Source organism: Streptococcus sp. CP1998 (assembly GCF_041026655.1).
GTDB lineage: Bacteria > Bacillota > Bacilli > Lactobacillales > Streptococcaceae > Streptococcus > Streptococcus dentalis.
On sequence record NZ_CP163380.1, the window covers coordinates 519044 to 576714 of the forward strand.

Genomic DNA, 57671 nt, shown 5'->3' on the forward strand with positions numbered 1-57671 from the left:
TCTTTCCATTCTCGCTATCATCTTTATTCCTCAACCCCTCGTAGTGATTGCCCTTGTAGCCTTGCTCAATTACTTGGTTATTTTTCAATTACTGGGGCTTTACAGTGCTTTTGATTACCAACCGTTGACCCTCCTTTTCCCGATGAAAAAGGGCAGTAAAAAGGCAGGGTTGAACAAAACGATTCAGCTGGTCATGGGGATGATAACGGTGATAGAAGGGGGAATTGGCCTGGTCTTTATTTCAGATAAAGTCCTGTTGTTAGGCTTATTGGCTTATACAGTTGCTTTAATCCTACTCTATCTTCCATTTAAGATGGCGCGCTTGGTTGACGAAAGTCGTTAAAATTAGTAAAATAGATTGGAAACTTTTTACGGAGGAAAAGATGGACTCGAATGAAAAAGAGCTAAGCCTCACCCCAATTCCTGGGAAGAGTGGGAAGGCCTACATGGGGACCTACCCAGATGGTGGGCGCGTTTTTGTAAAAATGAATACGACCCCAATCCTTGCGGGTCTAGCAAAAGAACAGATTGCTCCTCAATTGTTATGGAGTCGACGCTTGCCAGATGGAAATGTGATGAGTGCCCAGGAATGGTTGAACGGGGAAATTCTCACGCCTAATGGGATGTCGAAAAAACAAGTCGTCAATATTTTAACGAGATTGCACCGTTCTAGACCTTTGATGACCCAATTGAAAAAACTTGGCTATCCTGTGGAATCTCCATTAGAATTGCTCAATTCTTGGAGCAACCGGTTGCCAATTGCCCTACGTCAGAACCACTATATCCAATCAGTCGTAAAGAATTTACGTAAGACAGTGCCTGCCTTTCGGGAGGATTATGCGACGATCGTCCACGGAGATGTCCGTCATAGTAACTGGATTGAGACAGAGAGCGGCTTGATTTATCTAGTCGATTGGGACTCTGTTCGTTTGACAGACCGGATGTTGGATGTGGCGCATATCTTGAGTCACTATATCCCAGATTCTAATTGGCGCGATTGGTTAGGCTATTATGGCTACAAGTACAATCAAAAAGTATTTGATAAACTCTATTGGTTTGGTCAATACTCTTTCTTGTGCCAAATTGCTAAATACTATGAAAATAATGATTTAGAAAATGTCAATCGCGAGATCTATGCTCTGCGCAATTTCCGGTTGAAATATGGAAAGGAAATATGAGAGTTAGAAATCGCAAGGGAGCGACTGAATTATTAGAAGCGAACCCGCAATATGTGGTTCTAAAACCTGAAGATGCCAAGGGAAAGTGGCATGAGATTTTCGGGAATGATCATCCAATCCATATTGAAGTGGGAAGTGGAAAAGGAGCTTTTATTACTGGGATGGCCAAGGCCAATCCAGAGATCAACTACATTGGAATTGATATTCAAAAATCGGTCTTGAGTTATGCTTTAGATAAGGTCTTAGAAGCTGATGTTCCTAACATTAAATTGCTTTGGGTAGACGGGGATAGCTTGACCAACTGTTTTGAAGATGGAGAAATCGATCAACTCTATCTGAATTTTTCAGATCCATGGCCAAAGAAACGTCATGAGAAACGTCGCTTGACTTACAAGACCTTCTTGGATACCTTTAAGCAAATTCTTCCAGAACATGGGGAGATTCACTTTAAAACAGATAATCGAGGTCTGTTTGAATACAGTTTGGTGAGCTTTTCACAGTATGGTATGACTTTGAAGGGAGTCTGGCTAGACCTTCATGCTAGTGATTTTGAGGGGAATATCATGACGGAATATGAGAAAAAGTTCTCAAGTAAAGGACAGGTCATTTACCGTGTTGAAGCACAGTTTTAGCATATTCCTTGCAATCATTGGGGAATCGTGCTATAATACATAAAATGAATAGAAAAGGAGAGGCGGGGAAATATCTTCGCCTCTTATCTATGAGGAGGTGGCAACCATCGCAACAATTGTTGACTTAGTAACAGAAGTGATTCAGCCAGCTATAAAGGAACCATTTGAATTGGTTGATGTTGAATATGGCAAAATGGGTGGTGACTACGTCTTAAGCATTTTCGTAGACAAACCAGAAGGAATCACACTGAATGATACAGCGGATTTGACAGAAATCATTAGCCCGCTATTGGACCAAATCAAACCAGACCCATTTCCAGAACAATACTTTTTAGAAGTCACCAGTCCTGGCTTGGAGAGACCTTTGAAAACCAAGGAAGCACTCGAGGGAGCTGTTGGCAAGTATGTCAATATCAGCTTATACAAGGCTGTTGAAAAGCAAAAAGTCTTTGAGGGAAACCTGGTAGGTTTTGAAGAGGATGTTTTAACCATTGAGTACATGGATAAAACACGGAAGAAAACAGTGGATATTCCTTATAACCTTGTGTCCAAAGCAAGGTTGGCCGTAAAATTGTAACAGAATGAAAGAAAGGATGCCTTTATAGAAGAGGCAAAAATAACATGACTAAAGAAATGCTAGAAGCCTTCCGCATTTTGGAAGAAGACAAAGGGATCAAAAAAGAAGATATCATCGAAGCAGTCACAGAATCATTGCGTTCAGCTTATCGCCGTCGTTATGGACAATCAGAAAGTGCAGCGATTGAATTCAATGAAAAAACTGGAGATTTCCGTGTTTATACGGTTCGTGAAGTAGTAGATGAAGTCTTTGATAGCCGTTTAGAAATCAGCTTGAAGGATGCCTTGACCATTAGCTCTGCTTATGAGTTGGGAGACAAGATCAAGTTTGAAGAAGCACCAGCTGAATTTGGTCGCGTAGCGACTCAAGTCGCCAAACAAACGATCATGGAAAAAATGCGGAAGCAAACGCGCACCATCACATATAACACTTATAAAGAGCATGAAAATGAAATCATGAGTGGAACGGTGGAGCGCTTTGATAATCGTTTTATCTATGTTAATCTTGGTTCGATCGAAGCACAATTGTCTAAGCAAGACCAAATCCCGGGTGAGGTATTCCAATCTCATGACCGGATCGAAGTTTTTGTCTACAAGGTAGAAGATAATCCACGTGGTGTCAATGTCTTTGTTAGTCGAAGCCATCCTGAAATGATCAAACGTTTGATGGAACAAGAAATTCCTGAAGTTTATGATGGAACTGTTGAGATTATGAGTGTAGCGCGTGAAGCTGGAGACCGTACAAAAGTTGCAGTCCGTAGCCATAATCCAAATGTAGATGCGATTGGGACTATCGTTGGTCGTGGTGGATCGAATATTAAAAAGATTACTAGCAAGTTCCACCCAGCTCGATACGATCAAAAATTAGACCGCATGGTTCCGACAGAAGAAAATATCGATGTCATCGAGTGGGTTCCAGATCCAGCTGAATTCATCTACAATGCGATCGCTCCTGCAGAAGTGGACCAAGTTATTTTTGATGACGAAGATAGCAAACATGCTCTCGTTGTGGTACCAGATAATAAATTATCTCTTGCCATCGGTCGTCGTGGTCAAAACGTTCGTTTGGCTGCTCATTTGACCGGTTACCGCATCGACATCAAATCTGATAGTGAGTTCGAAGAAATGGAAGTAGCTCAAGAAACTTTTGAAGACCAAGTAGAAAGTAGTCAAGAGCAAGTCGATTAAGAGAGGAAGGGAAAATGGTAAAAACAAGAAAAATCCCTTTAAGAAAATCTGTCGTTTCAAATGAAATTATTGATAAGCGCGATTTGCTCCGCATTGTCAAAAATAAAGAAGGACAAGTCTTTATCGATCCAACTGGCAAAGCCAATGGTCGAGGTGCTTACATCAAGCTAGACAATGAAGAAGCGACACTTGCTAAGAAAAAGAAAGTTTTTAATCGTAGCTTTAATATGGAAGTGGAAGAAGCTTTCTATGATGAATTGATCGCTTATGTAGATCATAAGGTGAAGAGAAGAGAGTTAGGCCTTGAATAAGCAAAAGATAAGTAATTTGTTGGGCTTGGCGCAAAGAGCAGGAAAACTCATTTCTGGAGAAGAACTCGTGATCAAAGCAATCCAGGAAGAAAAAGCAAAATTAGTTTTTCTGGCAAATGATGCAGCTAGTAACCTGACAAAAAAGGTGACAGATAAGGGTCGCTATTATGAGGTTCAAGTATCTACCGTGTTTTCAACACTAGAATTAAGCACTGCAATCGGACGTGCCCGTAAGGTCGTCGCCGTTGTAGATGCTGGATTTTCAAAGAAAATGAGGTCTCTTATGGAATAGAAGAGGAGGACAGCAATTGTCTAAGAAAAGATTATACGAAATTGCCAAAGAATTGGGCAAGGAAAGTAAGGAAGTCGTCACTCGTGCGAAAGAATTAGGTTTTGACGTCAAGAGTCATGCATCTAGTGTCGATACTGATGTTGCTGAAAAGCTGATCAAGAGCTTTGCAGCGAAAAAGGAAACAGTCGAAAAGAAAGTAGCAGAAGTGGCTGCCAAGACAACGGCTGTCGCAGAGAAAAAAGAAGCAGCACCCGTCAAAAAAGAAGAGGCAACTGAGACAAAATCAGTAACACCAGCTGTTAAACCAAAGAGTCGTAACTTTAAAGCGGAACGAGAAGCACGTGCAAAAGAGCAAGCTGAACGCAGAAAACAACAAGATAACCGTCCAAAACGCGATCGCAAGGACAATCAGCGAAATGGTGACAATCGAAATCAACGACCACAAGAGCGAAATGAACAACGAAATCAAGGATCTGATCGTCGCAATAACCGACCAGATCAAAGACGTGGTGAACAACCCCAAGTGGCACCAAAAGTTGATTTCAAAGCGCGTGCAGCAGCACTGAAAGCTGAACAACATGCTGAGTACGCACGTGGAAGTGAAGATCGCTACAAACAACAAGCTGCAAAAGCAGAACAAGAACGTCAACAGCGCCGGAAACGGGTAGAAGCACCAGAAGTGAACGCACTTGTACAGGAGCCAGCTGTTGAGAACCATACAAAACCAGTTGTTGCCGCTACTCCAGCTCAAGTCGATACACGTCGGAAGAAACAAGCGCGACCAGATAAGAAACGCGATGATTTTGATCGTGAAGAAGATGGTCCAAGAAAACAACAAAGGAATCGAAATAGTCAAAATCAAGTGAGAAATCAGAAAAATAGTAACTGGAATAACAGTAAGAAGAATAAAAAAGGAAAGAACAACCGTAATGATGCTCCAAAACCAGTAACAGAGCGTAAATTCCATGAATTACCAAGTGAATTTGAGTATACGGATGGAATGACGGTTGCAGAAATCGCAAAACGGATCAAGCGTGAACCTGCTGAAATCGTCAAGAAACTCTTTATGATGGGAGTCATGGCGACTCAAAACCAATCGCTGGATGGAGATACGATTGAACTCTTGATGGTGGATTATGGAATTGAAGCCAAGAAAAAGGTTGAAGTGGACAATGCCGATATCGAACGCTTCTTCGTTGAAGATGGTTACTTGAATCCGGATGAGTTGGTAGAACGCCCACCAGTTGTCACCATCATGGGACACGTTGACCATGGTAAGACAACCCTTTTGGATACCCTTCGTAACTCCCGTGTGGCGACAGGTGAAGCTGGTGGGATCACTCAGCATATCGGTGCCTACCAAATCGTTGAAAATGGCAAGAAGATTACCTTCTTGGATACACCTGGACACGCGGCCTTTACTTCTATGCGGGCGCGTGGTGCCTCTGTTACTGATATTACCATTTTGGTCGTAGCGGCAGATGACGGGGTTATGCCTCAAACTATCGAAGCTATCAACCACTCAAAAGCTGCCAATGTTCCAATCATTGTGGCCATCAACAAGATTGATAAACCAGGTGCCAATCCAGAGCGTGTAATCGGTGAATTGGCTGAACACGGTGTGATGTCAACTGCTTGGGGTGGAGATTCTGAGTTTGTAGAAATCTCAGCCAAGTTCAACCAAAACATCGATGAGTTGTTGGAAACTGTCCTTCTTGTGGCCGAAATCCAAGAACTCAAGGCAGATCCAACTGTTCGTGCCATCGGTACCGTTATCGAAGCGCGTTTGGATAAAGGAAAAGGTGCGGTGGCAACCCTCCTTGTTCAACAAGGTACCTTGAATGTCCAAGACCCAATCGTTGTCGGAAATACCTTTGGACGTGTCCGTGCCATGACCAATGACCTGGGACGTCGTGTGAAGGTAGCAGGACCATCTACTCCGGTTTCTATCACTGGTTTGAACGAAGCGCCAATGGCGGGTGACCACTTCGCAGTATATGAAGATGAGAAATCTGCGCGTGGGTGAAGAACGTGCCAAACGTGCTCTGATGAAACAACGTCAAGCAACCAACCGCGTCAGCCTTGAAAACCTCTTTGATACCTTGAAGGCTGGGGAAGTGAAATCTGTTAATGTCATCATTAAAGCCGATGTCCAAGGTTCGGTTGAAGCCCTTGCTGCTTCCCTTCAAAAGATTGAAGTAGAAGGTGTGAAAGTGACCATCGTTCACTCAGCGGTTGGTGCCATCAACGAATCAGACGTGACCCTTGCAGAAGCTTCAAATGCCTTCATCATCGGATTTAACGTCCGACCTACCCCACAAGCACGTCAACAAGCTGAAGCTGATGAGGTAGAAATCCGTCTTCACTCAATTATCTACAAAGTGATTGAAGAAATGGAAGATGCCATGAAGGGAATGTTGGATCCTGAGTTCGAAGAGAAAGTCATCGGGGAAGCAGTTATTCGTGAAACCTTTAAAGTCTCTAAAGTGGGTACCATCGGTGGATTTATGGTCCTTAGTGGTAAGGTTACACGTGATTCCAAAGTCCGTGTCATTCGTGACGGTGTCGTGATCTATGACGGTTCTCTTGCAAGCTTGAAACACTTCAAAGATGATGTTAAAGAGATTACAAATGGTCGTGAAGGTGGATTGATGATCGAAGGATACAATGATATCAAGACAGATGATACCATCGAAGCCTACATCATGGAAGAAATTAAAAAATAAGAGGTTGACTAGGAAAAAAGAGGGGATCCCTCTGATTTTCTAGTTTTTAAAACATAAAGCAGAAAGGAGTTCCTATGGCAAGTCATTTTCGGACAGACCGAGTAGGGATGGAAATCAAGCGTGAAGTCAACGAGATTTTACAAAAGAAAGTCCGTGACCCGCGTGTTCAAGGCGTCACCATTACGGATGTTCAAATGCTAGGTGATTTGTCTATGGCCAAAGTGTATTATTCAATTATGAGTGATTTGGCTTCAGACAATCAAAAGGCTCAGACAGGCCTTGAAAAAGCAACAGGAACCATCAAGCGTGAATTAGGTCGGAATCTGAAATTATACAAGATTCCAGATCTTACTTTTGTGAAAGACGAATCCATCGAATACGGTAACAAGATCGATGAGATGTTGCGCAATTTGAACAAAGACTAGAGAGGTTGGAAATTTTCCACCCTCTTTTTTTGCTTTTTAAAATGAGGAAAATAAAACAGAAAGAAAAAAACGGTTTCAAAAAATAATAGAAATTTACAGAAATCTCTTGTGTGATTGGAAATTATCCTTTACAATAGGAGAGGAGTTTTATTTTTGATCTCATATTTGGAGGAATGATCATGTCCATTAACTGGCAGGAAATTTTGTTTAACTTTTTGGGAGGGTTGGGTCTCTTTCTCTATAGTATTAAAACCATGGGAGAAGGGCTGCAACAAGCAGCAGGGGACCGTCTTCGCTACTATATTGATAAATATACCAGCAATCCCTTTCTTGGAGTCTTAGTAGGGATTGTTGTGACAGCCCTTATTCAGTCTAGTACGGGGGTAACGGTGATTACCGTTGGTCTGGTCAGTGCAGGTCTCTTGACCCTGCGTCAAGCCATTGGGATCATCATGGGGGCTAATATCGGGACTACGGTCACCTCGTTCATTATTGGGTTTAAACTGGGGACTTATGCCCTTCCAATTATGTTTCTTGGAACGGTCTTACTTTTCTTTACCAAGAATCGAATGGCCAACAATATTGGTCGGATTCTCTTTGGAGTTGGAGGAATTTTCTACGCTTTAAACCTGATTAGTGCGGGAATGAGCCCTTTAAAAGAATTGCCAGAATTTAGTCAGTACATGATCACCCTTGGAAAAAATCCAATTCTGGGTGTTTTAGCAGGAGCCATCATCACCGTTTTGATTCAAGCTTCTTCAGCTACCATTGGGATTCTACAAGGTTTGTATTCAGGTGGTTTCTTAGATCTTCGCGGTTCTTTACCCATTCTTTTTGGGGACAACATCGGAACAACCTTGACAGTTATTATTGCAGCGATGGGGGCAAATGTTTCTGCTAAGCGTGTTGCAGCAACCCACGTGCTCTTTAACTTGATCGGTACAATCCTTTGTTTGATCTTATTAACACCTTTTACAGCCATGATTGAATACTTCCAAGGGCTCTTGCATTTGTCACCAGAAATGACCATTGCTTTTTCTCACGGAGCTTTCAACGTGACCAATACCATCATTCAATTCCCATTCATTGGAGCTTTGGCATACTTTGTAACCAAACTGATTCCTGGTGAGGATGAGGTTGTCAAATATGAGCCGCTCTACTTGGATGAAAACTTGATCACTCAAGCGCCTTCGATTGCTCTTGGAAATGCGAAAAAAGAGTTGCTTCATTTAGGTGGGTATGCAGATAAAGCCTTTAGCCTTTCTTATGATTATATCCTTCATCAAAATGAAAAAACAGCTGAAAAGGGACATAAGACAGAAGAAGCCATTAATACCATTGATGACGATTTGACTCGCTACTTGATTCGTTTGTCGAGTGAAGCCTTGAGTCCGAGAGAGAGTGAAATTCTCACCAATATCTTGGATTCCTCACGGGATTTGGAGCGGATTGGAGATCACGCGGAATCCTTGATCAATCTGACCGATTATTTAATTCGTAAGAAAGTTGTTTTTTCAGAAGCAGCTTTGGCTGAATTGGAAGATATTTATAACCAAACCCATCAATTTGTTGAAGATGCCTTAAAGGCTGTTGAGAATAATGATGTAACGCTTGCAAACCAACTGGTAGCGCGACATGAGACAATTGAAAACTTGGAGAAAAGACTACGGAAAACTCATATACGTCGTTTGAACCAAGGTGAATGTACACCTCAAGCCGGAGTGAACTTTATTGATATCATTTCTCACTATACACGTGTCGCGGACCATGCCCTGAATATAGCTGAAAAAGTACAAATCGAGCAAATTTAAGGAACGTCAAACAGAGTAAGTAGGAAGCTTGCTCTGTTTTTATTGGATTCTATCCAAAAATAGGTCTATACCATTTACAAATGAAACTGAAAGCGTTATAATATGTATGAATAAAAAAGGAACGTTTGTTTCTACAATGGAAAGGACGATTTTATGTCTACATATATTAAAGCAGATCAATTTTATTACCCACATGGGGTTCGCCGCGGAGGTTATTTGGAGCTTGTTGATGGCAAGTTTGGAAAACATGTGGAAAGCATACCAGAAGGTGCGAATGTACTGGATTATTCTGGTTACAGCATTGCGCCAGGTCTCGTAGATACCCATATTCACGGTTTTGGTGGGGTAGATGTGATGGATAATAATATTGAAGGCACTCTCTATACCATGAGTGAAGGTCTCTTGAGTACAGGGGTTACGAGCTTTTTGCCTACGACCTTGACTTCCTCTTACGAACAACTTTTGGCAGTAACTGAAAATATCGGTGAACGATACAAAGAAGCAACAGGAGCCAAGATTCGCGGGATTTATTTTGAAGGCCCTTATTTTACAGAAAAATACAAGGGAGCTCAAAACCCAGCTTATATGAAGGATCCAAGTATGGAAGAATTTCGGGCTTGGCAAAAAGCTGCCAATGGTCTGTTGAATAAGATTGCCCTTGCTCCCGAGCGTGAAGGGGTAGAAGAATTTGTTCGGACCATTACAGGAGAAGGAGTGACAGTCGCCCTTGGACACTCCAATGCAACTTTTGAAGAAGCTAAAAAAGCGGTAGATGCAGGTGCGAGTGTCTGGGTGCATGCCTACAATGGTATGCGTGGTTTGACGCACCGTGAACTCGGTATGGTTGGTGCCATGTATGAGTTGCCTCATACTACAGCAGAGTTGATCTGTGATGGCCATCACGTTGATCCTCTAGCGTGTGATATCCTGATGAAACAAAAAGGGAAAGAAAATGTTGCCTTGATAACTGACTGTATGACAGCCGGGGGCTTAGAAGATGGGGACTACATGCTTGGGGAATTCCCAGTTGTGGTTGCTGAAGGGACTGCTCGCTTGAAATCAACTGGTAATCTAGCTGGCTCAATCTTGAAATTGAAAGATGGATTAAAAAATGTTGTAGAGTGGGGGATTGCCAACCCTTATGAGGCAGTGATGATGGCCAGCCTCAATCCGGCAAAATCAGTCCATATTGATGATGTTTGTGGTCAAATCCGTGAAGGATATGATGCGGACTTCATCGTACTTGACCAAAATTTGGATCTGGTTGCGACCTATCTTGATGGGGTCAAACGTTACCAAGCTGCCAACTAGATTCAAAAATTAAAGAACGAACAATTCCTCTCTAGGTCATACCTAGAGAGGTTTTTGTGAGGTATTCATGGGAGTTAAACAGTCTGGAGGGTCTTTTTGTTTACCAATGGTAGTACAATTTTGTGAATGCTGCCTTTTCATGCTATAATGGGAATTGAAATGTGAGGTAGCTTATGAAGGCGATTGATATACGTTTTTTATTGATGGGAATTTTTTTCTTGCTATATGGGATTGTTAGAAAAAATATCTTTATTGTGATTGTTGGTGGGGCATTTTTACTCTATAGTTTTTATAGCAAGAAGATGGAGCCAACCAAGAAGAATATTTTTAAGCCAGAGCTCAAGCTTCGAGGGCCTAAGAAACCGAAATCGAAGAAAGGAAAGAAAAAATGAATCATTATCGTTTAAATAATGGGGTGGAGATTCCTGTATTGGGATTTGGAACTTGGAAAGCGACGGATGGAGAAGAAGCCTATCAAGCTGTTTTAGTCGCTTTAAAAGCAGGTTATCGCCATATCGATACAGCTGCGATTTATCAAAATGAAGAGAGTGTTGGTCGGGCTATCAAGGATAGTGGTCTTGCGCGCGAGGACCTGTTTATTACCACCAAACTTTGGAATACTCATCACACCTATGAAGATGCTCAAGTTGCTTTGGACGAGTCTCTTGAGAAACTGGGCTTGGACTATGTCGATCTTTATTTGATTCATTGGCCAAATCCAAAGCCCCTTCGAGAAAATGATGCTTGGAAAGAACGGAATGCTGAGGTTTGGCGAGCAATGGAAGATATGCTAGCTGCTGGCAAGGTTCGAGCTATTGGTATTAGCAATTTTCTGCCTCATCATTTGGAAGCCCTCCTTGAAACAGCTCGGGTCATTCCGGCTGTGAACCAAATTCGTCTAGCACCTGGGGTGTACCAAAGCGAAGCCATCGCAGCGAGTCGCAAGCATGGCATTTTACTAGAGGCTTGGGGACCTTTTGGCCAAGGAGAATTGTTCCAAAATGAACAAGTAAAAGAAATGGCTACTAAATATGGAAAGACCGTCGCTCAACTAGCCCTGGCTTGGAGTTTACAAGAAGGTTTCCTTCCACTGCCAAAATCGGTTACACCTGAGCGGATTGCAAGTAATCTAAATTGCTTTGATTTTGAATTGACGGCAGATGATATGGAACTCCTTCGCCATCTTCCGGTTGAAGCAGGTGCACCAGATCCGGACACCAAAGATTTTTAAAAGAGAATTTCTATTTATTAATGAAAATCGAGGACAGTTTTGTTCTCGGTTTTTTAAAATCCTTTGATAAAACAAAAGATATCAACTTCTTGAACTTTGGTCTTTATATTTCAGAAATCTTTACCCAGTAAAAAACCAAAAGCTGTAAGTCGTCCATAAGCAAAACAAAATAGTTTGTTAGCCTAAAATCCGTATGAAACGATTGTCTCATGCGGATTTTAATTTACAAGTCATTAAAAATTTGCTATAATACTAGTCAAGAAAGAAGGGCTTACGGTGTTTTTCTAGCGAGCTTGGGATAGTGAGAGCCAAGTAGAGCAAAGTAAGCAAGTGGCGCTTTCTCTCAGTAAAAAGCTGAGTAAAGTAAGATAAAATGAAGTAATAAATTAGGGTGGAACCGCGTTTCTGACGCCCCTAGGTCACAGACTTAGGAGCGAAGACACGGTTCTTTTTGTATCCTGAGTCACAAGAAACTTTATGAAAAAGGAGTATGCAATGTCTAAAAAACTAACCTTTCACTGCGTTAGTGGCAGAGACCTCCATACAGTCGGACTGCCCCACGCTCAGCACTAGGGTGCCTGAGCTAAACGCAGTACTAACTCGTCTTGCCTCGTATGATCAACGAGGCAGACTCGTGTCGCAAGAAATCATTTAAATCAAGGAGTATTTAATGTCTAAGAAATTAACATTTCAAGAAATTATTTTGACTTTGCAACAATACTGGAATGACCAGGGTTGTATGCTCATGCAGGCTTATGATAATGAAAAAGGTGCGGGAACAATGAGTCCATATACTTTCCTCCGTGCCATTGGTCCTGAGCCATGGAATGCGGCTTATGTAGAGCCATCTCGTCGTCCAGCGGACGGTCGTTACGGGGAAAACCCAAACCGTCTTTACCAACACCACCAATTCCAAGTGGTCATGAAACCATCACCATCAAACATCCAAGAACTCTACCTTGAGTCATTGGAAAAATTGGGGATCAATCCTTTGGAGCACGATATCCGTTTCGTTGAAGATAACTGGGAAAACCCATCGACTGGTTCAGCTGGTCTAGGTTGGGAAGTTTGGTTGGATGGTATGGAAATCACTCAGTTCACCTACTTCCAACAAGTTGGTGGGTTGGCAACTGGCCCAGTAACTTCTGAGGTCACTTATGGATTGGAACGTTTGGCTTCTTACATCCAAGAAGTAGATTCTGTTTACGATATTGAGTGGGCTCCAGGCGTTAAATACGGAGAAATCTTCCTTCAACCAGAATATGAACACTCAAAATACAGCTTTGAAGTTTCTGATCAAGATATGCTTCTTGAAAACTTCGAAAAATTTGAAAAAGAAGCAGGACGTGCTTTGGAATTGGGCCTTGTTCACCCAGCCTATGACTACGTTTTGAAATGTTCGCATACCTTTAACTTGCTAGATGCACGTGGAGCAGTATCCGTTACAGAACGTGCTGGCTACATCGCCCGCATCCGTAACTTGGCACGTGTCGTAGCCAAAACCTTCGTCGCAGAACGTAAAAAACTTGGTTATCCACTTCTCGACGAAGCCACACGCGCCAAACTCCTAGCAGAAGAGGAAGAATAAAAAGAGTGTATTAGATAGGATAGGTTAATAGAGTAACCCTACAGAACCAGTTGCCACTGTGATTTAGGTATCGTTAGAGAAACTAACGATACCAGGCAAAATTGGAGACCTTAGGCTCCAATTTTAGCAATGAAACGACGAAGTCGGTTGCTTGCGTGCCAATCACATAAGGCAAACTGGAAAAAAAGATATTTTTCGGAGAAAAAACATGACAAAAAACTTATTAGTAGAACTTGGACTTGAAGAGTTGCCAGCCTACGTTGTCACACCAAGTGAAAAACAACTCGGTGAGAAGATGGCAGCCTTCTTGGATGACAACCGTCTTTCATACGAAAGCATTCAAACCTTCTCAACACCACGCCGTTTGGCTGTCCGTGTGATTGGTTTAGCAGATCAACAATCGGATTTGACTGAAGATTTTAAAGGACCTTCTAAGAAAATCGCCTTGAATGCAGATGGAAACTTCTCAAAAGCGGCTCAAGGATTCGTCCGTGGGAAAGGCTTGACGGTTGATGATATCGAATTCCGTGAAGTCAAGGGTGAAGAGTACGTTTATGTTACGAAGCACGAAGCTGGAAAACCAGCTAAAGAAGTCTTGGCTGGCGTTCCAGAGGTGCTTGCTTCATTGACCTTCCCTGTTAGCATGCACTGGGCTAACAACACCTTTGAATACATTCGCCCAGTTCACACCTTGATCGTTCTTTTGGGCGACGAAGCACTCGACCTTGATTTCTTGGATATTAAGTCGGGTCGTGTGAGTCGTGGGCACCGTTTCCTTGGACATGAAGTAGAAATTACCAATGCGGATTCTTATGAAGAAGACCTTCGCACGGTTTACGTGATTGCGGATAGCAAAGAACGTGAAAACATGATCCGTGAGCAAATCAAGGCCATCGAAGCAGAACAAGGTGTGCAAGTTCAAATCGAAGAAGGACTTTTGAATGAAGTCTTGAACTTGGTCGAATACCCAACTGCCTTTATGGGAAGTTTTGACACTAAATATTTGGACGTTCCAGAAGAAGTCTTGGTGACCTCAATGGAAACACACCAACGTTACTTTGTTGTACGTGACCTTGATGGTCAGCTTAAACCAAACTTCATCTCAGTTCGTAATGGGAATGCTGAGCACTTGGAAAATGTTATCCGAGGAAATGAAAAAGTATTGGTGGCACGTCTTGAAGATGGTGAATTCTTCTGGCGTGAAGACCAAAAACTTAAGATTGAAGACCTCGTTGCTAAATTGGCGAACGTGACCTTCCATGAAAAAATTGGTTCTCTTTCAGAACACATGGCGCGTGCTGGTGTTATTGCAGCGTCATTGGCTGAGCAAGCTGGTTTGACTGCTGAAGAAACGGCGACCGTCGCTCGTGCAACTGAAATTTACAAATTTGACCTCTTGACGGGCATGGTCGGAGAGTTCGATGAATTGCAAGGAATCATGGGTGAAAAATACGCCCTCCTCGCTGGTGAAAATGCTGCGGTAGCGACAGCTATCCGTGAGCACTACCTTCCTGATTCAGCAGACGGAGCCCTTCCAGAGACTAAGGTTGGTGCCGTTCTTGCCCTTGCAGATAAATTGGATACCCTCCTTTCCTTCTTCTCAGTTGGCTTGATTCCATCAGGTTCCAATGACCCATATGCGCTTCGTCGTGCAACACAAGGGATTGTTCGTATCTTGGATGCCTTTGGTTGGCATATCCCTATGGATGAGTTGATTGATAGCCTTTACGGACTTTCATTTGATAGCCTTTCTTATGACAATCAAGCAGAAGTGCTCAACTTCATCAAAGCGCGTGTGGACAAGATGATGGGACGCACACCAAAAGATATCAAAGAAGCTGTTCTTGCTGGTTCAAACTTTGTCGTGGCTGATATGCTGGAAGCAGCTGAAGCTCTTTCAGAAGTCGCGAAAACGGATGGTTACAAGGCGACTGTTGAGTCTCTCTCTCGTGCCTTCAACTTGGCAGAAAAAGCAGATGCTTCAGTAGCAGTCGATGCCAATCTCTTTGAAAATGATCAAGAAAAAGCCTTGGCTCAAGCAGCAGAAAGTCTGGAATTGACAGGTTCAGCTAGCGACAAATTGGCACAGCTTTTCTCTCTTAGCCCAGTCATCGATGCTTTCTTTGATAATACCATGGTGATGGCAGAAGATGAGGCGGTTAAAAACAACCGTTTGGCCCTTCTTGCAGGCCTTGTAGCGAAAGCTAACGCTGTTGCAGCCTTCAACCAATTGAACACAAAATAAGTACCTGATGACAGGTAGAAAGTAGGTTTTATTATGACACCTGAAAAAATCGCTCGTATCAATGAGCTTGCTAAAAAGAAAAAAACAGAAGGTTTGACTCCTGAAGAAGCAGTGGAACAAGCAAAACTTCGTGAAGAATACATTGAAGGTTATCGTCGTTCGGTTCGTCACCACATCGAAGGGATCAAAATTGTGGATGAAGAAGGTAACGATGTAACACCTGAGAAACTACGCCAAGTGCAACGTGAAAAAGGTTTGCATGGCCGTAGTCTCGATGACCCTAATTCATAAGCAAAAGAGTGCTGGAAGAGACTCCAGCACTCTTTTTAATCTATAAAATTCAGAATATTCTGGACTGGATTGACCAATTTTTAAAAACATGGTATAGTAGATTGTATGAAAATTTGAAGTATACTTTTCTGAAAATGTACAGAAAAAGAATTGGAGTAATTATATGTCAAAAAAACATCATCCTGGTGAAGAAACCGAAAATGGGATGGTTCGTGGTCTGCAAAATCGGCATGTTCAGCTGATCGCTATTGCAGGAACCATCGGGACAGGACTCTTTCTTGGAGCCGGTCGTTCCCTTTCTTTGACAGGGCCCTCTATTATTTTAGTCTATATGCTGACTGGCGCATTCATGTACTTGATGATGCGGGCAATCGGAGAAATGCTCTATATGGACCCTGATCAACACACCTTTATCAACTTTATCACCAAGTATATAGGAAAAGGTTGGGGTTATTTTTCAGGATGGTCCTATTGGGTCTCCTTGGTATTTTTGGGAATGGCAGAGATCACCGCTGTTTCCAACTATGTCCAGCTTTGGTTTCCAAATTGGCCAGCCTGGCAGATTCAAATTATCTTTTTAGCGCTCTTAAGTTGTGTAAACTTGATCGCTGTGAAGGTGTTTGGAGAGGTTGAATTCTGGTTTGGAATGATCAAGATTGTCACGATTTTAGCCTTGATCGCAACAGGGATCTTTATGGTGACGACGAATTTTGAAACACCTGCTGGACACGCTAGCTTAACCAATATTACCAATGGTTTTCAAATGTTTCCAAATGGTTGGGTCAAGTTCGTCATGGCCTTCCAAATGGTCTTCTTTGCTTATCAAGCGATCGAGTTTGTTGGAATTACTACTTCTGAAACAGCAAATCCCCGCCAAGTATTACCAAAAGCCATTAAAGAAATTCCAATCCGAATTGTAATCTTTTATGTAGGGGCTTTGTTGGCGATTATGGCTATTTTCCCTTGGCAACAGCTTCCCGTCAATAAATCACCATTTGTAACGGTCTTTCAGATGGTAGGAATCAAGTGGGCGAGGATTGATTAATTTTGTTGTACTGACAGTCTGCATCCTCCTTGAATTCCACCCTCTATTCAACAGGGCGTCACTTGTACCAGATTGCAAAAGAGACGCCAAACAGTAAAGTGATGAATCGTTTGAAACTGAATAGCTTATCTCGTATGGGGATTCCAAGTCGGGCGATTATTTTTTCTGCGATTGTGGTTGCTGTTTCAGCCTTTATCAATGTCTTGCCAGGTGTCTCAGATGCCTTTGCTTTGATTACGGCATCTTCTTCTGGTGTCTACATTGCTATTTACATTTTGACTATGCTTGCCCATCTTAAGTACCGTAAATCGAAAGAATTTATGCCAGATGGTTTTGTCATGCCAGCCTATAAAGTGTTGAATCCATTGACCATTGTTTTCTTCCTCTTTGTATTCGTTTGTCTCTTCTTGCAAGAATCAACATACATTGGAGCGATTGGAGCAACCATTTGGATCATTCTCTTTGGGATTTACAGTAATTGGAAACATAATCAATAAACCGCAAAACTCACCAAACGGTGAGTTTTTATTATTTCAGAGCTAGTTTGCTTTTTTTAAGGAGTTTCTTGGAGTGAATAAAAGAAAAACAGAGGTGAAAGAAATTATTTTTCTTTCATCTCTGTTTTTTGTCCTTGAATGGCTTTTTTGAGCCACCAAAGTGAGCCGACTAGGATCAGGGCAGCAAGCCAAAAAATCCAAGCCTCAATAGTAGTTATAAAAAAATAGAGAGCGATAGCATCGACCAATAAAAGTGGGATGAGAATCTGTTTTCTTATTTTCATAAGAATATTGTATCATAAATCTTATAGGAAACAAGTGATATCAAGACCTTCTAGGTATTTTGTAAGATCCGAAAAGGTCAGATAGGATTAGTTAGTGAATTTTCTTTCAGGAGTGCATCTTGGTCCCATTTGTGGTAAAATAGTAAAGATATGAGTAAAGAATTTCATCATGTAACGGTTTTGCTTCATGAAACGATCGATATGCTGGATGTTAAGCCAGATGGGATCTATGTAGACGCCACATTGGGTGGGGCAGGACACAGCGAATATTTGTTAACAAAATTAAATGAATCGGGCCATCTTTATGCCTTTGACCAAGATCAGCATGCGATTGAGAATGCTAAGATTCGTTTAGCTCCATTCATTGAGAAAGGCATGGTGACCTTCATTAAGGATAACTTTCGTCATTTGAAGGAACGTCTAAACGAATTGGGTGTGACTGAAATTGATGGAATCTGTTATGACCTAGGTGTGTCTAGTCCTCAGTTAGATGAACGGGAACGCGGATTTTCTTACAAGAAAGATGCGCCACTGGACATGCGGATGAATCAAGAAGCTTCCTTGACGGCCTATGAGGTCGTAAATAGCTACGATTACCATGATCTAGTCCGTATTTTTTTCAAATATGGAGAGGACAAATTTTCCAAGCAAATTGCGCGGAAAATTGAGCAAGCACGAGCAATTAAACCGATTGAAACGACGACTGAATTAGCAGAGATTATTAAATCTGCTAAACCAGCCAAGGAGCTCAAGAAAAAGGGCCATCCTGCTAAACAGATTTTCCAAGCCATTCGTATCGAAGTCAATGATGAACTGGGAGCTGCAGATGAATCAATTCAGCAAGCCATGGATTTGTTGGCCATCGATGGTCGTATTTCTGTGATTACCTTTCATTCGTTAGAGGATCGATTGACCAAACAATTGTTTAAAGAAGCTTCGACGGTTGAGGTTCCAAAAGGACTTCCCTTTATTCCAGATGATTTGAAACCAAAGATGGAGTTGGTCAACCGAAAACCAATTTTGCCGAGTGAAGAGGAGCTTGAGGGCAATAATCGATCCCATTCAGCAAAATTACGGGTTGCTCGAAAAATACACAAGTAAGAGGAATTGATATGGCAGCAAAAGATGAAAGAACAAGAACACAGGTACTGCAAGACCGCTTTCGCCGTTTCTCTAGAGTAGAAAAGGCATTTTATGGGTCGATTGTCCTAACAGCTGTTATTTTAGCCATTAGTATCGTCTTTATGCAGACACGGATTTTACAAGTTCAAAGTGAATTGACTGATTTGAATACGGAACTAGAAGCCAAAAAGACGGAATTGGCAGATGTTCGTCAAGAGGTCAATGAATTAACACGTTATGACCGCTTATCACAGTTGGCTAGCTCCCAAGGAATGAAGCTGCAAAAAGAAAATCGAAAAACAGTGAGTGCAAGTAGTGATGAATAAATTTAAAAAATTTTTAATCAGGTATTCGATAAAGAAACGTCGCTTGCCGGATCAGAATCGAAAACAAGTTGGGAAAAATCTCAGTGTACTGGCGATTTTCCTCTTTTTTCTCTTTCTGATTAATTTTGCAATGATTATTGGGACTGACAAAAAATTTGGTGTGACCTTATCGGATCAAGCCAAAAAAGTCCATGAGCAGACGGTTATTGTTCCTGCAAAACGTGGAACGATCTATGACCGAAATGGAGCAGTAATTGCTGAAGATGCTACGACCTATAACGTTTATGCCGTTATTGATAAAAAGTACAAATCAGCAACTGGAAAAATCCTCTATGTAGAAGAGAGCCAATTTAAAAAAGTAGCAGAAATCTTTAAGCAGTACTTAGGGATGGATGAGGATTACGTCATTCAACAGTTGTCGCAAAAGAAATTGAAACAAGTTTCTTTTGGCTCGAACGGAAACGGCATAACTTATAGCAATATGACGGCCATCCGTGAGGCCATGGAAGCGGCGAAGATTGAAGGGGTTGCCTTTACAACTAGTCCAAATCGGAGCTATAAAAATGGGGTTTTTGCCTCTCAATTTATAGGTCAGGCCTCTCTTCAAGAAGATAAAGAGGGGAATAAAACCCTGAAGGGGCAATCAGGGATGGAGAAATCCCTCGATCGTATTCTCGCTGGTCAAAATGGGGTTATCACCTATGACAAAGACCGAAACGGGAATATCGTTCCTGGTTCAGATAAGGTTTCTGTCAAAACAGAAGATGGAAAAGATGTCTATACGACCATTTCAGCAGAATTACAAACCTACCTTGAGACGCGAATGGATGTTTTCCAAGAAAAAGTAAAAGGAAAGTATGTTAGTGCGACTCTTGTGAGTGCAAAAACTGGAGAAATCCTGGCGACAACGCAACGTCCATCCTATAATGCGGATACCAAACAAGGGTTGGATCTGAAAAACTTGAAAACCTGGAATACCATCCTTTATCAAGATCAATATGAACCGGGTTCAACGATGAAGGTCATGTTATTAGCTTCGGCGATTGATCATGGAACCTTCCCAGCCTATAATGAAGTATACTACAGTAACGAACTACAAGTAAAAGATGCGACGATCCGTGACTGGGATGTCAATATGGGACTGTCTGAAGGTCGCTATATGAATATCGCACAAGGCTTTGCTTACTCAAGTAACGTGGGGATGACCCGCTTGGAGCAAAAGATGGGAAATGCTGTCTGGATGGACTACCTAACCCGCTTTAAATTCGGTCTTCCGACCCGTTTTGGAATGGGAAATGAAGCTTACGGGGGTCTTCCAGGGGATAACTATGTCAGTCAGGCCATGTCTTCCTTCGGTCAAGGGATTTCCGTCAGTCAAACCCAAATGTTACGGGCCTTTAGTGCCATCGCTAATGATGGACAAATGTTGGAGCCGAAGTTTATTAGTGCTATTTACGATAAAAAATCAGACACAGCCCGCAAATCAAAAAAAGAAGTTGTTGGAAAACCAGTTTCAGGATCAGCTGCACAACAGACACGGAACTATATGATCACCGTCGGAACAGATCCAGAGTATGGAACCTTGTACAGTGATGGACCCATCATTCAGGTACCCGGTCAAAACGTTGCGGTGAAATCAGGGACTGCCCAAATGGCGACAGATCAAGGATACTTGCAAGGAGAAAATGATTATATCTACTCGGTTGTAGCCATGACACCTGCAGAAGATCCTGAATTCATCATGTATGTGACGGTCCAACAACCAGAAGTGAAATTCTCATTCACCAGCTGGGAAGAGCTGGTCAATCCTATTTTGGAAGATGCAGTTGCTTTAAAAGACGAATTGCATCTAACATCAGAGGCACCAACTTTGGATGATGTGACCAAAGAAACGACCTACAAAATCCCTTCAGTAGAAACTCTCTCTAAGGAGTTGAATCTGAAACAAAATCTGAGCCCAGGTGCTTATTCAGAGGAATTGCGTCGCAATTTGGTGCAACCAATTGTCCTAGGAACCGGGAAAAATATCCGCAAGATGTCTGTGGATGTAGGCTCTAAAGTCAAAGCCAATCAGCAAGTATTGTTATTGACAGAAGACTTTGATGCGGTTCCAGATATGTACGGTTGGACAAAGAAAAATGCGGACATCTTTGGAGAATGGACTGGAATTGAGATTACCTATAAAGGTAGTGGAAAGAAAGTAACCAAACAAAGTGTCAAAATGAACACCTCACTTAATAAAACTAAAAAGATTACGTTAACATTAGGAGACTAAGATGTATATTGCTACGATCCTTGTATCGTTTCTATTAACAGTGGCTGCTATTCCAGCCTTTATTCGATTTTACCATCGTGCTCATATTTCTGGGCAACAAATGCACGAAGATGTGAAACAACACAAAGCGAAAGCTGGCACTCCGACAATGGGTGGAGTTGTATTTCTCATTACAGCCGTTCTAGTTAGTTTTGTCGTTACCGTATTGACTGGAAATTTCACGCGCCCTGTTCAACTGATTCTATTTATCTTGATTCTTTATGGAATTGTTGGATTTTTGGATGACTTTTTAAAAGTTTTTCGTAAGATTAATGAAGGTCTTAACCCAAAACAAAAATTGGCCCTTCAACTTGTTGGTGGAATCATCTTCTATATTTTTTCTGAACGCCACGGTGCAGGAAGCCTTTTGAATGTTTTCGGATATGAACTTTACTTGGGCTATTTCTACATTCTCTTTGCTTTATTTTGGTTGGTTGGTTTTTCAAATGCGGTCAATTTGACAGATGGGATTGATGGATTAGCCAGCATCTCCGTTGCCATTAGCCTGAGTGCCTATTCCTTTATTGCCTATATGCAAGGGAAATGGGACATTCTCTTTGTCACCTTGAGTATGATTGGGGCCTTGCTAGGATTCTTTGTCTTCAACCACAAGCCGGCTAAAATCTTTATGGGAGATGTCGGTAGTCTAGCTCTTGGAGGGATGCTTGCAGCTTTGTCAATGGCTTTGCATGTCGAGTGGACGTTGCTCTTAATTGGTCTGGTCTATGTCATTGAAACGGGTTCAGTAATGCTACAAGTGACCTATTTCAAATGGACCAAGAAACGTTACGGGGAAGGACGTCGGATTTTCCGAATGACTCCTTTCCACCATCATTTAGAATTGGGTGGCCTTTCTGGCATTGGCCGAAACTGGTCAGAATGGAAAGTGGATGCCTTTATGTGGAGCATTGCCTTAGTGACAAGTGTCGTGACTCTAGTCCTTCTCTACCTATAAAACGACGGTGGGCTTGCCCATCGTTTTTTTGCTGACTCAGAGAGACTTCGCTGGTTAGGAAAAATGACCCATAAGAGAGGCAAGAAGACAGCTTTTCTGATATAATAATAGAGATCATGAAAGGAACTGAGAAAATGAAATTTACAGAGTTTAATTTTAAGCCCTATATTCAAGAGGCACTGAAAGAAATCAATTTTAGAGAAGCAACCGAAGTACAGGAAAAACTAATTCCGATTGTCCTAGCTGGAAATGATTTGGTTGGAGAGTCAAAGACAGGTTCTGGGAAGACCCATACGTTCCTCTTGCCGATTTTTCAAACCTTAAATGAAGATAGTGAGCAAGTTGAAGCGGTCATCACGGCTCCTAGTCGGGAGTTGGCGACGCAAATTTACCAAGCTGCTCGTCAAATCGCTAGTCATTCTGACAAAGAGATTCGGATTGTGAATTATGTTGGAGGAACGGATAAAAGCCGTCAGATTGAAAAATTGCAGGTCAAACAACCACATATCGTTATTGGAACTCCAGGCCGGATCTATGATCTGGTTGCATCGGGTGATCTGGCTATTCATAAGGCCCATACTTTTGTGGTAGATGAGGCAGATATGACACTGGACATGGGATTCTTGTCTACTGTGGATAAGATTGCTTCAAGGCTTCCGCAACAACTGCAATTTTTAGTTTTTTCAGCCACCATTCCGCAAAAATTGCAGCCTTTCTTGAAAAAATATCTCTCAAACCCAGTCATGGAGCAAATTAAGACTAAGACGGTGATTTCAGATACCATCGATAATTGGCTGGTTTCCACCAAGGGTCGGGATAAAAATGAGCAAATTTACCAATTGACCAAGACCTTGCAACCTTATTTGGCCATGATTTTCGTTAATACCAAAACGAGAGCAGATGATCTCCATGCCTATTTGGTGGCTCAGGGATTGAAAGTGGCAAAGATTCACGGAGATATCCCACCACGTGAACGGAAACGGATCATGAATCAGGTTAAAAATCTTGATTTTGAGTATATTGTGGCCACAGATTTAGCGGCTCGTGGAATTGATATCGAAGGGGTGAGTCATGTCATCAACGATGCTATTCCACAAGATCTTTCTTTCTTTGTCCACCGTGTCGGTCGGACAGGGCGCAATGGTCTACCAGGTGTCGCTATTACTCTTTATCAACCGAGTGATGATTCAGATATCCGTGAACTAGAAAAAATGGGCATTCGTTTCGTACCTAAAGTCTTGAAAAATGGGGTTATTGAAGATACTTATGATCGGGATAGACGGGCCAATCGTGAGAAAAAGCAAGAGAAACTCGATATCGAAATGATTGGTCTGGTGAAGAAGAAAAAGAAAAAAATCAAACCAGGCTACAAGAAAAAAATCAAATGGGCAGTTGATGAAAAGAGGAGAAAAGCTAAGCGAGCTGAAAACCGTGCGCGTGGTCGGGCGGAACGAAAGGACAAACGTCAAACTTTCTAACCCCTTCTTTCACATGTTCAGAAGAAAACATAGATTTTCTTTATGAACTCCATAAAGAAAATCTATTAGGAACTTGTCTAAAATTATGATAGACTAAATTTGAGTAGTCTATCATTTTTCTATTTCTGTAGCAATTTTTGGAATTCCGATAGTGAATGTGATAGAATGTTTATGTTCGAGAAAGGAAGTAACAAAAATGTTTACAACTAATCTTTTAGCTGCCAACTGGTATGCTGACTTTTTAAAACACGTTCCAGATAGCAAGCTGTTTAGTTTGAGAGCCGTATTGGATGCATTTCCGGCAGTCATTGGGAAATTGCCTGTGACGATTTTATTAGCCCTAGGAGGCGCATTTTTTGGGATTATTTTTGCCATGATTTTTGCTCTGGTCAAAATTAATCGTGTACGAATTCTTTACCCGATTCAAGCTGTTTTTGTCAGTTTTTTGCGGGGGACTCCTTTGTTGGTTCAGTTGATGTTGACCTATTATGGGATTCCTCTTATTTTAAAAGCGATCAATCAGTCTTATGGAACAGCTTTTAATATTAATGCCATTCCAGCTGAGTTATTTGCAATTGTGGCTCTTGCCTTTAATGAGGCGGCTTATGCGAGTGAGACCATCCGGGCAGCCATTTTATCAGTGGATCCTGGTGAAATTGAGGCAGCGCGTAGTCTTGGAATGACCAACCGTCAAGTTTATCGCCGGATTATTATTCCCAATGCAGCAGTCGTTGCAACTCCTACTTTAATCAACTCTCTCATTGGCTTGACCAAGGGGACCTCGCTAGCCTTTAGTGCCAGTGTAGTTGAAATTTTTGCCCAAGCACGGATTATTGGGGGGAGCGATTTGAAGTACTTTGAACGCTTTATCACGGTATCGATTGTTTACTGGATTGTGAACATTCTCATTGAAATACTAGGCCGTCACATTGAACGTCGACTGGATATTGAGACTCCCGTAGCAATTGATTTACCAGATCAGGAGGTCCGGATCTAATGATTTATATTTCAGAATTATCAAAGACATTTTCAGGTCAAAAGGTTTTAAATAATCTCAGTTTGGAAATTCAAAAAGGGGAAGTCGTGGCCTTAATCGGGTCTTCGGGAGCTGGTAAATCAACCTTCTTACGCAGTTTAAACTATTTGGAAGCTCCAGACAGTGGTAGAATTAAGATTGATGATTTCGAGGTTGATTTTGAGCACATTACCCAAGATCAAATCTTGACCTTAAGAAGAAAATTGGCCATGGTGTTCCAACAGTTTAATTTGTTTGGTAGAAAAACAGCTCTTGAAAATGTGAAAGAAGGGCTCATTGTTGTGAAGGGCTTATCCGACCAAGAAGCAACGAAAATTGCTCGAGAAGAACTGGCAAAAGTCGGCTTATCGGATCGTGAAAATCACTATCCTCGTCACCTCTCAGGTGGACAAAAACAACGGGTGGCTTTGGCCCGTGCCTTGGCCATGAAACCAGAGGTTCTTTTGCTGGATGAACCGACTTCGGCCTTGGATCCAGAATTGGTTGGAGAAGTTGAAAAATCCATTGCCAATGCAGCAAAATCAGGACAAACCATGGTACTGGTCAGCCATGATATGTCTTTTGTAGCGCAAGTAGCAGATAAGGTCTTATTTTTGGATAAAGGACGGATTATTGAATCTGGAACACCAGAGGAAATCATGCAACATCCAAAAGAAGAACGGACAAAAGAATTCTTTGCTAGTTACAAACGGACCTATGTTTGATATAATAGAGGAGAGGTAAGACTCAGCTGGCGATGCTAGCTGGGTTTGTTTTCTGAAAATGTAAAAATATTTGGAGACGTGATGTTAAATAAATTATTGTCCTTATATTTACAAAGTTTAGTGACGACAACGATTTTAGTTGGGATCGCTTCTTGTATTTGGATTGGCTACCGTGCTCTTAAGAAGAAAGATAAAACAGCCAAGCAACGACAAGCCCATTTGTATGATATCCTCTTAATTGATATCATGACGATTCCTATTTTAACCTTTGCGGTCATAGGGATTTTGTTTATCTTTCAAGCACGATAATTGCAAAAAGACCGTGTTAGAATTATAATGGTTACAACAAAACAGAAAGAGGTTGAGTATGTTTGATACAGTGATTATTGGAGCAGGTCCTGCAGGGATGACTGCCCTATATGCGACGAAGCAATTTAAAAGTCGCATTAATTGAGAGAGGAATTCCAGGCGGTCAAATGAATAATACGTCTGACATTGAAAACTATCCTGGCTATGCGAATATTAGCGGCCCAGATTTGGCTGAAAAAATGTTCGAGCCTTTAGAAAATCTTGGTGTGGAACATTTGTTTGGTCAGGTAGAGCGCATCGAAGACAACGGAGCAACCAAAAAGATTGTCACAGATGATGGGGAATTTGAAGCTAAAACCGTGGTGATTGCAACAGGGTCTAACCACCGTTCATTGAATGTCCCTGGTGAAGAAGAGCTGAATAGTAGAGGGGTTTCCTACTGTGCTGTTTGCGATGGAGCTTTCTTTAGAGATGAGGATCTCTTGGTCGTTGGTGGTGGCGATTCTGCGGTAGAAGAAGCTGTCTTTTTGACTCAGTTTGCAAAAACAGTGACCATTGCCCATCGTCGTGATCAATTGCGTGCCCAAAAAGTTCTTCAAGATCGTGCCTTTGCTAATGATAAAATTCACTTTGCTTGGAATACGGTTGTTGAAGAAATTAAGGGTGAACAAAAAGTAACGTCTGTCCTTTTAAAAGATGTGAAGACAGGAGAGGTTAGAGAGCAAGCCTTCGGTGGTGTCTTTATCTATGTTGGTTTAAATCCTGTCAGTGATTTTGCGACAGAACTTGGTATTTTAGATGAAAATGGCTGGGTGATCACGGATGATCATATGAGAACCACAGTCCCTGGTATTTTTGCAGTTGGCGATGTTCGTCAAAAAGATTTGCGTCAAGTGACGACAGCTGTCGGAGACGGTGCGATTGCTGGCCAAGAAGTTTATAAATATATCACAGAAAACTTTTAATCAAAAAAAATCTGAGCTTCCTGTCTCAGATTTTTTTCATGCTTTCCTTTCAGTATTCAATAGGGCTGAAATGTGCTATAATGGTACTAATTTTATGGTAGGAATTCATAGAACAAATCAATAAAAAAGAGGTATACATATGTATCCAGATGACAGTTTAACCTTACATACTGATTTATACCAAATCAACATGATGCAAGTCTATTTTGATCAAGGTATCTACAATAAACATGCCGTTTTTGAAGTATTTTTCCGTAATCAACCTTTTAAAAATGGCTATGCTGTTTTTGCTGGTTTGGAGCGAATTGTGAAATACTTAGAAAACTTGAATTTTTCTGAGAGTGATATTGCCTATTTAGAGTCACTTGGTTATCATGGGGCCTTCTTGGAATATCTTCGTGATCTCAAGTTGGAACTGACAGTACGCTCAGCTCAAGAAGGAGACCTAGTCTTTGCCAACGAACCAATTGTTCAGGTAGAAGGACCTCTAGCTCAGTGTCAATTGGTGGAAACAGCTCTCTTGAATATCGTCAACTTTCAAACCTTGATAGCCACAAAGGCTGCTCGTATTCGTTCAGTGATTGAAGATGAGCCCTTGATGGAATTTGGAACACGCCGTGCGCAAGAAATGGATGCTGCCATTTGGGGAACTCGTGCGGCAGTCATCGGAGGGGCCAATGGAACTAGTAATGTTCGTGCAGGAAAACTCTTTGGAATCCCAGTTTTAGGAACACATGCCCATTCTCTTGTACAGGTATACGGAAATGATTACCAGGCCTTTAAGGCTTACGCGGAAACCCATAAAGATTGTGTCTTCCTCGTAGATACCTATGATACCCTTCGTATTGGGGTACCAGCAGCTATTCAGGTAGCGCGTGAAATGGGAGAGAAGATCAATTTCCTAGGCGTCCGGATTGACTCAGGAGATATTGCCTATATTTCTAAAAAGGTTCGCCAGCAATTAGATGAGGCTGGGTTTACAAATGCTAAAATCTACGCTTCTAATGACTTGGATGAAAATACCATCCTCAACTTAAAAATGCAAAAAGCAAAAATTGATGTTTGGGGTGTAGGAACCAAGTTAATTACAGCTTACGATCAACCAGCGCTTGGGGCGGTATACAAAATTGTTTCTGTTGAAAATGATAAAGGAGAGATGATCAATACCATCAAGCTTTCCAATAATGCCGAAAAAGTTTCTACTCCAGGTAAAAAGCAAGTCTGGCGGATTACTAGCCGTGAAAAAGGCAAGTCAGAAGGGGATTACATCACATATGATGGCGTGGATGTTTCACAATTGACAGAACTAAAAATGTTCCATCCGACTTATACCTACATCAATAAAACGGTCCGAAACTTTGAAGCCATTCCTCTTTTAGTGGATATTTTTAAAGAGGGTCAATTGGTTTATCAACTACCAACATTATCAGAAATTCAAGAATATGCTCGTAAAAATTACGATCAATTGTGGGATGAATACAAGCGTGTCCTCAATCCACAGCATTACCCGGTTGACTTGGCCAAAGATATCTGGCAGGACAAGATGGACCTGATCGAGAAAATGCGTAATGAGACCAATGGAGAAGGAGAAGCAAAATGAGTTTGCAAGAAGAGATTATCCAACAATTGGGTGTCAAGCCAAGCATTGATTCTCAAGAAGAGATTCGCCGCTCGGTTGATTTCTTAAAAAGATATCTAAAAAAACATCCCTTCTTAAAAACATTTGTATTAGGGATCTCAGGAGGACAAGATTCGACTCTGGCTGGGCGATTAGCTCAATTAGCCATGGAAGAAATGCGAGCTGAAACAGGAGATGCCTCCTATCAATTTATTGCTGTTCGTCTTCCTTATGGGGTACAGGCAGATGAAGCAGATGCACAAAAAGCATTGGCCTTTATCCAGCCGGATGTTAGTCTAGTTGTGAATATCAAGAAGTCTGCTGACGAAATGGTACGAGCAGTAGAAGCGACTGGAACAGAGGTTTCTGATTTTAACAAAGGCAATATTAAGGCTCGCAGTCGCATGATTGCTCAGTATGCCCTAGCTGGAGCACGGAGTGGAGCGGTGATTGGTACGGATCATGCTGCAGAAAATATTACTGGTTTCTTCACAAAATTTGGAGATGGTGGTGCAGATATTTTGCCCCTTTTCCGTTTGAATAAACGCCAAGGAAAACAATTGCTTAAGGACTTAGGAGCCGATCCTGCTCTTTATGAGAAAATCCCAACAGCAGATTTGGAAGAAGAAAAACCAGGAATAGCAGATGAAGTAGCACTGGGTGTTACCTATAATGAAATTGATGATTACCTAGAAGGCAAACAAGTGAGCCCAGAAGCTCAAGCAACTATTGAAAAATGGTGGTACAAAGGCCAACACAAACGCCACTTGCCAATCACAGTATTTGATCATTTTTGGGAGTAAAAAGGTCCAGTGGACCTTTTTAGCCCGAGTCTTAAAATAGGAAAACGAGGTAGAAATCGGTAACTCGTAGAGTTCGATTTCCTAGTCTCACCCCCGCAAGGCTGTCTAGATTTGAAAGGTGCTCAAAGAGCTCCGTTCAAATCAGCCAGCTACTGCGTCAATGTATCATTGAAAAGCTCATGGATGAGGTGGAGACAAATAGAATTTTTCTATTAATACTAGACAGAAATCGGTAACTCGCAGAGTTCGATTTCGTAGTCTCCCCATACAATATTGTGAAAAGCATCAAAAAGAAGGGCGGTTTCATCCGTCCTTTTCTTCTAGATTAAAGTAACCAACTTGCAACGTTCAAGTTGCATAAAAAATGAAGGGAGACAATCTATGAATCATCTTGGAAGTCTTGTCATAGAGACAGAGCATTTATACTTGAGGCCTTTCGTTTTGGAGGATGCACCAGCGATGTTTGAAAATTGGGCTTCTGATCCTGAAACCCTGAACTATGTCACCTGGGATGCCCATGCATCTACTGAGAGAACCAGAGAATCGATCAAAAGATGGATCGAACAGTATCTTAAACCAGATACTTATAAATGGGCGCTCTGTTTGAAAACATCACCGGAACAGGTAATTGGAGATATTAGTGTGGTTTCTCAAGACCAGGAAAGTCAATCATGCGAGCTAGGTTATATCCTTGGCAAGAAATTCTGGGGGCAGGGATTCATGACAGAAGCCGTCATAGCTGTTTTGGATTTCTTATTGAACAAAGTTGGATTTAAAGAAATCAAAGCCACTTATGTCAGTTTAAATCCTGGCTCAGGGAAAGTCATGGAAAAGGCAGGAATGCAGTATGTAGAAACCATCCCTCATGCCATTCAACGCAAAGGATATTGCGGAGATAAAATCATCTATTCTAAACAGAATCCCTCTCTATAGGGTGATTTTTACTTGAAGATTCTGCTCAAAGGATTATAATAGTAAATAACGAAAAAAGGAGATTGCTATGTCAGAATTAACGAAAGAATTTACAGACCAGCTCTATGCTAATTATGAAGCAAATGTGAAATATGCGGCTCTTGAAAATGCTGTTACCCACAATGGGATCCATGCATCGCTTGAAACGCGCAAGAGTGCAGTAGAAAATACACCAGTTTTTTCACTTGATTTGACCAAGGATAAGGTGACAAACCAAAAAGCATCTGGGCGTTGTTGGATGTTTGCGGCTTTAAATACCTTCCGTCACAAGATGATTTCAAGCTTCCAATTGGAGGATTTTGAATTGTCTCAAGCACATACTTTCTTTTGGGATAAGTATGAAAAATCAAACTGGTTTTTGGAGCAAGTGATTGCTACAGCAGACCAAGAATTGACCAGCCGTAAGGTGGCTTTTCTCCTACAAACCCCACAACAAGATGGCGGTCAATGGGATATGGTGGTATCCCTCTTTGAGAAATACGGAGTGGTTCCAAAATCAGTTTATCCAGAATCGATTTCTTCAAGCAATAGCCGGGAATTGAACACCTACCTCAATAAACTCTTGCGTCAAGATGCGCAAATCTTGCGTGATTTGATTCACTCAGGCGCAGATAGTGAGGCAGTTGCGAGCAAGAAACAAGCGTTGTTGCAAGAAATCTTTAACTTCTTGGCTATGTCTTTAGGATTGCCTCCGCGTGAATTTGACTTTTCATACCGTGATAAGGACAACCAATTCCATAGCGAAAGTGACTTAACTCCACAAAGCTTCTACAAAAAATATGTAGACCTTCAATTAGACGATTATGTCTCTATTATCAATGCCCCAACTACAGATAAGCCATATGGAAAATCATACACCGTTGAGATGTTGGGCAATGTTGTAGGTAGCCGTTCAGTTCGCTACCTAAATGTTCCAATGGATCGTTTGAAAGAATTAGCCATTGCTCAAATGAAAGCAGGAGAAACTGTCTGGTTTGGTTCAGATGTAGGTCAAGTCAGCAACCGCAAAGCAGGAATCCTGGCAACCGATGTCTACGACTTTGAAGCGGGTATGGATATTCATTTAACACAAGACAAAGCCGGTCGCTTGGACTATGCTGAAAGTCTAATGACACACGCTATGGTCTTGACAGGGGTTGATTTAGACGAAGCTGGTCAGTCTCGTAAATGGAAGGTTGAAAATTCATGGGGGGACAAGGTCGGTACAGATGGTTACTTTGTGGCTTCTGATGCATGGATGGATGAATATACCTACCAAATCGTAGTTCGTAAAGAATTCTTAACCTCAGACGAATTAGCAGCCTATGAAGCAGAACCAATTGTCCTAGCACCGTGGGATCCAATGGGAGCTTTAGCAAAATAATGATATAGAAAAGAGCTGAAAGGCTCTTTTCTTGTATACTCAAAAATTAAAAAGCTGGAATGTCTAACTAAATAAATCAGATTTATTAGTGTTGTTTTTAAAACAAGAACAGAAGGTTCTGATGTTTCAATCATTGTTTAAAAAAAGCCGGGTGAAAAGCCCGACTTCTCCATTATATTATTCGTTATGATTGTTAGAGTCTTGTGAAGAAGATTCTGATGGTTTAGATGAATTTTCTTCGTTCGAAGAGTTAGACGAAGGTTCCTCATATGAATACTGATCTGTGGGATAACTCGGTTCATAGTAGTAGTTATTGTTGTTGTTGTTCTTACCATTGTTTAAGTAGAGATAAGAACCACTTCGATAAAGCCCACTTGGTTGTGTCCAATCTGTATGCCCAGAATTATTGTTATTAGCCAGATAGAGCATCATTTGACGATAAACATCTGTTGCTACCTGAATTCCGTTGTCTAATACCGGAGTCAAGCGATTTGAATAACCCGTCCAGACGGCCATAGCATATTCAGGTGTGTATCCTACGAATGACTCATCCGGAGCTACGATACTTGAATAACTTGAATTTTTAGTTAGTTTACTTAACTCATTATCGGAGTAGTTTGACGTACCAGTCTTACCAGCTTGATAGACTCCTGAAATAGCTGCATTTGTACCAGCACCAGCCATGAGGACTGTCTTCATCATATCTGTCATCATGTAGGCAGTTGTTGCTTTCATCGCGCGGGTTCCTTCCGAATCAAAATCTTTAGTAGTTCCATCGCTAAAGATAACCCGACTGACATATTTCGGTTTGTAATAGGTACCACCATTCGCAAAAGATAGGCGTGACCATTTTTTCACTGCTAGCTCCGTATTTATTGCTTGAATCGCTAGTATTACTTGAGATAGCGTTAGCGTATACCATTTTTGGATAATCGATTCCCAGTCCATTTAGGAATTTCTTAGCCTTTTTAAGACCGACTTTTTCGAGAGCCTTCACTGCTGGAACGTTCCTAGATTGTTGGATTGCATAAGTCATGGTAATGCTACCGTAGTAGAAACGGTCCCAGTTGTAAACTGGTGTTGAGGAATGAGGGAAATTGTAAGGTGCATCTGTAATGGTTGCTGCAGTAGAAGTATATTCCTCATGTTCAAGAGCTGGTGCGTAATCTGTGATTGGCTTCATTGTAGAGCCCCAGTCACGGTTGGTCTCAACCGCTTGGTTAGTACCAAAGGAAACATTGCTAGATTGGTGACGAGATCCTAATTGTGCAATGACTTTCCCAGTATTGACATCGATAACTGTAGAAGCTACTTGCAATTCATCATCAGGATAGTTGACATATTCATCTGTATTGTAGATGTCCCACAATTTCTTTTGCGCTTCGGTGTCAACGTTTGTATAAACATCCATCCCAGTTGTCAACAAATTGTAGCCGGTCTCTTCTTCAATCTGCTTAATCACTTCTTTCAGGTAATTATCCATATATGGTGGATAACTACTTGAAGAACTAAGACTTTGAAGACCATCTGTAACAGGCGTATTGACCGCTGCTTCGTATTGTTTGTTAGAAATGGTCTTCATATCGAGCATTTCTTTTAATACTAAGTTTCGGCGGTGTTGCGCTGCTTCAGGATGGGAGTATGGATCGTATTGGTTTGGTGCTTGGGGCATCCCCGCAAGGAGTGCCAATTGAGGGAGCGAAAGATCTTTTAGATCTTTTCCGTAATAACTTTTCGCGGCTGTCTGCATTCCGTAATTCCCATTCGCCATAAATACTTTATTGACGTAATAGGTCAAGATTTCTTGTTTGGTTGCTTTCTTTTCTAGTTGAGTTGCTAACCAAGCTTCTTGGATCTTACGAGAGAGGGTACGGTCGGAGGCCGAAGTGGAGAAATAGGTTAACTTGATCAATTGTTGCGTCAAGGTTGACCCACCTTGACTTCCTCCTCGTAAGTTGTGAAGGAAGGAACCGCCGATCCGAATGATGTCGACCCCACGGTGATTGAAGAAACGGTGGTCTTCAATCGCCACGATAGCATTGACCAAATCAGTAGGGATTTCATTTGCTGAGGCGTTGATTCGTTTCTCAGACCCCAAATCTGCGATCAAGTTATTTTGGTTGTCATAGATCTTACTAGATGTTGTTGCAACCAAATCCCTTTCAGATAAGGTTGGCGCTTTCATGGCATAGTAGCCAAATATCAGTCCACAAAGGACAAATAAAAGTAAGAAAAATGAAATGGCTGCGATGGCAACATATTTCAACCACTGAATGACTGTTTGTTTGTTCATTTAAATACCGCCTAGAAGTTTCTGTTCGATAATTTCAAGATAAGGAACACTCGGAAGTCGATTCTTATCTACTAGAAAACCGTGCTCCTGAATATAGGAGAGAGGCATAGATTTACTACCATGATCGATGTTGTAATAGTGAATTAATGCAGGAGCAGGAAGTAAGTAGGTTTCGCTTAACTTTGCAAAATGCAAGAGAACGAAACAGATACCGCCTTGATGGACAACCGCCTCCATATGATCGATCTGATGTTGATGAAAATTTTTCATCGGCATAGACTGCTTTTGCTGTGTTTCCTTAGCTTCAAAATCGATATAGCGTCCCTTGTATACTCCAGAATAGTCCGTCGTTGAGGCTTGCCTGAAATAGGCTTCAACAATCTTTGCCCGACTGCGACGTGGATAATCCACTTTCACGATTTGAATCGGTGTTGGTTTTTTATGGATGACTGCCAGACCTCGAGAAAGATAGTATTGATTGCTTTCATTGATCATTTTTTCAAATGTCATCCCACGATTCGCAAAGTCGACTGGATGTTTCCTTTGTGTAGAGACCAAGGTTTTTTGGGCTACTTTATGTGGATAGTTGACCATAGTTCTCCTTATTGGTACAATTACATCACTCTATTATATCATAAATTAGAATAATGAGGAAAAAATGAATACCATACTTGTTGCAGGTTATAAGAGTTTTGATGTGGGAGTCTTTTCCAATAAAGACCCTCGACTGACCATTATCAAAAAAGCCATTGAAAGAGATCTTCGTCGTTTATTTGAAGAAGGAGTGAAATGGCTAGTCTTTTCTGGTAATTTGGGATTTGAGGCTTGGGTATTAGAGGTCGCCTTTGCATTAAAAAAAGATTACGATTTTCAAATGGCGACGATCTTCCTATTTGAGAATGTTGGCGAAAATTGGAATGAAAGCAATCAGGAATTATTAGCACGCTTCAAACAGGTGGATTTCGTGAAATATGCCTATCCTCACTATAGCAATCCGGGTCAACTAAAAGAATACAATCAGTTTTTGATAGATAACGCGGATGGAGCTTATGTTTTTTATGATCCAGAAAATGAAACCAATTTAAAATATCTTTACAAAATGATGGTAGAAAAAGAACCATTTTATGTCAAACAATTAAGTTTTGATGATTTAAATGAACTTGCCGAAAATTTTTACGAAAACTAAGTGTTATACCTTGATTTTTCTTACCATTTTTTTATATAATTGTGATGATGAACTAGATTGGAGAGACTAATGGCAAGTATTATTTTTACTGCGAAAGATATTTTTGATCAAGATTTCAAACGAGAAGTTCGTGGTTATAACAAAGATGAAGTAAATGAATTTTTGGATGATGTTATAAAAGACTATGAAACCTATGCTGCTTTGGTGAAGGAATTGCGTGAAGAAAACGCTCGCCTTCGTGAAGAACTTGCCCAAAAAGCAGAAGAAACACCACAAACATCTCCGATTGCTAGTACAGCTACGCAAGAATTCCCACAAGTGACAACAGCTACGAACTTTGATATTCTCAAACGACTCAATCGTTTGGAAAAAGAAGTTTTTGGGAAACAGATCGTAGATCGCGATTATTAATCCTTTAGATCGTGCAATTTTTGGATAATCGCGTGAGAGGATGCTCTCATGAGGAAAGTCCATGCTAGCACAGGCTGTGATGCCTGTAGTGTTTGTGCTAGGTGAATCCATAAGCCTAGGGACTTGGTATTCAAGTTACGGCGAGTGAAGGAGCTAAGTCTGAAGATAGGCTCTAGTAGCTCTGAAAGTGCCACAGTGACGTAGTTTTTAGGGAAACCTAAAAAGTGGAACGCGGTAAACCCCTCAAGCTAGCAACCCAAACTTTGGTCGGGGCATGGAATGCGTGGAAACGAACATAGCATTCTGACTGGAAACAGTAGACAGATGATTATCGAAGGAAATGGTACCTAGTCATTTCTGGAACAAAACATGGCTTATAGAAAATTGCATATAGGTTGATGAGGTGGAGAGAGATCTCAACCTCCTTTTTTAAAGTGATAGGAATAAGATGAAAATACAATTTGAATTGATTGCAACGGCCGCTGCTGGTATAGAGGCTGTTGTTGGTCGAGAACTACGCGATCTTGGCTACGATTGCCAGGTTGAAAATGGACGGGTTCGATTTCAAGGAGACCGTCGAGCAATCATAGAGACCAATCTCTGGTTGCGCGCGGCTGATCGAGTGAAAATTGTGGTTGGGAGTTTTCCGGCCAAAACTTTTGAAGAACTCTTTCAAGGTGTCTTTGCTTTGGATTGGGAAAACTATTTGCCTTTGGGAGCACGTTTTCCTATTTCTAAGGCTAAATGTGTCAAATCAAAACTTCATAATGAACCTAGCGTTCAGGCCATTTCGAAAAAAGCAGTTGTTAAAAAGTTACAAAAACACTATGCCCGACCAGAAGGTGTTCCTCTAATGGAAAATGGGGCAGAGTTCAAGATCGAAGTATCGATCCTTAAAGACCAAGCAACCGTCCTGATTGACACTACTGGCAGTAGCCTTTTCAAACGTGGCTATCGGACCGAAAAAGGGGAGCCCCTATTAAGGAAAATATGGCGGACAATCCTTTTGCTGTCAAACTGGTATCCAGATAAGCCCTTGATTGACCCCACATGTGGTTCTGGTACGTTTTGTATTGAGGCAGCGATGATTGCTAGAAAGATGGCACCTGGTTTGCGTCGGACCTTTTCTTTTGAAGAATGGAACTGGATGGATGATCGCTTGATTCATGAAGTCCGTCAAGAAGCAAGCAGAAAAATCAATCGTGAGATCGAATTGGATATTATGGGAACCGATATCGATGCACGGATGGTTGAGATTGCCAAAGAAAATGCTCAGAAAGCGGGCGTTAGCAGTGACATTACTTTCAAACAAATGCGAGTTCAAGATCTTCATTCAGATAAAATCAATGGGGTGATTATCTCCAACCCTCCATATGGAGAACGCTTATCAGATGATGAAGGTGTGTCAAAATTGTATACTGAAATGGGGCAAGTATTTGCACCTCTCAAAACATGGAGTAAATTTATCCTAACCAGTGATGAAGGTTTTGAATCTAAATTCGGTAGTAAAGCAGATAAAAAACGAAAACTTTATAACGGAACCCTTAAAGTTGATCTCTACCAATATTTTGGGGAACGTGTAAAACGGCAGATAAAGGCATAGAAAGGATTTTTATGACAGAGAAGGATAGAAAGCCATTAGAGCAAGAAACAGAATCAATTTTAGATTTTAAAGATGCTAAAGAGATGACGATTGGGCAGGCCAATCGAAAGGCAGAAGAAATTGAAGCAGGTGTAACGGAAGGTGATAATGTCTTAGACAAATATATCAAACAACACCAAGCAGAAATAGAAGCAGAAAAATATGATACAAAGATTTTGGCCAAAGAAGAATTGGCTAAAGCTGAGGAGTTGGCTGCTTCAGAAACAGTTGCTGAAGCAGTGGAGGCGCCGGAAGTAACGGAAACGGTCTTGGAACAAAGACCTGAAATGGATGCTATCTCAACAGAATTACCAGCTAAGATTAAATTTGGACCCACACCAACCGAACCAATTGTAGAAGCAGAGGACCTTCCTGAGGAAACACCAAGCAATGCGGGTAAACGAATCAAAGCGGTTTTATACTCTACGTTAGGTCTTGCGATTGTCGGTTCGGCCATTTTTGTAACCTATAACTGGATGCATAGTCGTGGAACATCTGGTGGTACAACAGTTGTATCATCTTCATCTAGCAAGTCATCTTCTACTTCTAAATCAAGCAGCAGTGAAACACAGGCTAAAAAACTTGAAGAGTTTACCAAAGCTTACGATGCCTTTTTTGTAGACGAATCGAAAAGTAGTCTTAAAAATGATAAATTCGGAGACTTGGAAAATCTGAAGAAACTGCTGGACAAATTGGAAGGAAGCAGTGATTATAATGCAGCTAGAACAAAATATGAAGACCTTGTGAAGCAAGTTTCTGCCATTCAAAAAGTGAATTCTCAATTTAGTTCTCCAGTCATCAAAGATGGAGTTCTTGATGCAACTGCCAAAGCGAAAAGTGATGCGACCTTTGCAGAAACAAAGACAGGCAATGAAAAATTAGATAGCTTATTGAATGAAGCGGTTGCGCAAGGACGTTCACAACAAGTTGCGACACCGGCACCAGTGACTGGAACAGGTGGTACAGATACTTCTAATGCAACCCCAGCCCCAGCTCAAGCAGCAACACCTACGGCCCCAGCTGTCAATGCTGCTACAGGTAGTGCAGGAACGGCAAGTCCAGGCTATTCAGGGTACGGTCTTCCAAGTGATGGTGTCCCACTTCAGCGGAACTTGAGTCGTGTGCCATATAACCAAGCAGCTATCAATGATGTCAATAACCCAGCTTGGGTATTTGGTGATGGGATCCTTGAAAAAGTATTGAATATTGCTCGTAAACGTGGACATATCACTGGCAATCAATACATTTTAGAGCGTGTCAATATCATTAACGGTAATGGCTATTACAACCTCTTCAAACCAGATGGAACCTATCTCTTTAGTATCAATGCCAAGACTGGTTATTTCGTAGGAAACGGAAAAGGTCATTCAGATGCTCTGGATTATTAATGCTTGATCAGACATCCCCTTTTTGGGAAAAATGACAATAAAAAAGGATGAACCAGAGGTTCATCTCAGATTGAAGACAAAATCATCTTAAAAACTTTCCTTAGGTGAGTACGGACGTCAGCGAACTTCTTTGAAGTTCCATGACTAATTATTGAGCCTACGGTCTCAATAATTCCGAGTGTCTGAAACGTTATTGTTTCAGACACTTTTCTCACAGCGGAAAGTTTCAGTATTTTCTTAAATCGATTTAAAAATTGGGACTCAATTTTATTTTTTTGCAGAATCACTTAGCTTATTTTACTTTAAAATAGTTTGTCTACATTCTAGGATGAACCATAGGTTCATCCTTTTTCGTATTAAACAATATGACGTTCAAATGGATCGTCAGAAATTCCTTGATCTAGAATCAGGCGACACCATTCTTTGGCTGAGAAGAGGCTGTGGTCCTTGTAATTTCCACAAGACTCAATAGTTGTGCCTGGGACATCCTCCCAAGTGCTGACAGATGCAATTTCTTCTAAAGAATCTTTGATTACTTTAGCAATTTCCGTACTCGAATGTTGTCCCCACATGATCATATGAAAACCGGTGCGACATCCAAATGGGGAACAATCAATCATACCATCGATGCGTTTGCGAATGAGCATCGCAAGAAGATGCTCGATCGTGTGAAGTCCTGCCGTTGGAATCGCATTTTCGTTGGGCTGCACCAGACGTATATCAAAATTGGAGATGATGTCTCCTTTGGGTCCAGTTTCCTCACCAATCAAGCGTACATAGGGAGCCTTCACAGCTGTGTGGTCCAATTCAAAACTTTCAACAATTACTTCTTTTGTCATACTCAAATCCTTCTTTGTTTTTCTTGATTATAGCATAAAAAGTAGATTCAACAAAGTGGAAATAGATGAATTTCTCACAGGTGTTCCATGAAAGAAACGTGGATAAAAGAATAAGGGTCAAGCAAAAATATAAAAGGTTTTTCCTGTTTTTTTAGATTGTTAATTTTAGTAATTTATGGTAAAATGTAAGAGAATTTTTAATTCAACTAATTAAATAGATTTGGGGTAAAAGCATGAATTTGTTTATTACAGGTGTTTTTGCCGCGGTCATTGGTTTAGTCATTGGATATGTGGGAACTGCTCTTAAAATGAAAGCTTCAAAAGAAGCAGCGGAACTCACCCTTTTGAATGCTGAACAAGAAGCAACGAATTTACGTGGACAGGCTGAACGTGAAGCCGATTTAATTTTAAAAGAGGCGAAGCATGAGTCAAGTTCACTTAAAAAAGAAGCACTTTTGGAGGCAAAGGAAGAAGCCAGAAAATATCGTGAAGAGGTCGATGCTGAGTTTAAGTCAGAACGACAAGAATTGAAGCAATTGGAAAACCGTTTGGCAGAACGTGCTAGCAATCTTGATCGCAAAGACGATATTTTAACAAGCAAAGAACAGTCTCTTGAACACAAAGAGCAAAGTCTTACAGATAGAACTAAACACATTGATACGCGTGAACAACAGCTGGAAGAGCTTGAACACAAGAAAGTAGAAGAACTGGAACGTGTCGCTGCTCTAAGTCAAGGAGAAGCGCGTGACATTATTTTGAATCAGACGGAAGAGCAACTTTCAAAAGAAATTGCATCGCGGATTCGTGAAGCAGAACTGGAAGTGAAAGAACGTTCTGATAAAATTGCAAAAGACATTCTCGTGCAAGCCATGCAGCGAATGGCTGGTGATTTTGTTGCTGAGCAAACAAACTCAACGGTTCATTTGCCAGATGATAGTATGAAAGGGCGCATCATCGGTCGTGAAGGGCGCAATATTCGTACCTTTGAGAGCTTGACAGGTGTCGATGTGATTATCGATGATACACCAGAGGTGGTGACCTTGTCAGGGTTTGATCCGATTCGTCGTGAAATTGCCCGTATGACAATGGAGAGCCTTCTCAAAGATGGTCGCATCCATCCAGCCCGCATCGAAGAGCTGGTTGAGAAGAACCGTCAGGAAATTGACAATCGTATTCGTGAATACGGTGAGGCCGCTGCCTATGAAATCGGTGCGCCAAACCTTCATCCAGATTTGATGAAAATCATGGGACGGTTGCAATTCCGTACTTCTTATGGTCAAAACGTTTTGCGTCACTCCATTGAAGTTGCCAAACTTTCTGGTATTATTGCTAGCGAGTTGGGTGAAAATGCTACTTTGGCACGACGTGCAGGATTCTTACATGATATCGGTAAAGCGATTGACCGTGAAGTGGAAGGAAGCCACGTCGAGATTGGGACAGAATTGGCACGGAAGTACAAGGAGCATCCAGTGGTTGTCAATACCATTGCTAGTCACCATGGTGACGTGGAACCAGAAAGTGTCATCGCAGTTATTGTCGTTGCAGCAGATGCCTTGAGTCTTGCTCGACCTGGAGCACGAAGTGAGTCACTTGAAAGCTACATCAAACGCTTGCAAGATCTTGAAGAAATTGCAAATAGTTTTGAAGGAGTTAAGACAAGTTTCGCCCTTCAAGCGGGTCGTGAAATCCGTATTATGGTTAGCCCTGAGGCAATCAAGGATGATAAAGTGACGATCTTGGCTCATGATATTCGTGAGAAGATCGAGTCCAATCTTGAATATCCTGGAAACATTAAGGTTACCGTTATTCGAGAATTGCGTGCAGTAGATTACGCAAAATAAACGAAAAGCTTGAGATCTAGCATCTCAAGCTTTTTGAATGAAAAAATCAGTTGAAAATTAGGCCGATTTTTGTTACACTAGATAGAAAGACATTGAAGGAGAAATCATGGCGGATCGTGGCTTATTAATCGTATTTTCTGGCCCTTCGGGGGTTGGAAAAGGAACGGTCAGACGAGAAATTTTTGAAAACTCGGAGAATCAGTTTCAGTATTCTGTATCGATGACGACGCGTTCACAACGTCCAGGTGAAGAGGATGGTGTCGACTATTTTTTCCGTACACGTGAAGAATTTGAAGATTTGATCCGTCAAGGGCAAATGTTGGAGTACGCTGAGTACGTTGGAAATTACTACGGGACTCCTTTAACCTATGTGAATGAAACCTTGGACAAAGGAATCGATGTATTCCTTGAAATTGAAGTTCAGGGTGCACTTCAAGTAAAGAAGAAAGTTCCAGATGCAGTTTTTATTTTCTTAACTCCGCCTGATTTGGATGAATTGCAGGATCGATTAGTGGGTCGCGGGACAGATAGTGCAGAAGTTATTGCGCAACGGATTGAAAAAGCAAAAGAAGAAATCGCCATGATGCGTGAATATGACTACGCCATTGTGAACGACGAGGTTCCTCTTGCTGCTGAGCGTGTCAAACGTGTGATCGAAGCAGAGCATTTCCGTGTAGACCGTGTCATTGGCCATTATCTGGATATGTTACCAAAAACACAAACTATTGTGAAGAGATAAATAATTAGAAATTAGGTATAGGAATATGATGTTAAAACCTTCTATTGATACATTGCTTGACAAAGTACCATCAAAATATTCATTGGTCATTCTTGAGGCAAAACGGGCCCACGAATTGGAAAGTGGTGCAGTACCAACTCAAGAATTCCAATCAGTCAAATCAACATTACAAGCGCTTGAAGAAATCGAGTCTGGGAACGTAGTTGTTCACCCGGATCCAGAAGCAAAACGTGAAGCGCTTCGTCGTCGGATTGAAGCAGAGCGGATCCGCAAAGAAGAAGAAGAGCGCAAAATTAAGGAACAAATTGCCAAAGAAAAAGAAGATGGTGAAAAAATTTAAGGTTGGGGCTTCTCAATCTTATTTTTTGCTATTTAAAGGGTTCCGTGATAAAGTAAAGCTCATATGATCGAGGCTGGAGGTGAAAATGTGATAGCAAAAGTCATCGTAGATGTCCCATTGATGCAGACAGATAAACCCTATTCTTATCAGATTCCATCAGAATTTGAGGATATGGTGGAGGCAGGTATGCGAGTTCATGTCCCCTTTGGTAAAGGGAATCGCCTCATTCAAGGGGTTGTGGTAGATGTTTTAGAAGAGGCAGACACAAGCGAGGAATTAAAAGCGATTGTGGAGGTCTTGGATTACACTCCGGTCTTAAATCAAGAGCAGTTCTGGTTGGCAGATCAATTACGAAAAAGTGTTTTTTCTTATAAGATCACGATTTTAAAAACCATGCTTCCTTCTCTCCTCAATTCGAGTTATGATAAGATTTTGTATCCTCAACCTTCTTTAGATCCCACTCTCAAAGTGAAACTTTTTGGTGAGAAAAATGAAGTTTCTTTTTCTTCTCTGGATGCGGCCGATCAAGCCCAAGTGATGCGGTTGGTCAGAAAAGGAGATTTGGTACTTGAATACAAGGCCAAGGATAAGAAACAAATTAAAACAGAAAAATGGTATCGCGTTAACCAAGAAGGATTAAAAGAACTTCAACCATCAGCGCGAGCTAAAAAAAGGCTAGCATTGAAAGAACGCCTGTTACTAGAGCAAGGGGAGCAACCTTTAGCAGGGTTGTATCAGGATTTTTCACGAGAAGTAGTAGCTTATTTTATTGATCAGGGTATTTTAGAAATTACAGAACGAGAAGTGAATCGGGCGGCTGCATATTATGAAGGAAAAGAACAGACCCAGGCCCTTCTTTTAAATTCAGAGCAAGCAAAAGCTGTAGAGACAGTAGTTTCTCAAATTGGGAAAACATCAAAGCCTTTTTTATTAGAAGGTGTGACTGGAAGTGGAAAAACAGAAGTTTATCTGCAGATTATTCAGGAAGTTCTCAATAAGGGGAAAACGGCTATTATGTTGGTTCCTGAGATTTCCCTGACGCCACAGATGACGGATCGTTTTATCTCGCGTTTTGGTCAGGAAGTAGCCATTCTACACTCGGGCTTATCAAACGGTGAGAAGTATGATCAATGGCGAAAAGTTGAACGTGGGGAGGCCAAGGTAGTCGTTGGAGCACGCTCAGCCATCTTTGCTCCCTTAAAAAACATCGGAGCCATTATCATTGATGAGGAGCACGAGGCTTCCTACAAACAAGATAGTAACCCACGCTACCACGCAAGGGAAGTTGCAGTTCTAAGGGCTCAGTACAATCAAGCAGTCTTGCTTCTTGGATCTGCTACACCAAGTTTAGAATCGCGGGCTCGTGCAACAAAAGGGGTTTATGAATTAATTCGTCTAACCCAGCGGGCCAATCCGGCAGCCAAAATTCCAGAAGTTAAAGTCGTTGATTTCCGTGATTATGTTGGCCAAAATGAAGCTGGTAACTTCACTCCGGTTCTAGTGGAAGCTATTGCTGATCGCTTGCAGAAAAAAGAGCAGGTTGTCTTGATGTTGAACCGCCGTGGTTATTCCAGTTTTGTCATGTGTCGCGAGTGTGGAACTGTAGATACTTGTCCCAATTGTGATATCTCACTGACCCTCCACATGGATACTAAAACTATGAACTGTCATTATTGTGGCTATAGCAAAGCAATTCCTCGACACTGTCCAAATTGCCAAAGTCCTTCCATTCGTTATTACGGGACAGGAACACAAAAAGCCTATGATGAATTACAAGAGATCTTTCCTGAAGCTAAAATTCTGCGCATGGATGTGGATACCACCCGAAAAAAAGGGAGCCACGCAGCGATATTAGATGCTTTCGGGAATGGAGAAGCGGATATTTTGTTAGGGACGCAAATGATTGCGAAGGGCTTGGATTTTCCAAATGTGACATTAGTGGGTGTCTTGAATGCGGATACTTCTTTAAATTTACCGGATTATCGATCCTCAGAGAGAACCTTTCAACTCTTGACTCAGGTGGCAGGAAGGGCCGGACGAGCAGAGAAAGAAGGAGAGGTTATCATTCAGAGTTACAACCCCAATCATTATGCGATTCGATTTGCCAAAGACCAAGATTATGAAGGCTTTTTTGCCTATGAAATGCAGATTCGCCGGCAGCTGGGCTATACGCCTTATTACTTCACAGTTGGGTTAACCCTATCCCATAAGAGTGAGGAAATTGTGATGGAGAAGTCACATCAGGTCATGGAAATTCTCCGATCAGGCTTATCTGATCAGGTCCAAATCTTAGGACCAACACCTAAACCAATTGCACGTACACATAATTTGTATCATTATCAAATCATTGTGAAATATCGTTTCGAAGAAGGCATGACTCAGGTCTTGAATCAAATCTTAGAATTTACGCAAGAAAGAGGCAACCAAGATCTCCGTGTCAGTATTGATAATGAACCTCAAAGTTTTATGTAAGGAAGAAAGAAATGACAAAATTAATATTTATGGGAACGCCTGATTTTTCAGCGACGGTTTTAAAGGGATTGTTAGCAGATTCGCGCTATGAAATTTTGGCAGTTGTGACGCAACCAGACCGCAAAGTAGGTCGCAAAAAAGAGATTCGAATGACCCCGGTGAAGCAGGTAGCTTTGGAACATCAACTACCAGTTCTTCAGCCGGAGAAGTTATCGGGTAGTCCAGAAATGGAAACTCTCTTATCACTAGATGCAGATGGAATTGTGACCGCTGCTTTTGGACAATTTTTACCGACAAAATTGTTGGAGAACTTCCAATTTGCGGTGAATGTCCACGCGTCTTTATTGCCTAAATATAGAGGTGGAGCTCCCATTCACTATGCCCTGATCAATGGTGATGAAGAAGCTGGGGTTACAATTATGGAAATGGTCAAGGAAATGGATGCCGGAGACATGATTGCAGCTCGTTCTCTCCCAATTTTAGATGAGGACAATGTGGGAACTTTGTTTGAAAAATTGGCTGTCCTTGGACGTGACTTACTCCTAGATACTTTGCCAGCTTACCTGGCAGGGGAGATCAAGCCAAGTCCACAAGATCCAAGTTTGGTCACATTTTCACCGAATATTTTACCGGAAGAAGAGGTTTTGGACTGGACCAAAACCAATCGCCAAGTCTTTAACCAGATCCGGGGGATGAATCCTTGGCCGGTTGCTCATACGTTATTAAATGGTCAGCGCTTTAAAGTTTATGAAGCAGAGCTATGCGAAGGAAATGGAAATCCAGGAGAAGTGATTGCTTTGACCAAAAAAGAGTTGGTGGTCGCTGCAGGAGAAGGCGCGCTGTCCCTCAAAGTTGTGCAGCCGGCAGGAAAACCAAAAATGTCCATCACAGACTTTTTGAATGGCGCTGGCCGTCAATTGAAAGAAGGAGATCACTTTGGAAGTTAAACAAATGAATGCGCGTGAACAGATCGTTCGAGTGCTAGAAGAGGTTTTTGAGCAGGGAGCTTATTCTAATATTGCCCTAAATCAAGCGTTAGAACACTCTCAACTTTCAGATAAAGATAGAAGCTTTGTTACGGAAGTTGTATACGGTACTGTAGCACGAAAGATAACACTCGAGTGGTATCTCGCCCACGTGATTGAAGACCGGACGAAATTAGATCCTTGGCTCTATTATCTTTTGATGATGAGTTTGTATCAACTTGTCTATTTAGACCGCATTCCCGATCATGCCATCGTCAATGAAGCTGTCCAGATAGCAAAATGTCGTAAAGAAGGCAGTGAGAAGTTTGTCAATGCTATTCTTAGAAAGCTCCTCCGCGAGGGGCTACCAGCTGTTGATACGATCAAGCGAAAGAACAAACGTTATTCGGTAGAGTATTCCCTACCTGTATGGTTGGTCAAAGCATTGATCGAAGAATACGGTGAAGAACGTGCTTGCGCTATTTTTAAGAGTCTCTATCAGCGTAATAAATCCAGTATTCGTGTGATTGATCTGGACGAAAAAGAAGAGTTAGCTCAGCTGCTCGAAGCAACCTCCTCTCTACTTTCTTCGTCCGCTCTCGTGAAAGAGCAGGGACATTTTGCAGGACACTCCTTGTTTAAAGAAGGGCGCATTACTATTCAAGACGAGTCCAGCCAATTGGTGGCACCGGCTTTGGATTTGCAAGGAGATGAGTGGGTTTTAGATGCCTGTGCGGCGCCAGGTGGAAAGACGACCCACCTGGCTTCTTATCTCACAACTGGGAAAGTCACAGCCTTGGATCTCTATGACCATAAGCTCAAATTGATTCAAGAAAATGCTAATCGGCTCCATGTTGCGGACAAAATTTTGACAAAGAAGCTAGATGCGACAAAAGTCTTTGAAACATTTGGACCTGATGCTTTCGATAAAATTTTGGTGGATGCGCCTTGTTCAGGGATTGGTTTGATACGGAGAAAGCCTGATATCAAGTACAATAAAGAGAGTGCAGATTTTGTATCTTTACAAGCCATTCAATTGGCCATTCTGGATAGTGTTTGTCAAAGTGTGCGTAAAGGTGGTATAATAGTGTACAGTACGTGTACAATTATGGGCAAAGAGAATTTTGAAGTGGTGGACCAATTTTTGAAAAAACATCCAAATTTCGAACAAGTCCCATTGGATCACGAAAGAAAAGATATTCTTAAAAATGATTGTATCCTTATTACACCCGAATTATATGGAAGCGACGGCTTCTTTATCAGTCGTTTTAAGAGAATTTCATAATATCAGGAGGAAACTGACAGTATGGATATGACGATCTTAACCGATGTAGGTCAAAGACGGACAAATAACCAAGACTATGCAAATCAATATAAAAACAAGGCAGGAAAATCTATGGTTTTCCTTGCTGATGGTATGGGAGGACACCGTGCCGGAAATATTGCTAGTGAAATGGCAGTCACAGATCTAGGTGCGGCCTGGGTTTCTTCTGAGATCGAGACGGTCAATCAAGTACGGGAATGGTTTGCAGAACATTTAGAAGCTGTGAATCGTCGGATTCATTTAGCTGGGCAAGATGATGAGCACAAAGGAATGGGAACGACACTGGAAGCTTTGGCTTTTGTAGAAGGACAAGTGATTTATGCCCATGTTGGGGATTCACGGATTGGCCTCATTCGTCAGGGCGAATACCAGCAGTTGACCAGTGACCATTCTCTTGTAAATGCTCTTTTGCGAGCTGGTCAAATTACAGAGGAAGAAGCAGCCCATCATCCTCAACGTAACATCATCACTCAGTCCATTGGTCAAAAAGATGAGTTAGAGCCGGATTATGGTTTGGTGACGATTGAAGCAGATGATTATATTTTGATCAATAGTGACGGTTTAACCAATATGATTGGCCCAGATGAAATCAGAGACATTGTCTTAAGTGATGTTTCACTGGAAGAAAAAGCTCAAACCTTGATTCGTTTTGCCAATAATGCTGGAGGCTTGGATAATATCACTGTTGTACTGCTCCACTTTACTGAGGAGGACGCAGCATGATTCAAATCGGCAAAATTTTTGCCGGGCGATATAAAATCATCCAACAAATTGGACGCGGCGGGATGGCAGATGTTTATCTTGCGCGTGATTTGATTTTAGATGGGGAAGAAGTTGCAGTCAAGGTACTGCGTACGAATTACCAGACGGATCCCATTGCAGTTGCGCGTTTTCAGCGTGAAGCAAAGGCGATGGCAGAGCTGGACCATCCAAATATCGTTCGGATTACAGACATTGGCGAAGAAGAAGGACAACAATACCTTGCAATGGAATATGTTGCAGGTTTAGACTTGAAACGCTATATCAAAGAAAATGCTCCTTTATCAAATGAAGAAGCTGTTCGTTTGATGGGGCAGATCCTTCTAGCTATGCGTCTTGCCCATACGCGTGGCATTATCCATAGAGATTTAAAACCACAGAATGTCCTCTTGACACCAGATGGAACAGCAAAAGTTTCAGACTTTGGGATTGCAGTGGCCTTCGCAGAGACTAGCTTGACCCAGACCAACTCGATGTTGGGGTCGGTTCATTATTTGTCCCCTGAGCAGGCGCGTGGTTCAAAAGCTACGGTGCAAAGTGACATCTACGCTATGGGGATCATTTTCTATGAGATGTTGACAGGACACATTCCTTATGATGGAGATAGTGCAGTCACAATTGCTTTGCAGCATTTTCAAAAGCCACTCCCATCTATTCGTGAAGAAAATAAGAATGTTCCACAAGCTTTAGAAAATGTGGTGATCAAAGCGACAGCTAAAAAACTGACGGATCGCTATAAATCAGTGGCAGAGATGTATGTGGATCTTTCAAGTTGCTTGTCCTATGAGAGAAGAAATGAGAAAAAATTGGTTTTTGAAGACCAAGCGAAAGCTGATACAAAGACTCTTCCAAAAGTGAGTCCAACTCCAAAGACAGCTCCTGTTCCAATCTCTGAGGTACGCAGTGAAATCAGTTCAGTAGATCCTAATCGACCATTATCTGATCAGCAGACAATGACGCCAAGTAAAAAGCCAAGAAGACGCTTGCGAGCGAGATACAAGGTCTTGTTTGTTGCCATTGCCCTAGTTCTTGCAGCCTTTACTTTCTTGTTGTATATGAGCCCAGCCAATAAAACAGTTCCAGATGTTTCCGGCAAAACCATTGCCGAAGCTAGAGCGGTTATTGAGGGACAAGACCTTCAAGTTGGTGAAGAGAAAGAAGAGTACAGTGATTCGGTAGCAGAAGGTTACGTCATTCGAACCAATCCAAATGCAGGGGCCCAAAAGAAAGAACAAAGTCGAATTGATTTGATTGTTTCAAAAGGTCCAAATAGTTTTGAAATGCCAAACTATGTAGGAGAAACACGAGCTAAAGCAGAGGAAGATCTGAAAAATACTTATAAAGTATCAAGCAAAATGATCACGATTGAAGAAGTTGAGACCTTCGATTATGCTGCAGGGACAGTTCTTGAACAAACCCCAGCTCCAGGAGAGCAATATTCTCTGAATTCAAAAACCAAGATTGTTTTGAAAGTAGCGAAAGAAACGACTTCAATTGAAATGCCAAACTATGTTGGATCAACTTATGATTTTGCTAGAAGTAATTTGATTGAGATCTATGGTATTAAAGAAGCCAATATCGAATTAAGAAAAACGGAACATCTCCCTGATGGAGTATTTGTTTCTGCAGGTCAAATTGTCAGTCAAACTCCAGAAGTCTCGAGTACGGTGGATATTAACCGAACACGAATTGTTTTAACGGTATATGAGCCTAAAGTGACGGCTTCTTCAAGCACGAAAGCCTCTTCAAGTTCAGAGACATCTAGTTCGTCCTCTGCGGAACGATCCGATACAGAAAGTTCTAGCAGTAGTGAGCAATAGTGCTACAGGTGTGGATTAAAAAATACAAAAAGACTCAGATGAATTTCTGAGCCTTTTTGTATTTTTTATTGCTATGTCGTAATTTTTTTATTTCCCTGTTGAGGGAAAAACTTTAAGGCCACTACAAGATACTATTTTTCTAAGTTTGAATAGATTGTGCGAACCCCTTCACAAACAAGGGGTTTCAAGATCGGTAAAATAAAATAGTCAATTAAACATAAGGTGATTTGAAATTGAAAATAGATTGAATATCAAATTATTTGCCTTCGATTTAGGCCCATGCTATAATTTGCATGAAAGGAAATCAAAGAGTAAAAATGTCGTTCAGACCTGCTTTGATAGGAAATTGGTTAATGAATAGATTTTTTCTACTAGTTGAATAGGCCTTGAAACTAGTGGAGATAAATATCGTGAACTAAGATACAGGGAGGCAGAATGACTTTTGAAATATGTGCACATAGTTGATATATCTTTCGCCTATACTTTCCCAATGGAGATTAGTTAAATGGACAGAAAATATAGAGTGGTTAGTCGAGCAATCCTAGCAACAGCTATGATTGTTCCGGCATTTATAGCAACAAAAGTAGCTGCAGAAAATCGAGGATGGAATACCTCCTCTTATCGTTCAAACTATTATAACTATGCTTACAATAACTGGAATGGTTATAATGGTTATAATCCATGGACCTATAGTTATGGCTATGGATATCCAAATTGGAACTATTATTATGGTTATAACTATGGTTATCCTAGCTGGAACAATTATTATGGCTATAACTATGGTTATCCTAGCTGGAATAATTATTATGGCTATAATGGTTGGAACTATGGCTATTCCTTAGAAAATGATGAAAACTACATTTATTGGAATGGCAATCATTATTATCGGATGAGTGATGGAACTTACCGGATCTACCGCAATGGTGAGTGGAAACCTCTAACCAATCGGAATAACTCTACTAATAACCTTGCCAACGACCCTCATTATTTGTATGAAAATGGCTACCATTATTATGTATTGGATAACGGGGATTATTACTATTATAAAAATGGTAAATGGGTTTTTGTGAAGAATTCAACGGAAAATCCTTCTACTCCTGATCCAGTCCCAACACCGACTCCGGATCCAACACCAACACCTGAAGAACCAAATCCAACCGATAAACCAGATCAACCTGTTACACCATCAGATCCTTCTGATTTTGATAACATTGATAGTTTAGTATTCCCAGAAAATCCTCCATTTGTAGGGGCAGATGGAGAGTTTAATCCTTTCGCTCCAACTCCAGAAAATCCAAGTGAACCGAAGCCAGAGGAACCGGTTCAACCTGAAGTCCCAGGAAATGATGGTTTGGTATCATCGGATCAGCCTAGTGAAAACCAAATTCCTCCATACGTTGAGACACCAGCAGAAGGATTAGAACATCTTCCATGGGCTCCGAATGGACGTGCGCCTAAAGTAGTCTACCCTCCTGGTAAACCTGGCTCAGTAGCCCTTCGTGGAGATAAGAACTACTACTTTGATGGTTCAAGTCACTATTACTATGTTCCATCTGATACAGAAGCAACTGGTTACTCTGCTTATTGGAAATGGAACGGAGACAAATGGAAACTTTATGGAATGACAGATCCGAAAGATCCTGAGATCGATCCAAAATTCCACGAAGATGCCAAAGATGATGAATATGCTTATAGCGATCGTGACTCAAGCGTGAAGCTCTACTCTACAAATCTTGTAGAAACAGCTAAAGCAGGTCAAGCTCTTCCATTTAAGAATGTGGATGAATTTAAGGACTATGTCATTAAGAAAATGAATCCTAAATTTATTGACAATGCTGGCTGGGATGCCAAAGTAGAATGGGAAATCGAAGACCCAGAACTCTTTGAGCAATCTAAAGAAAACCCATGGGCTAAAGACTATGTTTTAATCGCTAACTTGAAGAGTGGAGTAGATGACAAGAACTACAAAGATGTTGAGTTTGGCTATGTGAAATTCGTTTATCGTGTAGAAGCGACAGACAATACAAACTATATCGAGTTAGATAAAGCGAAAGAAGCTTTTGCTAAGATTAACGAATTGCGAAAAGCACAAGGCTTAAAAGAATTGACTTGGTCAGATGATGTCTACAACTCACGTGCCTTACCAAAAGCCCATACTATTTCACGTCAGTACGATAGCACAGGTTTTGTAGCTCGTCGTGAAGACAATGCAACAACGGTTGCAACGAAATGGTATAACAGTGGATTGAGAGAATTAATGCTCGATCCAAATGCCACAGAAGGTGCAGTAGCAGCAGTCATCAATGGCGACGGTAACTATTACTGGGCATTCATGTATAAATAATGCCTCTATACAACCGTTATCGGAAAGAACTTATTTAATAACAATTCATTCCGATACCAAGGACACCCAAAGGATTTCTATCTTTTGGGTGTTTTTTTGCTCTTCGTATTATCCAACCACAGACGGAAGTCAAATGAGGAAAAATTTGATAAAATAGGAAAAGATGAGGTAGACTATGTGGAAAATACAAATTTTTATTTTCGTTGAAGCCGTTTTGTTAACATTAGCAGCGATCACCATTTTATCAATCGATTTTTCCAGATTTGTTGTCTTGATGGTTCTCTTTTTGCTCCTTTTGTATTACTATTTTGGCAAACAAAAAGCGAATTTTCTATTAATCGCGCTGAGTGTGCTCTTGTTTTTTATCGTGATGCTGAATCCTTTTGTGATTGCAGCCATTTTATTTGCGGTGGTTTATGGTTTATTGATTGCCTACCCTTATATGTATAAGGAAAATGAAGCCGTTGTGTTTGATGTTGAAGAGGATACGAAAATTCGTCAGGAAAAAACTCGATGGATTGGTGATTTACAACATTTTTCAAAGCAAAGTCGAGGGTATCGAGATCTGAATGTGATCCGAGTTTTTGGAAATGACACCCTCCATTTAGAGGAGGTAGCCATTTGCAATTGGGACAATGTGGTGATCATCCGGAAAGGTTTTGGTAATACAAAAATTATCTTACCGATTGATTTAGAGTTGCATTTACAAATTAACACTCTGTATGGAGATCTGAAGTTTTTGGATCTTCCTGTCCGTAAAATGAGGAATGAAACCATAGATATTGAAACGGCACATTATCGGAGATCGCACCGTTCTATAAAAATTGTGTTAGTTGGTATTGTTGGGGATGTTGAGGTGATTCGCGCATGAAGAAATTAGACTATCTCCTATTGTACTTCTATTCCCTAATGGTGGTTGCGGTCATTTGTCATACCATTTTCCATTTTGTTGGTTTTCAGTGGGGCAAACTTCTCTCAGATATTTCCTTGCTTCAATCATTCCTATTTTTGGTTTTTAGTCTGACGCTTGCATTGACGGCTTTGGTTGTCTTAATTATCAAAATCACGCAATTTGTAACGGTCCATGCAGTACAACAAAAGGTAGAATCTATCCTGACTGCTTCACAGCGAAAAGAAATTGCCCCAAAAGAATTGAATCAACAGTTAGATTTATTGGACAGCAAATTGCTTCGACTAGAAGAAAATTTACAAAAAAGTGAAAATCGTGTGATGCGAAATGAGGAAGAAATTGTGGAAATCGAGCGTAAGAGAATTGCGCGTGATCTACATGACACGGTTAGTCAAGAATTGTTTGCGACCAATATGATTTTATCTGGAGTGGCGACCCAGGCCCTTGAGTTAGAGAAAAGTCAGATCCAGCAGCAACTCAATGGTGTGTCAGATATTCTAGGGACAGCCCAAAATGATTTGCGCGTCTTGCTACTACATCTTCGTCCTACAGAATTGGAAGGAAAAAGTTTGGTAGAAGGGATGGAGATGATTTTTAGAGAATTGAAGGAAAAGAGTAACCTAACAGTCGTCTTCAAACACAATGAAGTGAGCATTCCAAAAGATATGGAAGAACATCTATTTCGGATTGTCCAAGAGATTGTTAGCAATACCTTGAAACACGCTAGAGCTCAACAAATGGATGTCTTCTTGCATCAGGAAGGAAAACAACTTCATTTACGGATGGTAGATGATGGAATCGGCTTTGAGCAGGAAAAATTAGAACGATTGAGTTATGGGTTGAAAAATATTCAAGAACGTGTAGAGGACATGGCGGGAACCATTAAAATAAGAACGAGTCCTCAAAAGGGAGTGGCTGTGGATATTCGCGTTCCCCTCCTTGTAAAAGATAAAAATGAAAAGGAAACTGTATGAAAGTATTATTAGTAGACGACCATGAAATGGTCCGGTTGGGATTGAAAAGCTTTTTGTCCATGCAAACCGATATTGAGCAAGTCTTAGAGGCGAAAAATGGGCAAGAAGGGGTGGAGTTGGCGTTGAAAGAAAGACCAGACGTCATCATCATGGATATTGTGATGCCAGAGCTAAATGGAATCGATGCGACTCTAGCCATCCTAAAAGAGTGGCCGGAAGCTAAAATTGTTATTTTGACGTCTTATTTAGATAACGAAAAGATTTATCCTGTCTTAGATGCCGGTGCAAAAGGGTATATTTTAAAGACCTCGTCAGCAACTGAAATCTTACAGGCTGTCCGGAAGGTTGCAAAGGGAGAATTTGCGATTGAGACAGAAGTTAGTCAAAAAGTTGAGTCACGAAAGAACCATGCTGAATTGCATGATGATTTGACAGCTAGAGAACGAGATATTCTGGCTTTATTGACGAAAGGATATGAAAATCAACGAATAGCAGATGAACTCTTTATTTCTTTAAAAACAGTGAAGACCCATGTCTCCAACATCTTATCCAAATTGGAAGTCAGTGATAGGACGCAAGCAGTCGTCTATGCCTTTCGACACCATCTGGTGAATCAAGAAGATTTTTAAAAGGAAACATGCTATAATAGAGCATGATCATAAGGGGGAGACAAGTGGACGCAAAATTACGTTATAAAGCCAAAAAAGTTAAAATCGTCTTTTTTGATATTGATGATACATTACGTGCAAAAGAAACTGGATTGATCCCAGAATCTGTCAAAGAAGTCTTTCATCAATTGAAAGAAAAAGGAATCCGGACAGGGATTGCAACCGGCAGAGGGATTTTTGGGGTTGTTCCTGAAATCATGGACTTAAAGCCTGATTTTCTAGTAACCTTAAACGGTGCCTATATAGAAAATACAAAAGGAACTGTGATCTACCAATCACCAATCAATGAAGCAATCGTTTCTTCTTTTGTAGATTGGACCAAAGAATCCGAGATTGATTATGGGTTAGTGGCTAGTCATCAAGCTGCCCTGTCTAATCGGACACCCTTGATCAGTGATGCTATTGACATCATTTATCCCAACTTACCCGTAGATCCAGATCTGCATTTGAAAGAACCTATTTTCCAAATGTGGACCTTTGATGAAAAGGATAGTGAGCTAGAGTTGCCCCCTTCTTTGCAAGAGGACTTGCGCCTAGTTTCGTGGCATCCCCATTCGTCTGATGTTGTCCGCTTTGAAGCTTCAAAAGCTTCAGGAGTTTCTCATCTTGTAAATCATTTGGGCTTGAAGCCAGAGAATGTTTTAGTATTTGGGGATGGATTAAATGATCTAGAACTGTTTGATTATGCTGGAATTAGTATCGCAATGGGAAAATCTGCCCCAGAGTTACAAGAAAAAGCTGATTATATCACTAAGAATTTAGAAGAAGATGGCATATTCTATGCCTTAGAGGAGTTAAATATGGTTGAAAAAGAATTGACATTACCACAGTTAGAACTTGCTGCGGTTGACGGACCTGTCGCTGTGATCAAAACCAATCATGGTGAGATGAACATTCAATTGTTCCCGGATCAAGCGCCAAAAACAGTTGCAAACTTTGTAGCTCTTGCAAAGTCTGGTTATTATGATGGTGTCATTTTCCATCGGATTATTAAAGATTTTATGATCCAAGGGGGAGATCCAACAGGCACAGGTATGGGTGGTGAATCCATCTATGGGGAGAGCTTCGAAGACGAGTTTTCAAAAGAATTGTACAATATTCGCGGAGCCCTTTCGATGGCAAATGCTGGACCAAACACAAATGGCAGCCAATTCTTTATTGTACAAAATCAACATCTTCCATATTCGAAAAAGGAATTGGTCCGCGGCGGCTGGCCTGAAAAAATTGCAGAAATCTATACGACAGAAGGGGGAACTCCTCACCTAGATCAACGTCATACAGTATTTGGTCAATTGATGGATGAAGCTTCTTTTGCTGTGTTGGATGAGATCGCGGCTGTTGAGACAGGGATGATGGATAAGCCAGTAGAAGATGTCGTGATTGAAACCATCGAAATTGAGGACTAATATGAAAATTGGAGATAAGTTAGAAGGAACCATCACAGGCATTCAACCTTACGGCGCCTTTGTTGAACTAGAGTCGGGTGTGACGGGCTTGATTCATATCTCAGAGATTAGAAGTGGTTATGTAAGTAATATTCAGGATATTCTGTCGATTGGGGAGAAGGTCTTTGTTCAAGTCATCGATGTTGATGAATATTCTAAGAAAGCCAGCCTCTCTCTGAGAACGCTTGAAGAGACCCCGCAACGAAGCATTCGACACCATCGCTTTTCTAATGACCGTCACAAGAGTGGTTTTGCGCCCTTAGCTCAACAGATGCCGACCTGGGTCAAAGAAGGAAAGGTATTCTTTAGCAAACAAGAAAAAAAATAAAAACTTCGATAGGTTGATGAAACCTATCGAAGTTTTTTTGATATAGAGAATTATTCAAATTCGTAAAGGGTAGTAGAAAGGTAACGTTCTCCATTATCTGGTGCAAGAGCAAGAACTTTTTTACCGCTTCCCAATTCTTTTGCGACTTCAATAGCAGCATAGATAGCAGCTGCGCTTGAGATACCGACTAAGAATCCTTCAGCTCCACCGATAGCGCGTGCAAGTTCGAAAGCTTCTTCTGAAGATACGCGACGAACACCATCATATGCGTTAGTGTCTAAAGTATTTGGAATAAAGCCTGCTGAAATTCCTTGGATTTTATGTGGTCCAGGTTTTTCACCAGAAAGGACTGCAGATTCATTGGCCTCAACGGCATAGACTTTGATAGCAGGATTATTCTTTTTCAAAGTATGAGAAATACCAGAAACAGTACCACCAGTACCAACACCTGCGACAAAAGCATCTAAACCATCTTTTCCAAAGGCATCAACGATTTCTTGTCCTGTTGTTCTTTCATGTACCTCTGGGTTAGCAGGGTTTTCAAATTGAAGAGGAAGGAAGCCATTTCTTTCTGCAGCGATTGCTTCAGCTTTAGTGATAGCGCCTTTCATTCCTTCACTTCCAGGAGTCAAAACGAGTTCAGCTCCATAGGCTTGGATGATTTTACGACGTTCCACACTCATAGTTTCAGGCATGACAATCACAACTTTGTAGCCTTTAGCTGCGCCAACCCATGACAAGCCAATCCCTGTGTTCCCACTAGTTGCTTCGACAATGGTATCACCTGGTTTGATCAAGCCATCCGCTTCAGCTTTTTCAATCATGCTCAAAGCAATCCGGTCTTTAACAGATGATCCAGGATTGAAAGCTTCGAGTTTGACATAGACATCTGCAGCTCCTTCAGGAACAAGACGGTTCAATTTGACAATCGGAGTGTTCCCAATCAGTTCTGTAATATTTTCATAAATAGCCATAATATACCTCAGTTCTAGGTTTTCTTGATACTAACAAGTATAGTCCCTTGCGGGAAGAATGTAAAATATAGAAATTTTATGGGTGTGATAAAAAAAAACTATCGTTGCCGATAGTATTTTAATTATTTTTCTACAGAAAGCAGGGGTACTTCAACCTCACGAATTCCTTGATCCTTAATAATGACTTTACCATTGTAAAATTCGACTAAAGCTGCTGTGATAGAGTTTGTATTTTCTTTATCCACAAAAATAGTTGTCATCACCTGATCTGTGAACATTGGATCTTGTTCCGCCAATTGATGGTCTTTTAAGAAATTAGCAAATTCTTGGTATTGGGAATAAGAAAGTGTGATCCCAAGAACCACTTGCTCTTTGATTTCTACCAGTCCAATTTCTCGAACTGCTTGTGCCAC

Annotated in this window: 50 protein-coding genes, 1 other RNA gene and 4 pseudogenes (2 of these 55 running past the window's edge); 49 read left to right on the plus strand and 6 right to left on the minus strand. The window is 41.2% G+C overall.

The annotated features are described in order from the left end of the window. From AB4X21_RS02765 to AB4X21_RS02845, 17 genes and pseudogenes are all read left to right on the plus strand, one after another. A protein-coding gene (locus tag AB4X21_RS02765; RefSeq protein WP_369088146.1) for an ABC transporter permease crosses the window boundary here: on the plus strand, positions 1-343 show its 3' portion. 713 nt of this gene lie to the left of the window's left edge; only the last 343 of its 1056 coding nucleotides appear in the window; its start codon lies beyond the left edge, outside the window; the stop codon is at positions 341-343. 40 nt (positions 344-383) lie between these two features. Next, positions 384-1178 carry a cell cycle regulator CcrZ gene (gene ccrZ, locus AB4X21_RS02770; protein WP_003003852.1) on the plus strand — a complete coding sequence of 265 codons (795 nt, stop codon included), beginning with the start codon at positions 384-386 and terminating at the stop codon, positions 1176-1178. Further along, positions 1175-1810: a tRNA (guanosine(46)-N7)-methyltransferase TrmB gene (gene trmB, locus AB4X21_RS02775; protein WP_369088147.1), complete on the plus strand. Its 636-nt coding sequence runs from the start codon at positions 1175-1177 to the stop codon at positions 1808-1810. Before ccrZ ends, trmB begins: the two co-directional genes overlap by 4 nt. A 97-nt stretch (positions 1811-1907) precedes the next feature. Next, a complete protein-coding gene (gene rimP, locus AB4X21_RS02780) occupies positions 1908-2387 on the plus strand; it encodes a ribosome maturation factor RimP (RefSeq protein ID WP_003003953.1) in 480 nt (159 codons plus the stop codon). 44 nt (positions 2388-2431) lie between these two features. After that, the gene (nusA, locus tag AB4X21_RS02785) at positions 2432-3574 is read left to right on the plus strand and encodes a transcription termination factor NusA (RefSeq protein WP_369088148.1); all 1143 of its coding nucleotides are present in this window, start codon (positions 2432-2434) and stop codon (positions 3572-3574) included. 14 nt (positions 3575-3588) lie between these two features. After that, positions 3589-3885: an RNase P modulator RnpM gene (gene rnpM, locus AB4X21_RS02790; protein WP_003003906.1), complete on the plus strand. Its 297-nt coding sequence runs from the start codon at positions 3589-3591 to the stop codon at positions 3883-3885. Next, positions 3878-4177: a YlxQ-related RNA-binding protein gene (locus AB4X21_RS02795; protein ID WP_003003969.1), complete on the plus strand. Its 300-nt coding sequence runs from the start codon at positions 3878-3880 to the stop codon at positions 4175-4177. Before rnpM ends, AB4X21_RS02795 begins: the two co-directional genes overlap by 8 nt. Positions 4178-4193: 16 nt before the next feature. Further along, a pseudogene (gene infB, locus AB4X21_RS02800) lies at positions 4194-6903 on the plus strand (translation initiation factor IF-2). A 74-nt stretch (positions 6904-6977) separates the two neighbouring features. Next, positions 6978-7328 (plus strand): 30S ribosome-binding factor RbfA, encoded by a 351-nt coding sequence (rbfA, locus tag AB4X21_RS02805; RefSeq protein WP_003003976.1) that lies wholly within the window; start codon positions 6978-6980, stop codon positions 7326-7328. A gap of 179 nt (positions 7329-7507) precedes the next feature. Then, a complete protein-coding gene (locus AB4X21_RS02810) occupies positions 7508-9139 on the plus strand; it encodes a Na/Pi cotransporter family protein (RefSeq protein WP_369088149.1) in 1632 nt (543 codons plus the stop codon). 153 nt (positions 9140-9292) lie between these two features. Beyond that, the gene (nagA, locus tag AB4X21_RS02815; protein ID WP_369088150.1) at positions 9293-10450 is read left to right on the plus strand and encodes an N-acetylglucosamine-6-phosphate deacetylase; all 1158 of its coding nucleotides are present in this window, start codon (positions 9293-9295) and stop codon (positions 10448-10450) included. 173 nt (positions 10451-10623) lie between these two features. After that, a complete protein-coding gene (locus AB4X21_RS02820) occupies positions 10624-10842 on the plus strand; it encodes a hypothetical protein (protein ID WP_003018530.1) in 219 nt (72 codons plus the stop codon). Next, a complete protein-coding gene (locus AB4X21_RS02825; protein ID WP_369088151.1) occupies positions 10839-11681 on the plus strand; it encodes an aldo/keto reductase in 843 nt (280 codons plus the stop codon). The genes AB4X21_RS02820 and AB4X21_RS02825 overlap by 4 nt, the downstream gene beginning before the upstream one ends. Before the next feature lie 670 nt (positions 11682-12351). After that, a complete protein-coding gene (glyQ, locus tag AB4X21_RS02830) occupies positions 12352-13269 on the plus strand; it encodes a glycine--tRNA ligase subunit alpha (protein ID WP_002886077.1) in 918 nt (305 codons plus the stop codon). Between the two features lie 208 nt (positions 13270-13477). Beyond that, a complete protein-coding gene (gene glyS / locus AB4X21_RS02835; protein ID WP_369088152.1) occupies positions 13478-15514 on the plus strand; it encodes a glycine--tRNA ligase subunit beta in 2037 nt (678 codons plus the stop codon). A gap of 33 nt (positions 15515-15547) precedes the next feature. After that, complete coding sequence (locus AB4X21_RS02840) at positions 15548-15805, plus strand: DUF896 family protein (RefSeq protein ID WP_003012632.1); 258 nt, start codon at positions 15548-15550, stop codon at positions 15803-15805. Positions 15806-15968: 163 nt separating this feature from the next. Next, positions 15969-17347: pseudogene (locus AB4X21_RS02845) on the plus strand (amino acid permease). A gap of 104 nt (positions 17348-17451) precedes the next feature. Here AB4X21_RS02845 and AB4X21_RS02850 read toward each other — a convergent pair. After that, entirely contained in the window at positions 17452-17631 is a 180-nt protein-coding gene (locus AB4X21_RS02850) for a hypothetical protein (RefSeq protein WP_270300053.1), read from the minus strand. Positions 17632-17781: 150 nt separating this feature from the next. Between AB4X21_RS02850 and rsmH the strand changes: the two genes are divergently transcribed. The 13 genes and pseudogenes from rsmH (at position 17782) to pepC (ending at position 31596) form a co-directional block, all read left to right on the plus strand. Then, on the plus strand, positions 17782-18732 hold the full coding sequence (gene rsmH, locus AB4X21_RS02855) for a 16S rRNA (cytosine(1402)-N(4))-methyltransferase RsmH (protein ID WP_270300054.1): 951 nt from the start codon (positions 17782-17784) through the stop codon (positions 18730-18732). An 11-nt stretch (positions 18733-18743) separates the two neighbouring features. Then, the gene (gene ftsL / locus AB4X21_RS02860; RefSeq protein WP_151379208.1) at positions 18744-19079 is read left to right on the plus strand and encodes a cell division protein FtsL; all 336 of its coding nucleotides are present in this window, start codon (positions 18744-18746) and stop codon (positions 19077-19079) included. After that, positions 19072-21354: a penicillin-binding protein PBP2X gene (pbp2X, locus tag AB4X21_RS02865; RefSeq protein WP_118398448.1), complete on the plus strand. Its 2283-nt coding sequence runs from the start codon at positions 19072-19074 to the stop codon at positions 21352-21354. The genes ftsL and pbp2X overlap by 8 nt, the downstream gene beginning before the upstream one ends. A gap of 1 nt (position 21355) precedes the next feature. After that, positions 21356-22348 (plus strand): phospho-N-acetylmuramoyl-pentapeptide-transferase, encoded by a 993-nt coding sequence (gene mraY / locus AB4X21_RS02870; RefSeq protein ID WP_070659662.1) that lies wholly within the window; start codon positions 21356-21358, stop codon positions 22346-22348. 134 nt (positions 22349-22482) lie between these two features. Continuing rightward, positions 22483-23826, plus strand: coding sequence for a DEAD/DEAH box helicase (locus AB4X21_RS02875; RefSeq protein ID WP_369088153.1), 1344 nt, complete (start codon positions 22483-22485; stop codon positions 23824-23826). A gap of 196 nt (positions 23827-24022) precedes the next feature. Further along, positions 24023-24823, plus strand: a complete 801-nt coding sequence (locus AB4X21_RS02880) for an amino acid ABC transporter permease (protein WP_024054761.1) — start codon at positions 24023-24025, stop codon at positions 24821-24823. Next, entirely contained in the window at positions 24823-25566 is a 744-nt protein-coding gene (locus AB4X21_RS02885) for an amino acid ABC transporter ATP-binding protein (RefSeq protein ID WP_003003991.1), read from the plus strand. Before AB4X21_RS02880 ends, AB4X21_RS02885 begins: the two co-directional genes overlap by 1 nt. A gap of 81 nt (positions 25567-25647) precedes the next feature. After that, positions 25648-25875, plus strand: a complete 228-nt coding sequence (locus tag AB4X21_RS02890; protein ID WP_003003995.1) for a DUF4059 family protein — start codon at positions 25648-25650, stop codon at positions 25873-25875. 58 nt (positions 25876-25933) lie between these two features. Then, positions 25934-26840: pseudogene (trxB, locus tag AB4X21_RS02895) on the plus strand (thioredoxin-disulfide reductase). A 139-nt stretch (positions 26841-26979) separates the two neighbouring features. After that, positions 26980-28440, plus strand: coding sequence for a nicotinate phosphoribosyltransferase (locus AB4X21_RS02900; RefSeq protein WP_369088154.1), 1461 nt, complete (start codon positions 26980-26982; stop codon positions 28438-28440). Continuing rightward, positions 28437-29261: an ammonia-dependent NAD(+) synthetase gene (gene nadE, locus AB4X21_RS02905; protein WP_369088155.1), complete on the plus strand. Its 825-nt coding sequence runs from the start codon at positions 28437-28439 to the stop codon at positions 29259-29261. The genes AB4X21_RS02900 and nadE overlap by 4 nt, the downstream gene beginning before the upstream one ends. 381 nt (positions 29262-29642) lie before the next feature. Then, the gene (locus AB4X21_RS02910) at positions 29643-30194 is read left to right on the plus strand and encodes a GNAT family N-acetyltransferase (RefSeq protein WP_049482873.1); all 552 of its coding nucleotides are present in this window, start codon (positions 29643-29645) and stop codon (positions 30192-30194) included. 67 nt (positions 30195-30261) lie between these two features. Then, entirely contained in the window at positions 30262-31596 is a 1335-nt protein-coding gene (gene pepC, locus AB4X21_RS02915) for an aminopeptidase C (protein WP_320910900.1), read from the plus strand. Between the two features lie 177 nt (positions 31597-31773). On the opposite strand, the pseudogene pbp1a reads toward pepC, so the two are convergent. Together pbp1a and recU are read right to left on the minus strand one after the other, a co-directional pair. Then, positions 31774-33889: pseudogene (gene pbp1a / locus AB4X21_RS02920) on the minus strand (penicillin-binding protein PBP1A). Beyond that, positions 33890-34483 carry a Holliday junction resolvase RecU gene (gene recU / locus AB4X21_RS02925; RefSeq protein ID WP_151379202.1) on the minus strand — a complete coding sequence of 198 codons (594 nt, stop codon included), beginning with the start codon at positions 34481-34483 and terminating at the stop codon, positions 33890-33892. Positions 34484-34547: 64 nt separating this feature from the next. On the opposite strand from recU, the gene AB4X21_RS02930 reads away from it, so the two are divergent. From AB4X21_RS02930 to AB4X21_RS02950, 5 genes are all read left to right on the plus strand, one after another. Then, positions 34548-35075, plus strand: coding sequence for a DUF1273 domain-containing protein (locus AB4X21_RS02930; RefSeq protein WP_023920293.1), 528 nt, complete (start codon positions 34548-34550; stop codon positions 35073-35075). Positions 35076-35144: 69 nt separating this feature from the next. Further along, positions 35145-35486 carry a cell division regulator GpsB gene (gene gpsB, locus AB4X21_RS02935; protein ID WP_003003917.1) on the plus strand — a complete coding sequence of 114 codons (342 nt, stop codon included), beginning with the start codon at positions 35145-35147 and terminating at the stop codon, positions 35484-35486. A 16-nt stretch (positions 35487-35502) separates the two neighbouring features. Next, an RNA gene (rnpB, locus tag AB4X21_RS02940) (RNase P RNA component class B) lies at positions 35503-35868 on the plus strand. Positions 35869-35934: 66 nt separating this feature from the next. Continuing rightward, positions 35935-37089 (plus strand): class I SAM-dependent RNA methyltransferase, encoded by a 1155-nt coding sequence (locus AB4X21_RS02945; RefSeq protein ID WP_369088156.1) that lies wholly within the window; start codon positions 35935-35937, stop codon positions 37087-37089. An 11-nt stretch (positions 37090-37100) separates the two neighbouring features. After that, positions 37101-38516 carry a cell division site-positioning protein MapZ family protein gene (locus AB4X21_RS02950; RefSeq protein WP_369088157.1) on the plus strand — a complete coding sequence of 472 codons (1416 nt, stop codon included), beginning with the start codon at positions 37101-37103 and terminating at the stop codon, positions 38514-38516. A gap of 356 nt (positions 38517-38872) precedes the next feature. Here the strand turns inward: AB4X21_RS02950 and AB4X21_RS02955 are convergent, their stop codons facing one another. Next, entirely contained in the window at positions 38873-39355 is a 483-nt protein-coding gene (locus AB4X21_RS02955) for an S-ribosylhomocysteine lyase (RefSeq protein WP_049498849.1), read from the minus strand. Between the two features lie 233 nt (positions 39356-39588). On the opposite strand from AB4X21_RS02955, the gene AB4X21_RS02960 reads away from it, so the two are divergent. The 14 genes from AB4X21_RS02960 to AB4X21_RS03025 all read left to right on the plus strand — a co-directional run bounded on the left by AB4X21_RS02960 (position 39589) and on the right by AB4X21_RS03025 (position 56284). After that, positions 39589-41196: a ribonuclease Y gene (locus tag AB4X21_RS02960; RefSeq protein ID WP_369088158.1), complete on the plus strand. Its 1608-nt coding sequence runs from the start codon at positions 39589-39591 to the stop codon at positions 41194-41196. A 106-nt stretch (positions 41197-41302) separates the two neighbouring features. Further along, on the plus strand, positions 41303-41935 hold the full coding sequence (gene gmk / locus AB4X21_RS02965; RefSeq protein WP_155127827.1) for a guanylate kinase: 633 nt from the start codon (positions 41303-41305) through the stop codon (positions 41933-41935). Between the two features lie 25 nt (positions 41936-41960). After that, the gene (gene rpoZ / locus AB4X21_RS02970) at positions 41961-42275 is read left to right on the plus strand and encodes a DNA-directed RNA polymerase subunit omega (protein WP_003010339.1); all 315 of its coding nucleotides are present in this window, start codon (positions 41961-41963) and stop codon (positions 42273-42275) included. A gap of 63 nt (positions 42276-42338) precedes the next feature. After that, positions 42339-44747 (plus strand): primosomal protein N', encoded by a 2409-nt coding sequence (locus AB4X21_RS02975; protein WP_155127829.1) that lies wholly within the window; start codon positions 42339-42341, stop codon positions 44745-44747. A gap of 11 nt (positions 44748-44758) precedes the next feature. Continuing rightward, positions 44759-45694 carry a methionyl-tRNA formyltransferase gene (fmt, locus tag AB4X21_RS02980; protein WP_155173209.1) on the plus strand — a complete coding sequence of 312 codons (936 nt, stop codon included), beginning with the start codon at positions 44759-44761 and terminating at the stop codon, positions 45692-45694. Then, positions 45684-46997: a 16S rRNA (cytosine(967)-C(5))-methyltransferase RsmB gene (gene rsmB / locus AB4X21_RS02985; RefSeq protein WP_155127835.1), complete on the plus strand. Its 1314-nt coding sequence runs from the start codon at positions 45684-45686 to the stop codon at positions 46995-46997. Before fmt ends, rsmB begins: the two co-directional genes overlap by 11 nt. 21 nt (positions 46998-47018) lie before the next feature. Further along, positions 47019-47759 (plus strand): Stp1/IreP family PP2C-type Ser/Thr phosphatase, encoded by a 741-nt coding sequence (locus AB4X21_RS02990; protein ID WP_155127838.1) that lies wholly within the window; start codon positions 47019-47021, stop codon positions 47757-47759. Further along, positions 47756-49615 (plus strand): Stk1 family PASTA domain-containing Ser/Thr kinase, encoded by a 1860-nt coding sequence (gene pknB, locus AB4X21_RS02995; RefSeq protein WP_151379197.1) that lies wholly within the window; start codon positions 47756-47758, stop codon positions 49613-49615. The genes AB4X21_RS02990 and pknB overlap by 4 nt, the downstream gene beginning before the upstream one ends. A gap of 505 nt (positions 49616-50120) precedes the next feature. Then, a complete protein-coding gene (locus tag AB4X21_RS03000; protein WP_003012547.1) occupies positions 50121-51959 on the plus strand; it encodes a CAP domain-containing protein in 1839 nt (612 codons plus the stop codon). A gap of 175 nt (positions 51960-52134) precedes the next feature. Beyond that, positions 52135-52830 carry a cell wall-active antibiotics response protein LiaF gene (gene liaF, locus AB4X21_RS03005; protein WP_003003865.1) on the plus strand — a complete coding sequence of 232 codons (696 nt, stop codon included), beginning with the start codon at positions 52135-52137 and terminating at the stop codon, positions 52828-52830. Further along, positions 52827-53843 (plus strand): sensor histidine kinase, encoded by a 1017-nt coding sequence (locus AB4X21_RS03010; protein WP_369088159.1) that lies wholly within the window; start codon positions 52827-52829, stop codon positions 53841-53843. Before liaF ends, AB4X21_RS03010 begins: the two co-directional genes overlap by 4 nt. Next, positions 53840-54472, plus strand: a complete 633-nt coding sequence (locus tag AB4X21_RS03015; RefSeq protein WP_003004009.1) for a response regulator transcription factor — start codon at positions 53840-53842, stop codon at positions 54470-54472. Before AB4X21_RS03010 ends, AB4X21_RS03015 begins: the two co-directional genes overlap by 4 nt. Before the next feature lie 44 nt (positions 54473-54516). Beyond that, a complete protein-coding gene (locus tag AB4X21_RS03020; RefSeq protein ID WP_003012568.1) occupies positions 54517-55917 on the plus strand; it encodes a bifunctional Cof-type HAD-IIB family hydrolase/peptidylprolyl isomerase in 1401 nt (466 codons plus the stop codon). 1 nt (position 55918) lies between these two features. Further along, positions 55919-56284 (plus strand): S1 RNA-binding domain-containing protein, encoded by a 366-nt coding sequence (locus AB4X21_RS03025; RefSeq protein ID WP_003012561.1) that lies wholly within the window; start codon positions 55919-55921, stop codon positions 56282-56284. A 50-nt stretch (positions 56285-56334) separates the two neighbouring features. On the opposite strand, the gene cysK is transcribed toward AB4X21_RS03025, so the two are convergent. Continuing rightward, entirely contained in the window at positions 56335-57258 is a 924-nt protein-coding gene (cysK, locus tag AB4X21_RS03030; protein ID WP_270300070.1) for a cysteine synthase A, read from the minus strand. Between the two features lie 122 nt (positions 57259-57380). Continuing rightward, on the minus strand, positions 57381-57671 hold the end of the coding sequence (locus AB4X21_RS03035) for a YigZ family protein (protein ID WP_003012605.1). 351 nt of this gene lie beyond the right edge of the window; only the last 291 of its 642 coding nucleotides appear in the window; its start codon lies off the right edge, out of view; the stop codon is at positions 57381-57383.

Excerpts from the sequence above, each read along its gene's own strand:
- ccrZ (WP_003003852.1), top strand. The coding sequence starts at position 384 with ATGGACTCGAATGAAAAAGAGCTAAGCCTCACCCCAATTCCTGGGAAG.
- trmB (WP_369088147.1), top strand. The coding sequence starts at position 1,175 with ATGAGAGTTAGAAATCGCAAGGGAGCGACTGAATTATTAGAAGCGAAC.
- nusA (WP_369088148.1), top strand. The coding sequence starts at position 2,432 with ATGACTAAAGAAATGCTAGAAGCCTTCCGCATTTTGGAAGAAGACAAA.
- rnpM (WP_003003906.1), top strand. The coding sequence starts at position 3,589 with ATGGTAAAAACAAGAAAAATCCCTTTAAGAAAATCTGTCGTTTCAAAT.
- rbfA (WP_003003976.1), top strand. The coding sequence starts at position 6,978 with ATGGCAAGTCATTTTCGGACAGACCGAGTAGGGATGGAAATCAAGCGT.
- AB4X21_RS02810 (WP_369088149.1), top strand. The coding sequence starts at position 7,508 with ATGTCCATTAACTGGCAGGAAATTTTGTTTAACTTTTTGGGAGGGTTG.
- nagA (WP_369088150.1), top strand. The coding sequence starts at position 9,293 with ATGTCTACATATATTAAAGCAGATCAATTTTATTACCCACATGGGGTT.
- AB4X21_RS02820 (WP_003018530.1), top strand. The coding sequence starts at position 10,624 with ATGAAGGCGATTGATATACGTTTTTTATTGATGGGAATTTTTTTCTTG.
- AB4X21_RS02825 (WP_369088151.1), top strand. The coding sequence starts at position 10,839 with ATGAATCATTATCGTTTAAATAATGGGGTGGAGATTCCTGTATTGGGA.
- glyQ (WP_002886077.1), top strand. The coding sequence starts at position 12,352 with ATGTCTAAGAAATTAACATTTCAAGAAATTATTTTGACTTTGCAACAA.
- glyS (WP_369088152.1), top strand. The coding sequence starts at position 13,478 with ATGACAAAAAACTTATTAGTAGAACTTGGACTTGAAGAGTTGCCAGCC.
- AB4X21_RS02840 (WP_003012632.1), top strand. The coding sequence starts at position 15,548 with ATGACACCTGAAAAAATCGCTCGTATCAATGAGCTTGCTAAAAAGAAA.
- AB4X21_RS02850 (WP_270300053.1), bottom strand. The coding sequence starts at position 17,631 with ATGAAAATAAGAAAACAGATTCTCATCCCACTTTTATTGGTCGATGCT.
- rsmH (WP_270300054.1), top strand. The coding sequence starts at position 17,782 with ATGAGTAAAGAATTTCATCATGTAACGGTTTTGCTTCATGAAACGATC.
- ftsL (WP_151379208.1), top strand. The coding sequence starts at position 18,744 with ATGGCAGCAAAAGATGAAAGAACAAGAACACAGGTACTGCAAGACCGC.
- pbp2X (WP_118398448.1), top strand. The coding sequence starts at position 19,072 with ATGAATAAATTTAAAAAATTTTTAATCAGGTATTCGATAAAGAAACGT.
- mraY (WP_070659662.1), top strand. The coding sequence starts at position 21,356 with ATGTATATTGCTACGATCCTTGTATCGTTTCTATTAACAGTGGCTGCT.
- AB4X21_RS02875 (WP_369088153.1), top strand. The coding sequence starts at position 22,483 with ATGAAATTTACAGAGTTTAATTTTAAGCCCTATATTCAAGAGGCACTG.
- AB4X21_RS02880 (WP_024054761.1), top strand. The coding sequence starts at position 24,023 with ATGTTTACAACTAATCTTTTAGCTGCCAACTGGTATGCTGACTTTTTA.
- AB4X21_RS02885 (WP_003003991.1), top strand. The coding sequence starts at position 24,823 with ATGATTTATATTTCAGAATTATCAAAGACATTTTCAGGTCAAAAGGTT.
- AB4X21_RS02890 (WP_003003995.1), top strand. The coding sequence starts at position 25,648 with ATGTTAAATAAATTATTGTCCTTATATTTACAAAGTTTAGTGACGACA.
- AB4X21_RS02900 (WP_369088154.1), top strand. The coding sequence starts at position 26,980 with ATGTATCCAGATGACAGTTTAACCTTACATACTGATTTATACCAAATC.
- nadE (WP_369088155.1), top strand. The coding sequence starts at position 28,437 with ATGAGTTTGCAAGAAGAGATTATCCAACAATTGGGTGTCAAGCCAAGC.
- AB4X21_RS02910 (WP_049482873.1), top strand. The coding sequence starts at position 29,643 with ATGAATCATCTTGGAAGTCTTGTCATAGAGACAGAGCATTTATACTTG.
- pepC (WP_320910900.1), top strand. The coding sequence starts at position 30,262 with ATGTCAGAATTAACGAAAGAATTTACAGACCAGCTCTATGCTAATTAT.
- recU (WP_151379202.1), bottom strand. The coding sequence starts at position 34,483 with ATGGTCAACTATCCACATAAAGTAGCCCAAAAAACCTTGGTCTCTACA.
- AB4X21_RS02930 (WP_023920293.1), top strand. The coding sequence starts at position 34,548 with ATGAATACCATACTTGTTGCAGGTTATAAGAGTTTTGATGTGGGAGTC.
- gpsB (WP_003003917.1), top strand. The coding sequence starts at position 35,145 with ATGGCAAGTATTATTTTTACTGCGAAAGATATTTTTGATCAAGATTTC.
- AB4X21_RS02945 (WP_369088156.1), top strand. The coding sequence starts at position 35,935 with ATGAAAATACAATTTGAATTGATTGCAACGGCCGCTGCTGGTATAGAG.
- AB4X21_RS02950 (WP_369088157.1), top strand. The coding sequence starts at position 37,101 with ATGACAGAGAAGGATAGAAAGCCATTAGAGCAAGAAACAGAATCAATT.
- AB4X21_RS02955 (WP_049498849.1), bottom strand. The coding sequence starts at position 39,355 with ATGACAAAAGAAGTAATTGTTGAAAGTTTTGAATTGGACCACACAGCT.
- AB4X21_RS02960 (WP_369088158.1), top strand. The coding sequence starts at position 39,589 with ATGAATTTGTTTATTACAGGTGTTTTTGCCGCGGTCATTGGTTTAGTC.
- gmk (WP_155127827.1), top strand. The coding sequence starts at position 41,303 with ATGGCGGATCGTGGCTTATTAATCGTATTTTCTGGCCCTTCGGGGGTT.
- rpoZ (WP_003010339.1), top strand. The coding sequence starts at position 41,961 with ATGATGTTAAAACCTTCTATTGATACATTGCTTGACAAAGTACCATCA.
- AB4X21_RS02975 (WP_155127829.1), top strand. The coding sequence starts at position 42,339 with ATGATCGAGGCTGGAGGTGAAAATGTGATAGCAAAAGTCATCGTAGAT.
- fmt (WP_155173209.1), top strand. The coding sequence starts at position 44,759 with ATGACAAAATTAATATTTATGGGAACGCCTGATTTTTCAGCGACGGTT.
- AB4X21_RS02990 (WP_155127838.1), top strand. The coding sequence starts at position 47,019 with ATGGATATGACGATCTTAACCGATGTAGGTCAAAGACGGACAAATAAC.
- pknB (WP_151379197.1), top strand. The coding sequence starts at position 47,756 with ATGATTCAAATCGGCAAAATTTTTGCCGGGCGATATAAAATCATCCAA.
- AB4X21_RS03000 (WP_003012547.1), top strand. The coding sequence starts at position 50,121 with ATGGACAGAAAATATAGAGTGGTTAGTCGAGCAATCCTAGCAACAGCT.
- liaF (WP_003003865.1), top strand. The coding sequence starts at position 52,135 with ATGTGGAAAATACAAATTTTTATTTTCGTTGAAGCCGTTTTGTTAACA.
- AB4X21_RS03010 (WP_369088159.1), top strand. The coding sequence starts at position 52,827 with ATGAAGAAATTAGACTATCTCCTATTGTACTTCTATTCCCTAATGGTG.
- AB4X21_RS03015 (WP_003004009.1), top strand. The coding sequence starts at position 53,840 with ATGAAAGTATTATTAGTAGACGACCATGAAATGGTCCGGTTGGGATTG.
- AB4X21_RS03025 (WP_003012561.1), top strand. The coding sequence starts at position 55,919 with ATGAAAATTGGAGATAAGTTAGAAGGAACCATCACAGGCATTCAACCT.
- cysK (WP_270300070.1), bottom strand. The coding sequence starts at position 57,258 with ATGGCTATTTATGAAAATATTACAGAACTGATTGGGAACACTCCGATT.